Annotated in this window: 54 protein-coding genes, 1 tRNA gene and 1 pseudogene (1 of these 56 running past the window's edge); 33 read left to right on the top strand and 23 right to left on the bottom strand. The window is 65.1% G+C overall.

Going from position 1 to position 55180, the window contains the following annotated elements:
• On the bottom strand, positions 1-364 hold the 5' end (the start) of the coding sequence (locus tag L0U81_RS13035; protein ID WP_233803256.1) for an MFS transporter. The gene continues 932 nt to the left of window position 1, outside the view; the window shows 364 of its 1296 coding nt (coding positions 1-364); it begins with the start codon at positions 362-364; its stop codon lies off the left edge, out of view.
• A gap of 115 nt (positions 365-479) precedes the next feature.
• Positions 480-1628 carry a galactonate dehydratase gene (gene dgoD, locus L0U81_RS13030; RefSeq protein WP_233803254.1) on the bottom strand — a complete coding sequence of 383 codons (1149 nt, stop codon included), beginning with the start codon at positions 1626-1628 and terminating at the stop codon, positions 480-482.
• 135 nt (positions 1629-1763) lie between these two features.
• On the opposite strand from dgoD, the gene L0U81_RS13025 reads away from it, so the two are divergent.
• A complete protein-coding gene (locus L0U81_RS13025; RefSeq protein ID WP_233803252.1) occupies positions 1764-2489 on the top strand; it encodes a FadR/GntR family transcriptional regulator in 726 nt (241 codons plus the stop codon).
• A 29-nt stretch (positions 2490-2518) separates the two neighbouring features.
• Here the strand turns inward: L0U81_RS13025 and L0U81_RS13020 are convergent, their stop codons facing one another.
• Positions 2519-4057, bottom strand: coding sequence for a DHA2 family efflux MFS transporter permease subunit (locus L0U81_RS13020; protein ID WP_233803250.1), 1539 nt, complete (start codon positions 4055-4057; stop codon positions 2519-2521).
• Positions 4058-4193: 136 nt separating this feature from the next.
• Between L0U81_RS13020 and L0U81_RS13015 the strand changes: the two genes are divergently transcribed.
• Positions 4194-4637 carry a MarR family winged helix-turn-helix transcriptional regulator gene (locus tag L0U81_RS13015; protein WP_233803248.1) on the top strand — a complete coding sequence of 148 codons (444 nt, stop codon included), beginning with the start codon at positions 4194-4196 and terminating at the stop codon, positions 4635-4637.
• Between the two features lie 35 nt (positions 4638-4672).
• Here the strand turns inward: L0U81_RS13015 and L0U81_RS13010 are convergent, their stop codons facing one another.
• The gene (locus tag L0U81_RS13010) at positions 4673-5011 is read right to left on the bottom strand and encodes a hypothetical protein (RefSeq protein ID WP_233803246.1); all 339 of its coding nucleotides are present in this window, start codon (positions 5009-5011) and stop codon (positions 4673-4675) included.
• Between the two features lie 222 nt (positions 5012-5233).
• On the opposite strand from L0U81_RS13010, the gene L0U81_RS13005 reads away from it, so the two are divergent.
• The 5 genes from L0U81_RS13005 (at position 5234) to L0U81_RS12985 (ending at position 10010) form a co-directional block, all read left to right on the top strand.
• A complete protein-coding gene (locus L0U81_RS13005; protein ID WP_233803244.1) occupies positions 5234-6400 on the top strand; it encodes a radical SAM protein in 1167 nt (388 codons plus the stop codon).
• Between the two features lie 58 nt (positions 6401-6458).
• Positions 6459-8690 carry a lysylphosphatidylglycerol synthase domain-containing protein gene (locus tag L0U81_RS13000; protein ID WP_233803242.1) on the top strand — a complete coding sequence of 744 codons (2232 nt, stop codon included), beginning with the start codon at positions 6459-6461 and terminating at the stop codon, positions 8688-8690.
• Between the two features lie 120 nt (positions 8691-8810).
• Positions 8811-9149 carry an ArsR/SmtB family transcription factor gene (locus tag L0U81_RS12995; protein WP_233803240.1) on the top strand — a complete coding sequence of 113 codons (339 nt, stop codon included), beginning with the start codon at positions 8811-8813 and terminating at the stop codon, positions 9147-9149.
• The gene (locus L0U81_RS12990; protein ID WP_233803238.1) at positions 9143-9577 is read left to right on the top strand and encodes a YeeE/YedE family protein; all 435 of its coding nucleotides are present in this window, start codon (positions 9143-9145) and stop codon (positions 9575-9577) included. The genes L0U81_RS12995 and L0U81_RS12990 overlap by 7 nt, the downstream gene beginning before the upstream one ends.
• Before the next feature lies 1 nt (position 9578).
• Positions 9579-10010 (top strand): YeeE/YedE family protein, encoded by a 432-nt coding sequence (locus L0U81_RS12985; protein WP_233803236.1) that lies wholly within the window; start codon positions 9579-9581, stop codon positions 10008-10010.
• A gap of 114 nt (positions 10011-10124) precedes the next feature.
• On the opposite strand, the gene L0U81_RS12980 is transcribed toward L0U81_RS12985, so the two are convergent.
• Both L0U81_RS12980 and L0U81_RS12975 read right to left on the bottom strand, forming a co-directional pair.
• The gene (locus L0U81_RS12980) at positions 10125-10415 is read right to left on the bottom strand and encodes a hypothetical protein (protein ID WP_233803234.1); all 291 of its coding nucleotides are present in this window, start codon (positions 10413-10415) and stop codon (positions 10125-10127) included.
• 150 nt (positions 10416-10565) lie between these two features.
• On the bottom strand, positions 10566-11261 hold the full coding sequence (locus L0U81_RS12975; protein ID WP_233803232.1) for a glycine zipper 2TM domain-containing protein: 696 nt from the start codon (positions 11259-11261) through the stop codon (positions 10566-10568).
• 320 nt (positions 11262-11581) lie between these two features.
• Here L0U81_RS12975 and L0U81_RS12970 point away from each other — a divergent pair, with 320 nt between their 5' ends.
• Positions 11582-11791 (top strand): heavy-metal-associated domain-containing protein, encoded by a 210-nt coding sequence (locus tag L0U81_RS12970; protein ID WP_233803230.1) that lies wholly within the window; start codon positions 11582-11584, stop codon positions 11789-11791.
• A gap of 187 nt (positions 11792-11978) precedes the next feature.
• On the opposite strand, the gene L0U81_RS12965 is transcribed toward L0U81_RS12970, so the two are convergent.
• From L0U81_RS12965 to L0U81_RS12950, 4 genes are all read right to left on the bottom strand, one after another.
• Positions 11979-12055: transfer RNA gene (locus L0U81_RS12965), tRNA-Met, on the bottom strand.
• Between the two features lie 85 nt (positions 12056-12140).
• Positions 12141-13799, bottom strand: a complete 1659-nt coding sequence (locus L0U81_RS12960) for an MFS transporter (RefSeq protein WP_233803228.1) — start codon at positions 13797-13799, stop codon at positions 12141-12143.
• Positions 13800-14028: 229 nt separating this feature from the next.
• Positions 14029-15567, bottom strand: a complete 1539-nt coding sequence (locus tag L0U81_RS12955; RefSeq protein WP_233803226.1) for a sensor histidine kinase — start codon at positions 15565-15567, stop codon at positions 14029-14031.
• 9 nt (positions 15568-15576) lie between these two features.
• Positions 15577-16380 carry a response regulator transcription factor gene (locus L0U81_RS12950; protein WP_233803224.1) on the bottom strand — a complete coding sequence of 268 codons (804 nt, stop codon included), beginning with the start codon at positions 16378-16380 and terminating at the stop codon, positions 15577-15579.
• A gap of 253 nt (positions 16381-16633) precedes the next feature.
• Here L0U81_RS12950 and recA point away from each other — a divergent pair, with 253 nt between their 5' ends.
• From recA to L0U81_RS12910, 8 genes are all read left to right on the top strand, one after another.
• Positions 16634-17710, top strand: a complete 1077-nt coding sequence (gene recA / locus L0U81_RS12945) for a recombinase RecA (RefSeq protein ID WP_233803222.1) — start codon at positions 16634-16636, stop codon at positions 17708-17710.
• 7 nt (positions 17711-17717) lie between these two features.
• The gene (gene recX, locus L0U81_RS12940; RefSeq protein WP_233803220.1) at positions 17718-18494 is read left to right on the top strand and encodes a recombination regulator RecX; all 777 of its coding nucleotides are present in this window, start codon (positions 17718-17720) and stop codon (positions 18492-18494) included.
• Positions 18495-18622: 128 nt separating this feature from the next.
• The gene (locus L0U81_RS12935; protein WP_233803218.1) at positions 18623-19297 is read left to right on the top strand and encodes a DUF2889 domain-containing protein; all 675 of its coding nucleotides are present in this window, start codon (positions 18623-18625) and stop codon (positions 19295-19297) included.
• Positions 19298-19352: 55 nt separating this feature from the next.
• Positions 19353-20522 (top strand): ADP-forming succinate--CoA ligase subunit beta, encoded by a 1170-nt coding sequence (gene sucC / locus L0U81_RS12930; protein WP_075302690.1) that lies wholly within the window; start codon positions 19353-19355, stop codon positions 20520-20522.
• A gap of 112 nt (positions 20523-20634) precedes the next feature.
• Positions 20635-21516 (top strand): succinate--CoA ligase subunit alpha, encoded by an 882-nt coding sequence (gene sucD, locus L0U81_RS12925; RefSeq protein WP_062124510.1) that lies wholly within the window; start codon positions 20635-20637, stop codon positions 21514-21516.
• Positions 21517-21679: 163 nt separating this feature from the next.
• Positions 21680-22384: a TerC family protein gene (locus L0U81_RS12920; protein WP_233803216.1), complete on the top strand. Its 705-nt coding sequence runs from the start codon at positions 21680-21682 to the stop codon at positions 22382-22384.
• A 156-nt stretch (positions 22385-22540) separates the two neighbouring features.
• A complete protein-coding gene (locus tag L0U81_RS12915) occupies positions 22541-23116 on the top strand; it encodes a pilin (protein ID WP_267956680.1) in 576 nt (191 codons plus the stop codon).
• A 151-nt stretch (positions 23117-23267) separates the two neighbouring features.
• The gene (locus L0U81_RS12910; protein ID WP_233803214.1) at positions 23268-25052 is read left to right on the top strand and encodes a PglL family O-oligosaccharyltransferase; all 1785 of its coding nucleotides are present in this window, start codon (positions 23268-23270) and stop codon (positions 25050-25052) included.
• Positions 25053-25105: 53 nt separating this feature from the next.
• On the opposite strand, the gene L0U81_RS12905 is transcribed toward L0U81_RS12910, so the two are convergent.
• On the bottom strand, positions 25106-25456 hold the full coding sequence (locus L0U81_RS12905) for a nucleotide pyrophosphohydrolase (protein WP_233803212.1): 351 nt from the start codon (positions 25454-25456) through the stop codon (positions 25106-25108).
• Positions 25457-25487: 31 nt separating this feature from the next.
• A complete protein-coding gene (gene moaC / locus L0U81_RS12900; protein ID WP_233803210.1) occupies positions 25488-25967 on the bottom strand; it encodes a cyclic pyranopterin monophosphate synthase MoaC in 480 nt (159 codons plus the stop codon).
• Positions 25968-26154: 187 nt separating this feature from the next.
• Here moaC and L0U81_RS12895 point away from each other — a divergent pair, with 187 nt between their 5' ends.
• Complete coding sequence (locus tag L0U81_RS12895; RefSeq protein ID WP_233803208.1) at positions 26155-27879, top strand: M48 family metalloprotease; 1725 nt, start codon at positions 26155-26157, stop codon at positions 27877-27879.
• A 31-nt stretch (positions 27880-27910) separates the two neighbouring features.
• Here the strand turns inward: L0U81_RS12895 and L0U81_RS12890 are convergent, their stop codons facing one another.
• From L0U81_RS12890 to L0U81_RS12865, 6 genes are all read right to left on the bottom strand, one after another.
• Positions 27911-28486 carry a DUF2946 family protein gene (locus L0U81_RS12890; protein WP_233803206.1) on the bottom strand — a complete coding sequence of 192 codons (576 nt, stop codon included), beginning with the start codon at positions 28484-28486 and terminating at the stop codon, positions 27911-27913.
• Complete coding sequence (locus L0U81_RS12885) at positions 28479-29531, bottom strand: hydrolase (protein ID WP_233803205.1); 1053 nt, start codon at positions 29529-29531, stop codon at positions 28479-28481. The genes L0U81_RS12890 and L0U81_RS12885 overlap by 8 nt, the downstream gene beginning before the upstream one ends.
• Before the next feature lie 60 nt (positions 29532-29591).
• Complete coding sequence (locus L0U81_RS12880; protein ID WP_233803203.1) at positions 29592-30038, bottom strand: nuclear transport factor 2 family protein; 447 nt, start codon at positions 30036-30038, stop codon at positions 29592-29594.
• Positions 30039-30205: 167 nt separating this feature from the next.
• Positions 30206-31231, bottom strand: a complete 1026-nt coding sequence (gene waaF, locus L0U81_RS12875) for a lipopolysaccharide heptosyltransferase II (RefSeq protein ID WP_233803201.1) — start codon at positions 31229-31231, stop codon at positions 30206-30208.
• A 237-nt stretch (positions 31232-31468) separates the two neighbouring features.
• A complete protein-coding gene (locus tag L0U81_RS12870) occupies positions 31469-31663 on the bottom strand; it encodes a zinc-finger domain-containing protein (protein ID WP_008920434.1) in 195 nt (64 codons plus the stop codon).
• A gap of 54 nt (positions 31664-31717) precedes the next feature.
• A complete protein-coding gene (locus tag L0U81_RS12865) occupies positions 31718-32641 on the bottom strand; it encodes a branched-chain amino acid transaminase (RefSeq protein ID WP_233803199.1) in 924 nt (307 codons plus the stop codon).
• 226 nt (positions 32642-32867) lie between these two features.
• On the opposite strand from L0U81_RS12865, the gene L0U81_RS12860 reads away from it, so the two are divergent.
• From L0U81_RS12860 to L0U81_RS12820, 9 genes are all read left to right on the top strand, one after another.
• Positions 32868-33623 (top strand): AzlC family ABC transporter permease, encoded by a 756-nt coding sequence (locus L0U81_RS12860; RefSeq protein ID WP_233803197.1) that lies wholly within the window; start codon positions 32868-32870, stop codon positions 33621-33623.
• Positions 33620-33943 carry an AzlD domain-containing protein gene (locus L0U81_RS12855; protein ID WP_233803195.1) on the top strand — a complete coding sequence of 108 codons (324 nt, stop codon included), beginning with the start codon at positions 33620-33622 and terminating at the stop codon, positions 33941-33943. The genes L0U81_RS12860 and L0U81_RS12855 overlap by 4 nt, the downstream gene beginning before the upstream one ends.
• Positions 33944-34210: 267 nt before the next feature.
• A complete protein-coding gene (locus L0U81_RS12850; protein ID WP_233803193.1) occupies positions 34211-35404 on the top strand; it encodes a phosphoglycerate kinase in 1194 nt (397 codons plus the stop codon).
• Between the two features lie 406 nt (positions 35405-35810).
• A complete protein-coding gene (pyk, locus tag L0U81_RS12845; RefSeq protein ID WP_233803191.1) occupies positions 35811-37247 on the top strand; it encodes a pyruvate kinase in 1437 nt (478 codons plus the stop codon).
• Positions 37248-37434: 187 nt separating this feature from the next.
• On the top strand, positions 37435-38499 hold the full coding sequence (gene fba / locus L0U81_RS12840) for a class II fructose-bisphosphate aldolase (protein ID WP_090801723.1): 1065 nt from the start codon (positions 37435-37437) through the stop codon (positions 38497-38499).
• A gap of 145 nt (positions 38500-38644) precedes the next feature.
• Positions 38645-39535: a phosphoribosylaminoimidazolesuccinocarboxamide synthase gene (locus tag L0U81_RS12835; RefSeq protein ID WP_233803189.1), complete on the top strand. Its 891-nt coding sequence runs from the start codon at positions 38645-38647 to the stop codon at positions 39533-39535.
• A gap of 57 nt (positions 39536-39592) precedes the next feature.
• On the top strand, positions 39593-40111 hold the full coding sequence (purE, locus tag L0U81_RS12830; protein WP_018421699.1) for a 5-(carboxyamino)imidazole ribonucleotide mutase: 519 nt from the start codon (positions 39593-39595) through the stop codon (positions 40109-40111).
• A 105-nt stretch (positions 40112-40216) separates the two neighbouring features.
• Entirely contained in the window at positions 40217-41413 is a 1197-nt protein-coding gene (locus L0U81_RS12825) for a 5-(carboxyamino)imidazole ribonucleotide synthase (RefSeq protein ID WP_233803188.1), read from the top strand.
• Positions 41414-41423: 10 nt separating this feature from the next.
• Positions 41424-42473 (top strand): L-threonylcarbamoyladenylate synthase, encoded by a 1050-nt coding sequence (locus L0U81_RS12820; RefSeq protein ID WP_233803187.1) that lies wholly within the window; start codon positions 41424-41426, stop codon positions 42471-42473.
• Positions 42474-42619: 146 nt separating this feature from the next.
• Here L0U81_RS12820 and L0U81_RS12815 read toward each other — a convergent pair whose 3' ends face one another.
• The 3 genes and pseudogenes from L0U81_RS12815 to dacB all read right to left on the bottom strand — a co-directional run bounded on the left by L0U81_RS12815 (position 42620) and on the right by dacB (position 46165).
• Positions 42620-43834, bottom strand: a complete 1215-nt coding sequence (locus tag L0U81_RS12815) for an SGNH/GDSL hydrolase family protein (protein WP_233803185.1) — start codon at positions 43832-43834, stop codon at positions 42620-42622.
• Positions 43835-44004: 170 nt separating this feature from the next.
• Positions 44005-44334 (bottom strand): annotated as a pseudogene (locus L0U81_RS12810) (sterol desaturase family protein); the annotation flags it as partial.
• Between the two features lie 190 nt (positions 44335-44524).
• A complete protein-coding gene (gene dacB, locus L0U81_RS12805; protein ID WP_233803183.1) occupies positions 44525-46165 on the bottom strand; it encodes a D-alanyl-D-alanine carboxypeptidase/D-alanyl-D-alanine endopeptidase in 1641 nt (546 codons plus the stop codon).
• Between the two features lie 257 nt (positions 46166-46422).
• On the opposite strand from dacB, the gene L0U81_RS12800 reads away from it, so the two are divergent.
• The 6 genes from L0U81_RS12800 (at position 46423) to L0U81_RS12775 (ending at position 52137) form a co-directional block, all read left to right on the top strand.
• A complete protein-coding gene (locus tag L0U81_RS12800) occupies positions 46423-47085 on the top strand; it encodes a response regulator (protein ID WP_233803181.1) in 663 nt (220 codons plus the stop codon).
• A 4-nt stretch (positions 47086-47089) separates the two neighbouring features.
• Positions 47090-48388: an ATP-binding protein gene (locus L0U81_RS12795; protein WP_233803179.1), complete on the top strand. Its 1299-nt coding sequence runs from the start codon at positions 47090-47092 to the stop codon at positions 48386-48388.
• 168 nt (positions 48389-48556) lie between these two features.
• Positions 48557-50074, top strand: coding sequence for a DegQ family serine endoprotease (locus L0U81_RS12790; protein ID WP_233804321.1), 1518 nt, complete (start codon positions 48557-48559; stop codon positions 50072-50074).
• Positions 50075-50355: 281 nt separating this feature from the next.
• A complete protein-coding gene (locus L0U81_RS12785; protein ID WP_233803177.1) occupies positions 50356-50850 on the top strand; it encodes a carboxypeptidase regulatory-like domain-containing protein in 495 nt (164 codons plus the stop codon).
• Positions 50851-50997: 147 nt separating this feature from the next.
• Positions 50998-51378 (top strand): DUF427 domain-containing protein, encoded by a 381-nt coding sequence (locus L0U81_RS12780; protein WP_233803175.1) that lies wholly within the window; start codon positions 50998-51000, stop codon positions 51376-51378.
• Between the two features lie 36 nt (positions 51379-51414).
• A complete protein-coding gene (locus tag L0U81_RS12775) occupies positions 51415-52137 on the top strand; it encodes a CoxG family protein (RefSeq protein WP_233803173.1) in 723 nt (240 codons plus the stop codon).
• Between the two features lie 108 nt (positions 52138-52245).
• Here L0U81_RS12775 and L0U81_RS12770 read toward each other — a convergent pair whose 3' ends face one another.
• On the bottom strand, positions 52246-53241 hold the full coding sequence (locus L0U81_RS12770) for a helix-turn-helix domain-containing protein (RefSeq protein WP_233803171.1): 996 nt from the start codon (positions 53239-53241) through the stop codon (positions 52246-52248).
• Positions 53242-53410: 169 nt separating this feature from the next.
• Between L0U81_RS12770 and L0U81_RS12765 the strand changes: the two genes are divergently transcribed.
• Positions 53411-54049 (top strand): isochorismatase family protein, encoded by a 639-nt coding sequence (locus L0U81_RS12765; RefSeq protein WP_233803169.1) that lies wholly within the window; start codon positions 53411-53413, stop codon positions 54047-54049.
• A 100-nt stretch (positions 54050-54149) separates the two neighbouring features.
• On the opposite strand, the gene L0U81_RS12760 is transcribed toward L0U81_RS12765, so the two are convergent.
• Positions 54150-54794 carry a TetR family transcriptional regulator gene (locus tag L0U81_RS12760; RefSeq protein WP_233803167.1) on the bottom strand — a complete coding sequence of 215 codons (645 nt, stop codon included), beginning with the start codon at positions 54792-54794 and terminating at the stop codon, positions 54150-54152.
• Positions 54795-55180: the final 386 nt, after the last annotated feature.

Raw genomic sequence — 55180 nt, 5'->3', positions numbered from 1 at the left:
GCGCTTCGAGCGCTCCGAGCAGCACGCGCAGCGACAGCAGCATCACGAACGCGCTGGCGAAGCCTTGCAGCAGCGTCGCGAGCGACCACAGCCCGATGATCAGCGCGAGCAGCAGGCGAGGGCGCGTGCGGTCCACGAGGATGCCGCCGGGAATCTGCAGCAGCGCGTACGACCAGCCGAAGGCCGAAAACACGAGGCCCATCTGGGCGGGATCGAGTTGCAGGTCCTGGCCGATCGCGGTTGCGGCGATCGACAGATTGCTGCGATCGAGATACGTGATGACCACGGTGATGAACAGCATCGCGAGCAGGCGGTGGCGCTTGCCGGTCGCTTGCGCGTGGACGTGAATGTGGGTTGTCTCCACGGAGGTAGCCTTTTGGTGTTTTTTATCGACGGCGGGTGAGGGTGAAACGCAAACCGCGCAAAGCCGGAACGCCGCCCGCCGGCAGCATTCCGCCTGATTCGCTCAGCTGCTCAGATCACCACTCGGCGACGCTGCCGTCCGCGTGACGCCACACCGGATTGCGCCAGCGATGACCGACCTTCGCCATCTCGCGCACCTTCTCTTCGTTGACCTCGATGCCAAGTCCCGGGCCCTGCGGAATCGACACGAAGCCGTCTTCGTACTTGAAGACTTCCGGGTTGCGGATGTAGTCGAGCAGGTCGTTGCCCTGGTTGTAGTGGATGCCGAGGCTCTGTTCCTGGATGAAAGCGTTGTAGCTCACCGCGTCGATCTGCAGGCAGGTCGCGAGCGCGATCGGGCCGAGCGGGCAATGCAGCGCGAGCGCGACGTCGTAGGCTTCGGCCATCGCGGCGATCTTGCGGCACTCGGTGATGCCGCCCGCGTGCGACGCGTCCGGCTGGATGATGTCGACGTAGCCGCCCGACAGGATGTGCTTGAAGTCCCAGCGCGAATACAGACGCTCGCCGAGCGCGATCGGCGTGTTGGTCTGATTGACGATGTCGCGCAGCGCCTCGGCGTTCTCCGAGAGCACCGGCTCTTCGATGAACAGCAGCTTGTACGGGTCGAGTTCCTTGGCGAGCACCTTCGCCATCGGCTTGTGCACGCGGCCGTGGAAGTCCACGCCGATGCCGATGTTCGGCCCGACCGCCTCGCGGACCGCCGCGACGTTGTTGATGACGCCTTGTACCTTGTCGAAGGTGTCGATGATCTGCAGCTCTTCCGAGCCGTTCATCTTGACGGCCTTGAAGCCGCGCTCGACCACCGCGCGCGCGTTGTTGGCGACATCGCTCGGACGGTCGCCGCCGATCCACGAATACACCTTGATCCTGTCGCGCACCTGGCCGCCGAGCAGCGCATGCACCGGCACGCCATGATGCTTGCCCTTGATGTCCCACAGCGCCTGATCGACGCCGGCGATCGCGCTCATCGTGATCGGGCCGCCGCGATAGAAGCCCGAGCGGTACATCACCTGCCAGTGATCCTCGATCAGCAGCGGGTCCTTGCCGATCAGATAGTCGGACAGTTCCTCGACGGCCGCGGCGACCGTATGCGCGCGGCCTTCCACCACCGGCTCGCCCCAACCGACGATGCCCTCGTCGGTCTCGATCTTCAGGAAGCACCAGCGCGGCGGGACGATGAAGGTTTCGAGCTTGGTGATTTTCATGGCGCGTGTCTCCTATGTCCCATGCAAAGCAGGCCTGCGCGGCCGCGGAAAAATTCGGAGATTCGATGCTACAACAAAAGCGCTTTAAAGTACTATTAATAGTACTATTTGCCAAATAGTGGTCAGACTGAAAGAATGACGGCCGCGTTGCGCCACCCCACCACCAGCCGCGAGGAGAAAGCCATTCAGCACGATCTGCACGGGCGAGTCGCCCAACTGCTCGCGACCGCGATTCTGCGCGGCGACCACGCGCCGGACTCGATCCTGCCGCGCGAAGCCGAGTTGATGGAGACGTACGGCGTGAGCCGTACGGTGCTGCGCGAGGCGCTGCGCACGCTGACGTCGAAAGGGCTGATCGGATCGCGCCCGCGCGTCGGTACGCGCGTGCGTCAGAAGTCCGCGTGGAATCTGCTCGATGCCGATCTGCTCGACTGGTACTCACGCGTCGCCGAGCCGATGGCGTTCGCCCTGAAGCTTCAGGAAATGCGCGAGATGATCGAGCCGTACGCCGCCGGCCTCGCGGCCGACGCGTACACCGACGAGACGTTGGGCGCGCTCGCGGCCGCGCATGCCTCGATGGTGGCGGCGCGTAACGTGGACGAATGGGTGCGCGCGGATCTGCAGTTCCACCTGAGCGTGCTCACTGCGTGCAGCAACGAATTGCTGATTCCGCTCGGTGCGCTGATCGAGCGCACGCTGGAGGCCCAGTTGCGGCTCAATGCGAAACGCGCCGACGTGTTCAATGCGTCGCTCGCCGAGCACACGGCGGTGTTCGACGCGATCTGCGCGCGCGATGCCGCAGGGGCGCGCGCGGCGATGGCGTCATTGCTCGGCGTGACGCGCGGGAGAATCGAAGGCTAAGGCCGGCGTCGCCGCACTCGGTCCCGATCTCAATCCATCGCCGCATGCGCAACCGATGCATCGGGCGCCTTGCGCGACGGCCGGATCAGCAGCAGCAGCGGGATCACTAGCAGCGTCGCCATGAACATCAGCTTGAAGTCGTTCAGATACGCGACCATCGACGCCTGCTGAGTGATCGACGCGTTCAGCGCCGCGATGTCATAGCTCGAGCCGCTGTCGAGCATCGGCCGGATCGCCGGATTGAACGCGGTGATATTTGCCGCGAGGTCCGCGTGCGAGATTTGCGTGTTGCGCGTCATCAGCGTCTGCACGATCGAAATGCCGATACTGCTGCCGATGTTGCGCATCAGGCTGTACGTCGCGGTGCCGTCCGCGCGCAACTCCGGCGACAGCGTCGAAAACGTCAGCGCGGACAGCGGCACGAACACGAGGCCGAGCCCGAAGCCCTGGATCACGCCAGGCCACACGATATTCGACGCCGACAGCACGATCGTGTAATGCATCATCTGCCAGAGCGCGAACGCCGAAATCAGGAAGCCGCAGAGCAGTAGCAGCCGCGCGTCGACACGTCTTAGCAGCCGGCCGGCGATCAGCATGGCGACCATCGTGCCCGCGCCGCTCGGCGCGGTGACGAGGCCCGTCATCGCGACCGGATAGCCCATCAGGTTCTGCAGCATCGGCGGCAGCAGCGCGCGCGTCGCGTACATCACCGCGCCGATCACGAAGATGAAGAACGTGCCGGTCGCGAAGTTCGGGTCTTTCAGCAACTGGTACTTGAAGAACGAATCCTTGCCGACCGTCGCCGTGTGCACCAGAAAGAACGCGAAGCTGATCGCCGCGACGAGCGCCTCGATCACGATCTCGGTCGACGAAAACCAGTCGAGCTGCTCGCCGCGATCGAGCATCGCCTGCAACGCGCCGATCGCGAGGCCGAGCGTGATGAAGCCGAACGCGTCGAACTTCACGTCGTGTTTCGGCTCGCGCGTCGGCAGGAAAGTCGCCACGCCGAACAGCGCGAACGCGCCGATCGGCACGTTGATAAAGAACACCCAGCGCCAGTTGTAGCTATCGGTCAGCCAGCCGCCGAGCGTCGGACCGAGAATCGGCCCGACCATCACGCCCATACCCCACACGGCCATTGCCTGGCCCTGCTTTTCGCGTGGGTTGATGTCGAGCAGGATCGATTGCGACAGCGGCACCAGCGACGCGCCGAAGACCCCCTGCAGCAGGCGCGACCCGACGATCTGCGGCAGCGTCTCGGAGAGTCCGCAGAGCGCGGACGACACCGTGAAGCCGCCGATCGCGATCAGCAGCAGCCGCTTCATGCTGAGGCGATCCGACAGCCAGCCGGTGAGCGGCGTGGCGATCGCGGCGGCGACGATATAGGAGGTGAGCACCCACGTGATCTCGTCCTGTGACGCGGACAGCGTGCCTTGCATATGCGGCAGCGCGACGTTGGCGATCGTGCTGTCGAGCGTCTGGATCAGCGTCGCGAGCATGATCGAGATCGTGATCATCGGCCGGTTGAGCGGTGCGGTAGTGCTCGTCGGCGTGGAGGCGGAAGACATGAAGGGTGGGGATCGTCGAAATAGTAAGCATGCTTAGTATATCGGATGTGCGGGTTTGCGCTATCGGGAGTTGTGCTGACGGTCGAACGCATGCGCAGTCGCTCTGCAAGCCGGAGTGCTTCCGTATAATCCGCGCATGAAAACTCAATTCGAAGAGCGCTTCGGCTTTCTGATTTACGACGTCGGCCGCCTCTCGGGCAAGCGGTTCGACGATCTTGCGAAGTCGTCGGTCGATCTGACGCGCGCGCAGTGCCGCGTGCTGGCCTATCTCGGCCATTACGGCGACATCAATCAGGCGCGGCTCGCGGACCTGCTCGAGGTCGCTCCGATCTCGGCGGGCCGGCTGCTCGACCGGATGGAGGAGGGCGGCTGGATCGAGCGGGCCGCGAATCCGCAGGATCGTCGCGAGCGCCAGGTGCGCATGACGCCGAAGGCCGAGCGCACGCTCGGCAAGGCGCGCAAGGTCGGCGACGAGGTTGCGCTCGAAGCGCTGGACGGCTTCAGCGATGAAGAAACAGCGCAGCTGATCGCGTTTTTGCAGCGGGTGCGCGGCAATCTGAGCCGGCTGGTGGACCGCTGAAACGTCGCGGTCTTTGGCTCGCGCTTCAAATCACGTTATCTGGATTCCGAGGCGGCCGCGGCGCCGCTCGGCGGTACCAGTTCGTAACAGCCCGGCGCCGCTGACGTTTTCGCTTTGCCATCCGGCTGCAGTGGATCGATGCATTTGAACGCGCTCTGATCCCGCTGCACGAAGATCGTGTCGGTCGGGCCCGTGTTGACGACGGCGACGATCTTGTAGCCGTCCTGCAGCAACGTCGCGAGCATGGTTGAGCTGGCGCGCCACTGGCTGTTGGACGGGGTCGGGGTTTGGGCTTGAGCGGTCAGGGTGGCGGTCGTGCCGGCGAGCGTGAGCGCAGCGGTGGTTGCGGCGAGCGCGACGGTGCGGAACGTCATCAGGGGAACCTCCTCGAAGTTGCAACGGATGGGCGATTCTGGAAGGAAGCCTGCCAGGTCCTGCATCCTTGATGCGCGTTGGAACCTCCGCAGAGAACTGGCCGGGCTGGCTCATGACGCTATTCTCGCAAGAGAAGGAGGCGGCAACAAACCCGGAGCGCTTTAGTGGCGTGTATCCTACGATGGTTCTTGCCGAATTCGTCAGCAGACCGCGAGGGCTTCATGGATACGACAGAGCGGACCATCAAGTGGCGCAATCTTCCGCGCGTAGACGCTGTCGGAAGCGAGCCAAGGAATCCACTTCCTGCGGTCTGTGACGTATCGGTGACGAACGTTTGCAACGCCGCATGCGACTTCTGCGGGTTCTCGCGCGAAAAGAACCTGGCGGGCCCGCGTCGCTATCTCGATCCTGATGAGTTCGCGCGTGCGCTGCCGATCCTGCGCAGACGCCGGATTCGTTACATGACGCTGCAGGGAGGCGAACCGCTGGTTCACCCCGAGATCGCATCGCTCGTGGCGTCAGCCACCAAGGCCGGCATCCAGTGCGGCGTGATCACGAACGGCTGGTTTCTCCCCCGCCACATCAAGGAACTGGCGGCGGCTGGCCTCAAGCGTCTTCTGATTTCCATCGATAGTGCGGACATGAGTGAGCACGAGCGCAACCGCGGCCTGCGCGGTCTGGAGGCTCGCATCCGCGAGGGTATCGCTCAGGCGCATAGCTTCGGCATCGAGGTCTGCGCATCGATTACGGTGAGCCGTCTGGTCCGTTACGAATTGCTTCCCGAGACACTCAACCGGCTTGGCTTCGATAGCGTCGTTTTTTCCTATCCACGACGCGAGGCGTTCGGTTCCACATCGCTTGTTTACGACGAAAAATCGACGCTCGTCGATCTCAGCCCTGACGAACTGCTCGAAGCGTTGAGCGCAATCGCGCGCCTCAAAAAGCATTTTCGTGTGATGGACCCGAGCGCTGCGCTGGCCGAGGTCGCGCGGTTCGTGCGCGGCGAACAGCAACTGATCCCCTGTATCGGTGGCAGCAAGTATTTTTATATCGACTGGAACCTCGATATCTGGCGTTGCGAGGCGTGGCCTGAGCCGATGGGCTCCGTCTTCGACCTCGACCGGCTGCCCGACAATCGGGAGCCCTGCAATGCCTGCATGATGGGGTGCTACCGCCATGCCAGTGTCCTCATGCATGGCGCCATTGCAGTGACTGACTCGGCGTACGCGCTCGGCAGGGGCGAGTTTCGCGCTGCTGTCAGTTCGTTGTTCCAGCGCGGCGTTGCGTATTCCCTGTGGGCGCTCGCCGTTGAGGAATTGCCTCGGGCGTCGCTGGCCTCGTTAGCAGGACGGCCCGGCGCACGCAGTTTGGCGCCGCAAAACGAATAAGCTCGATCTACCGCAACCGGGGTTACTGGCGGGAGAGTGTCTGCCTGTAGGAGGTCGTTTGTTCGAAACTCAAACAGACATTCCCGCGCTGAAGAATAGCCGGAGTATTGCGATCGGTACGGTCGTCGTTACTTCCTGTGGGCTCATCGCAGCCGTTGTGCTGGTCGTCGCCAACGATGCAACACTCGTGCTGCATGCCATAGCCCGCGTCGGTTGGGGCATCGCCGCCATCGTGGCGATTCGCGCCGGCATCATGGGGTTGACCGGCGTAGCTTGGGGCTGTCTCGTTCGCCCGCTGACGCAGCGGGGTTTCGGGCTGTTCGTATTCCTGCGCTGGGTGCGAGAGGCGATCAACGTGTTGCTTCCGGTCGCGTCGTTCGGTGGCGATCTGATCGGCGCGCGGCTGCTGACCTTCTGGGGTGTGGCTGGCGGTCTTGCTGGCGCATCAATTCTTGTCGACCTGCTGATTCAGGCGTTCGCCCAGTTCCTGTTTACCGTTGCGGGGTTCGGGCTGCTCGTTGCGGACGGCCGTGCAGGCGCGATCGCACAGTGGCTGGCGACCGGCCTGCTGATCGCAGCGGCGGCGCTCGTCGGCTTCTACGTCGCACAGCGCTTCAGCCTGTTCGATCTGGTCGAGCGCGGCATGCTCGCGGCAGCCCGCTGGTTGAAGGCATCGTTCGGCAGCGAGATCCGGCTGCACGACAACCTGCAGCGCATCCACGCGAACAGGTTGGCCATGCTGGGTGCCCTCTTCGCCCACCTGGCGGCCTGGGTCTTCGGGGTCGCGGAGATATGGATCGCGCTAACGTGCATGGGTGCCGAGCCAACCATCGCGCAGGCGCTGGTGCTGGAAAGCATCGGCCAGGCGGTGCGCGATGCGGCCTTCCCCGTGCCGGGCGCCATCGGCGTTCAGGAGGGCGGTTTCCTGCTCCTTGGTCACATCTACGGGCTGCCTGCGGAGATAGCGCTTGCGCTGTCGCTGGTCAAGCGGGTACCCGACGTCGCGCTGGGGCTGCCCGGGCTACTGGCCTGGCACCTCACGGAGACGCGGCGCTTGCTGTTGCGCCGCCGGGTGGGGGCCGCGTCGGCCGACGTAACCGCATCACATGGTCATGCGCAAGTTCGTTTTGCCAACGAACAGCCGACAGGATCTAAGATCGATATCCAGGTTAAGCCAGCAATGACCGTTCCGCTGTCACCGGATCGGACATCGGAAAGCAGCAAGCCCGTCAACTCGTGGAACGAGTGGGACCCGCTCGAAGAGGTCATCGTCGGACGGCTCGACGGAGCGGTCATTCCTCCATTCCACGTGACCGTCACCTTCGACGTGCCGAGCTTCACCGCCAGACTGCACCGGGTCTTTGGGGGCCGGCGCTATCCGAAGTGGATGATCCATCGGGCGACCAGGGAACTCGAGGAGTTCGTCCGCATCCTGGAAGGGGAAGGTGTAACCGTTCGCCGGCCCGCCGTCGTCAACCATCGCGCCCGCTTTCGCACGCCTTCGTGGTCCAGCCGTGGCTTCTGCGTGTCCTGCCCGCGTGACGGATACCTGGTGATCGGCGACGAGATCATCGAAACGCCGATGTGCTGGCGTTCCCGCTACTTCGAGGGCGACGCGTACCGTGCGCTATTCAAGGAGTACTTTCGCAGCGGGGCCCGCTGGGTCTCGGCTCCGCGGCCGCAGCTGACCGACGAGCTATTCGATTACGACTACCGCATCCCGGGGGCGGCTGAGCCGTTGCGCTACATCATCACCGAGTTCGAGCCGGTGTTCGACGCCGCCGATTTCACGCGCTGCGGCCGCGACCTGTTCGTCACCCGCTCCAACGTCACGAACCGGGCCGGCATCGAATGGCTCCGGCGCCATCTTGGCGATGGCTTTCGCATTCACGAGATTGAAACCCGTTGCCGTCAGCCCATGCATATCGATTCCAGCTTTAGTCCATTGTGTCCGGGCAAGGTGCTGGTCAACCCGGACTATATCGACGTTGACCGGCTCCCACCGATTCTGAAGAGCTGGGATGTACTGGTCGCCCCACGCCCCGATCCGGTCAAGGGGATCATGTCGAAGGCCTCGATGTGCAGTCCCTGGACCAGTATCAACACGTTGATGCTCGACGAAAACCGGGTGATCGTCGACGCGTCCCAGGTGTCGCTGATCAAGGCGTTCAGGAACTGGGGGTTCGAACCGATTCCGTGTGCGTTCCTCAGCTACGGGCCGTTCGGCGGCGCCTTCCATTGTGCGACCCTCGACATCCGTCGGCGCGGCACACTCCGGTCATACTTCTGAGTTGTGGCTGGGTTCAGCTGGCATTGCGTGCGGCCATGAAGCCTGGAAGGATCACCCAATTCACAAGTAGATATTATATGTTTTAGTATAATATCTACTTGTGAATTGAATGACCGCCCCATGGACCCATCTCACCCCACCATCGACCTTGCCACCATGCAGGCCGCCGCGACGAACGCCTGCGCGCTACTCAAGGTGCTCGCCAACCCGGACCGCCTGCTGCTGATGTGCCGCCTCTCCCAAGGAGAACTGTCTGTTAGCGAACTCGAGGATGAGCTCGGCATCCTGCAGCCGACCCTATCCCAGCAGCTGGGCGTGCTTCGCGAAAACGGCCTGGTGGCCACACGCCGCGAGGGCAAGAACATTTTCTATTCGGTGGCGAGTCCACAGGCGCTCGCCGTCATGGCCGTGCTTTATCAACAGTTCTGTACCAATCCTTCAGGGGACGAATCATGCTGATTGACCTTGCCCATTTCACACCCGGTCTCTCGCTGGCCGGCGGGCTCATCATCGGGCTGGCAGCCGCCGTGCTCGTGCTGTTCAACGGTCGCATCGCCGGCATCAGCGGCATCTTCGGCGGCCTGTTGAGCCTGCCGCGCAACGATATCGGCTGGCGCTTCGCGTTTGTCGCAGGCCTCATCATCGCTCCTGTGATTGCGGGCTTGCTTGGCAAGCCTGCAATTGCGGATATCGAGGCGAGCTGGGGCATCGTCCTGGCTGCAGGCTTCCTGGTGGGGCTTGGCACCCGCTATGCCAGCGGCTGCACGAGCGGCCACGGCGTGTGCGGCCTTTCGCGCGGCTCGCTCCGTTCGCTCGTCGCCACACTGACCTTCATGGCGGCGGGCTTTTTGACTGTTTTCGTGCAACGGCACCTGATTGGAGGCTGACATGGCAATCCTCACAGCACTGCTTTCGGGCCTGATTTTCGGCATTGGCCTGATGGTCTCTGGTATGAGCAACCCGGCGAAGGTGCAGGGCTTCCTTGATATCGCCGGTCGTTGGGACCCCTCACTCGCGTTCGTGATGGTCGGCGCCATCGTCGTGGCTTCGCTGGCGTTCTTCGTCGCGAGACGCCGCAAGCGCTCGTTACTAGGCTTGCCAGTGCAGCTTCCGGCAAGCACGGCGATTACGCCAAGGCTTGTCCTCGGTAGCGCCGCTTTCGGTATCGGTTGGGGCCTGGCGGGCTTTTGCCCGGGGCCCGCGCTGGTCGCACTCGGTGCGGGCTACCCGAAGGCCATTGGATTCGTCGCAGCCATGGTGGCGGGTATGGCCGTCTTCGAACTCGTCGAACGGACGAAATCGGGCATGCAACGGGCGTAAGCAAGGTACACGGTAACGGGTCGCCGCTGGTCGCAGTGGGCCCGGGTGGCGCGCGGGGATTGTGCGCCGTCGGTGAACCACTGCGTGAGCGGACGCGGCTTTTGACGGGCCGGTTTACTGCTCGTCGTCATCTCCATGGTGATGCTTGTACCACCCACGGTGATGACCGTTGTCATGCCATCGGCGCTCGTCGCGGTAATCGTCGTGATAGCCGTATCCGTAGCCATAAACTGGAGCCGGCGCGTAGACCACCGGAGGTGGCGCTTCGTACACGACCGGGGGTGGTGCGACATACACGGGTCCAGGAACGCCCAGATAAACGCCTATATCCGCGTGAGCGAAAGCCGCGCTCGAAGTACAGACAGCGGAAATTCCCACTGCGAGAAGAAGGGTGGTGCGCTTCATGGAGTTCTCCTTTTCTGCCCGCTTCTGGCGGGTGCCAGACAAAGACGAACGGCGCTGATTGTGGGGCTGCCAGACCGCAGAAGATACAGTCGGGTTGTCAATTCTGTAACCGGCAGTAAGCGTAAAGGTCCCGCCGGTTTTGGAGGCTGACTACGACGCGCTCAGGGAGTCGCCCGAGACATGAACGCGCTCACCGACCTGGACCGGTGGCTGCGTCGAATAGTTGAAGTTCCGGTAGCTGCCGTCCTGCATCCTCACCTGCACCTGGTAGCTCGTCGCCTTGCGTACGGCATGCTCGATGCCATTGCCCGCAAGGCCGCCACCGACGGCGCCGGCGATCGTTGCCAGAACGCGACCGCGTCCTCCGCCGACCTGATTTCCCAGCAGCCCACCGGCGACGGCCCCGCCTACGGCCCCGAGACCCGTTGTCGGCTCGGGTTCCTGGAGTGTATTGACGGCGACGACTTCGCCGACGTTCGGGTCAACGGCGACTGGCCTCGGAGCGGGTTGTGCCGACGACGGATATGCGTCGTTGTTCGCATACCTCGGGGGTTGCTCAGTTGACGCGCTATGGTGATGTTGGACGCGCGGTTGGGCGGGCGCTTCCTCCCGGGTCACACGCTGTTCAACGTTCGGTTGCGGCGAAGCGACCGGTGCGCTGGCGATTTGTGCGGCGACCGGTAGAGCTTGCGTTTGAGGGGCCGTCACAGCTCGGGACGTCGGAAGAACGCCCGTCATCGCCGCGATACCCGTAGCGCTGGCGAGGATGACCGCCACGGCTGCGCCAGCGACCAAAGGATGAATGCGACTACGCTGCGGTGAACTGGGAGTCAGGTTGGTGTTCATGTCGCGCTCCGTTGATGTGTGTCAGCAAGAACGCCGTGATCGACACAGCGGTGCACCGGTCCGGTGTGAGATTTGTAAGCAGTTGTAGTGCTCTACGGAGGGTTCGAAGGGAAGTGTCCTCGTGGGCAGACCATAGAAGAGTCGAGGACTGCATCGCGTCAGGTTGCGTTCTTTTTTGCGGGTTTTTTCAGCGTCTCGTTCTCGCTGGGGCAAATCGTCTCGACGGCGACTCACCGCATCCGGTCTTCTCATCGTCCACTTGACCATGCCACCGTGGGAAGCTTCATGCTTAAGTTACTTGTCACTCAATGGAGGTTCAAATGGAATTCGAGGTAAAGGATATGTCCTGTGGAGGCTGCGCCAGCGCGATTACGCGCGCGGTCACGAACGTCGACCCTGCGGCCAGGATCGACGTTGATATCTCAAGCAAAATCGTGAAAATCGATTCCGTGCTGCCGCCCGAGCGGCTGGCCGCCGCCATCGAAGCAGCGGGATTTCATCCGGCGGTCAGTCCGTCCACGGCGGATTGACCGTCAAAGCTCAAATGCCGTTTCCCTTTCACGCATGGAGATTTGGCATGCGGCGTGTAGCACCCGATGTTTCGAAGAAGCGTCGCATCGAAAATTTAGATGTGTAGTGCGCCTTTTCCGGCGCATTGGCGGTGGTTCAAAGCAAAAAAGCCGCTGTCCTTGTGGGACAGCGGCTTTTTCTTGAAGCTGGTGGCGAATCAGGGACTCGAACCCCGGACCTGCGGATTATGATTCCGTCGCTCTAACCGACTGAGCTAATTCGCCGAAAGAAGCGAGATTATGCTGGGGCAACCGTAGGCTGTCAACCCTGTCGCACAACTTTTTCGATTAGCCTTGGCCATCGAGCCGCTCAATCCCTCGCGTAGATATCCGAGTCCTTGGTTTCGCGCACGAACAGCATGCCGATCACGAACGTGGCCAGCGCGATCACGATCGGATACCAGAGCCCCGAGTAGATGTTGCCGTTCGCCGCGACGATCGCGAACGCGGTCGCCGGCAGGAAGCCGCCGAACCAGCCATTGCCGATGTGATACGGCAGCGACATCGACGTATAGCGGATGCGCGTCGGGAACATCTCGACCAGCATCGCCGCGATCGGCCCGTACACCATCGTCACGTAGATCACGAGGATCGTCAGGATCACGATGGTCATCGGCCAGTTGATCTGCGCCGGGTCGGCCTTCGGCGGGTAGCCGGCGGCCTTCAGCGTCGCCGCGAGCGTCTTCTCGAAGGTCTTGGCTTGCTCCTTCGCGTCGGCGGCGCGGCCGTCGAACGTGTTGACGACCGTATCCCCCACGCGGATTTGCGCAATCGTGCCGGCCGGCGCCGCGACGTTGTCGTAGTTCAGGCCGGCGCGCGACAGCGCGCCCTTGGCGATGTCGCACGAGCTTGTGAACTTCGCCGTGCCCACCGGGTTGAACTGGAACGAGCACTCAGCCGGATCGGCGATCACGACGATCGGCGACTTCGCGGTCGCCGCTTCGAGCGCCGGGTTCGTGTAGTGCGTGAGCGCCTTGAACAGCGGGAAGTAGGTCAGCGCGGCGATCAGCAGGCCGGCCATGATGATCGGTTTGCGGCCGATCCGATCCGACAGCGAGCCGAAGAACAGGAAGAACGGCGTGCCGATCAGCAGTGCGATCGCGATCATGATGTTGGCGCTCGCACCGTCGACCTTCAGCGTCTGCGTAAGGAAGAACAGCGTGTAGAACTGGCCCGTGTACCACACGACAGCCTGGCCGGCCGTCAGGCCGAGCAGCGCGAGAATCACGACCTTCAGGTTCTTCCACTGGCCGAATGCTTCGGAGAGCGGCGCCTTCGAGGTCTTGCCCTCGGCCTTGATCCGCTCGAACACCGGCGACTCGTGCAGTTGCAAACGAATCCACACCGACACCGCGAGCAGCACGATCGACGCGATGAACGGAATGCGCCAGCCCCATACGCCGAACGCGTCTTCGCCCATCGTCGTGCGCACGCCGAGAATCACGAGCAGCGACAGGAACAGGCCAAGCGTCGCGGTGGTCTGGATCCACGCGGTGTAGAAGCCGCGGCGCCCCGCCGGTGCGTGTTCGGCCACGTAGGTCGCGGCGCCGCCGTACTCACCGCCGAGCGCGAGGCCCTGCAGCAGGCGCATCGCGATGAAGATCACCGGCGAAGCGATGCCGATCGCCGCATAGCCGGGCAGGAAGCCGACGAGGAACGTCGACAGGCCCATGATGACGATCGTGATGAGGAACGTGTACTTGCGCCCGACCATGTCGCCGAGCCGGCCGAACACGATCGCGCCGAACGGCCGCACCGCGAAGCCCGCCGCGAAGCTGAGCAGCGTGAAGATGAACGCCGCGGTCGGATTGACGCCGGAGAAGAAGCTCTTGCTGATGAAGGCCGCAAGCGAGCCGGCCAGATAAAAGTCGTACCACTCGAAAACCGTACCCAGCGACGATGCGAAGATCACCCGCTTCTCATCGCGCGTCATCGGCGCGTGCGAGTATTGCCCGCCAACAGTAGCCATATGCCGTCTCCAATATTGATATACACGCGGATCGCCGGTACAGGCGTCCCCGTGCAACCGATTATTGGAGCGGAAACTTACGGCGTTCTGACTCGACTGCATAACCTGGGGTAGTCCGGTATGACGGTGAATCGGCGCTCAATTTCAGATAATGCGCTGGTATGTTCGTGCAACTAGCGTCGAAATATCTCAAAAATGAGCCGCCGTCGCCGCTGGCGATCTGACCGCGTTAGGGTAAGTCCCGCCCCCGTTCGAGCACGTCCAGGCTGACACGCACAAGCGTACCGGCGAGCCGCGGCGAGTCTTGGTAGACGTTGTCGTCGATGACGAGCTCGCCGCCGTGCATCGCCGTGATCTCGCGCACGATCGCGAGACCGAGGCCGCTGCCGTCTTCCTCGCGGCCGAGAATCCGGTAGAACCGCTCGACCACGCGCGAGCGCTCGCTGACCGGAATACCGAGCCCGGTGTCCTCGACTTCCAGATGCACGCGCCGCGCGGCCGTATCGTGCCGCACGCGCACGGTGATGCGGCCGCCCGCCGGCGTATAGCGGATCGCGTTGTCGATCAGGTTCGACAGCATCTCGCGCAGCATGACCGGATTGCCCGCGACTTCGACCGGCTCGCCGGGCGCTTCGTAGCCGATGTCCATCTGCTTGGCGAGCGCGGCCTGCACCCATTCACGCACCGCGCTGCGCGCGAGTTCGCCCAGCTCAACCGGTGTAAAGATCTGTCCCGACCGGCGGTTCTCCGCGCGCGCGAGCGCGAGTAGCTGCGTGACGAGCCGCGCGGCCTGCCCGGAGCTCGCCGCGATCTGTTCGAGCGAGCGATGCACCTCGGCCGACACGTTCTGGCGCAGCGCGAGCTCGGCCTGAGTGCGCAGGCCGGCGAGCGGCGTTTTCATCTGATGCGCGGCGTCGGCGATGAAGCGCTTCTGCAGCTCCATGTTCTGTTCAAGGCGCGTGAGCAGATCGTTGAACGACGTGACGAGCGGCTCGATTTCCGGCGGCGCGCGGCGCGCCTCGAGCGGCGACAGATCGTCCGGCCGGCGCGCGCGGATGTGCGCCTGCAGCGCATGCAGCGGCTCGAGCCCGCGCGACAGCCCGAACCACACGAGCAGAATCGCGAGCGGCAGGATCACGAACTGCGGCAGGATCACGCCCTTGATGATGTCGTTGGCGAGCTGGCTGCGCTTGTCGAGCGTTTCGGCGACCTGCACGAGCACGGGCTGCGCGCCCGGCGTCTGCGGAAATTCGACGGTTGTATACGCGACGCGAATGTCGTTGCCGCGCAGCACGTCGTCGCGGAATTCCACAATGCCGGGTTGCGGGCGGTCCTCCTCGTGCGGCAGCGGCATGTCGCGCTCGCCCGCGACGAGCTCGCCGCGTGTGCCGAGCACCTGGAAGAACACGCTGTCGACGTTGTCGGCGCGCAGGAAATCGCGCGTCGACTCGGGCAGCGCCAGCTCCGCGACGCCGTTGACCGGGTGGATCTGGCGCGCGAGCACGTAGGCGTCGGTTTCGAGCGCGCGGTCGAACGGTCCGTTCGCGATCGACTTCGCCACCAGATACGTGACGGCGAGGCTCATCGGCCACAGCAGCAGGAGCGGCGCGAGCATCCAGTCGAGAATCTCGCCGAACAGCGAGCGCGGACGCGCTTCGGCGGCGGCTTCGGTTTCGTCGGGCGGGGCGAACGGATTGGCGTAGCGCGCGTCGCGCGCCTCGTCGAGGTCCGCCGCGTGCGCCGTGGCGCGATCAGCGCGTGCGGACATCGCTGGCCTCTATTTGTAGTGGTGGCTCGCCGGCATCGCGGCGGACGGCGGCGCGCTGGGCGATTGTGTCGCTTGCGCCGCCTGCTGCTCGGAGCCGGCGGGCGCGTTCGCGGTTGCGCCTGGCGCCGGGCTCGCAGTCGCCGGCGGCGCGGCCTTTTCCAGGCAGTAGCCCAGCCCGCGCACGGTGATGATGCGCACGCCGCTCGGCTCGATCTTCTTGCGCAACCGGTGCACATAGACTTCGATCGCGTTGTTGCTGACTTCCTCGCCCCATTCGCACAGATGGTCGACGAGTTGCTCCTTCGAGACCAGCCGGCCGATCCGTTGCAGCAGCACCTCGAGCAGGCCGAGTTCGCGCGCGGACAGATCGATCACCTGGTCGTTCACGTAGGCGATGCGGCCCACCTGATCGAACGATAGTGAGCCGTGCCGCACGACCGTCGGGCCGCCACCCGCGCCGCGCCGCGTCAGCGCGCGCACGCGCGCTTCGAGTTCGTTCAGCGCGAAGGGCTTGGCCATGTAGTCGTCGGCGCCGAGGTCGAGGCCTTTGACGCGTTCGTCGACGCTATCGGCGGCGGTCAGGATCAGCACGGGCAGGTTCGAATTGCGCGCGCGCAGGCGGCGCAGCACCTCGAGCCCGGACATGCGCGGCAGGCCCAGATCGAGGATCAATAGGTCGAACGTCTGCATTGACAACGCGGTATCGGCTTCCACGCCGCTTTTGACGTGATCGACGGCATAGGCCGATTGGCGGAGTGATCGAACCAGACCGTCCGCGAGTATGCTGTCGTCTTCGGCTATCAGAATTCGCATGATGCGCCAGCCTGGCTTTGCCGGCACCGTGGGGTTCGCCCCGGCGCGCAGCGGTCTCCGAACATTATTGTGAGTAGTTGGGGCAGCGCGACAGCAAAAATGCGCGTTCGCATCACAATCGCGCTTGCCAAGACTACTGTTTTTTTATACAGTGTCTGCGTTTCGTGTGATGTCCTGAAGACTCCGCCCAATCTGGTGGTATCTCGGGCATACACCTGCCTCAGACGCCGTTCATCATAGCAAAGGACGATTCATGGAAGAAAGCAAGAAAGGCTCGGCTGGACTGACTGCTGAAAAGAGCAAGGCCCTCGCCGCCGCGCTCGCGCAGATCGAAAAGCAGTTCGGCAAAGGGTCGGTCATGCGGCTCGGCGCAGGTGAGGCAGTCGAAGACATCCAGGTGGTCTCCACCGGGTCGCTCGGCCTCGACATCGCACTGGGCGTCGGCGGTTTGCCGCGTGGCCGCGTGGTCGAAATCTACGGTCCGGAGTCGTCCGGTAAAACCACGCTGACGCTGCAGGTCGTCGCCGAAATGCAGAAGCTCGGCGGCACCGCGGCGTTCATCGACGCGGAACACGCGCTGGACATTCAATACGCGGGCAAGCTCGGCGTGAACGTCGCCGACCTGCTGGTCTCGCAGCCGGACACCGGTGAACAGGCGCTCGAAATCGCCGACGCGCTGGTGCGCTCGGGCTCGATCGACATGATCGTGATCGACTCGGTCGCGGCGCTGGTGCCGAAGGCGGAAATCGAAGGCGAAATGGGCGACTCGCTGCCGGGTCTGCAGGCGCGTCTGATGTCGCAGGCGCTGCGCAAGCTCACTGGCACGATCAAGCGCACGAACTGCCTCGTGATCTTCATCAACCAGATCCGCATGAAGATCGGTGTGATGTTCGGCAACCCGGAAACCACCACGGGCGGTAACGCGCTGAAGTTCTACGCGTCGGTGCGTCTGGACATTCGCCGCATCGGTTCGATCAAGAAGAACGACGAAGTGATCGGCAACGAAACGCGCGTGAAGGTCGTCAAGAACAAGGTGGCCCCGCCGTTCCGCGAAGCGATCTTCGACATCCTGTACGGCGAGGGCATCTCGCGGCAGGGCGAAATCATCGACCTCGGCGTGCAGGCGAAGATCGTCGACAAGGCTGGCGCATGGTACAGCTACAACGGCGAACGGATCGGTCAGGGCAAGGACAACGCACGTGAGTTCCTGCGCGAAAATCCGGACATCGCACGCGAAATCGAAAACCGTATCCGCGAGTCGCTGGGCGTCACCGCGATGGCGGACGCCGTGACCGGCGCCGACGCTGAAGTCGCGGACGAAGAAGAGTAAGCATCACGTGATCCGCAAAGGCCGGCCGTTGTCCGACTCCGGACGCCATCCGGACGGCCCGCGCGAAGCGCCGGATGGATCACCCAATGCCGGCGGCCCATCCGCCGGCGATCCATTCGATCCGTTCGAATCGTTCGACGCACACGACCGCGCTGCGGGCCGCGGCCCGCAGCGTACGCGGTCTGTATCCCCGGCGGCGTCGTCTAGCCTGAATTTCTCCGCGCGCGATTCCACCTCTCCCTCCGAAGTCACCTACACCCGCTCGCGCCGCGAACCCGGCGAAGCGAAGCCTGCGCAGTCCGACGAAGACGACAGCAGAAAATCCCAACGCCCAACCCGTTCGCTGAAAGCGCGTGCGCTCGGCTATCTGTCGCGCCGCGAATATAGCCGCGCCGAACTTGCCCGCAAGCTGAAGCCCTACGTCGAGGAAACCGATTCGCTCGACACGGTGCTCGACTCGCTGGAAGCCGAAAACTGGCTATCCGACTCGCGCTTCGCGGAAAGCCTGGTCCATCGGCGCGCCTCGCGGCTCGGCACGAGCCGCATTCTCGGTGAACTGAAGCAGCACGCGCTCAACCCGGCGCTCGTCGAAGAGGCGAGTGCGCAATTACTCGAAACCGAACTCGCGCGCGCCCAGGCGGTCTGGCGCAAAAAATTCGGCGAGCTGCCGCAAACACCGGCCGAGCGCGCGAAGCAGGCGCGCTTTCTCGCGTCGCGCGGTTTTTCCGGCGCGACGATCGGCAAGATCCTGAAGGGCATCGACGACATGTGGGGCGGCGACTAGCACCCCAGCCTCGGCAGCCGGCAATTGCCGAGCCGTACCCCGTCGCGCGGCCGTGCGCAATCGGGGCTGCCCCAAATACCCGTTATGCTAAAATTCAGAGGTTTTCCAATCCGGCCTTTCCTTCCCGCATGTCGCTCTCCTCGCCCGTGTCCCGTCAGTTGCGCCATCGTCGCGCAATCAGAGCGGAAGCTTACGAGCGAGCCGATGGCCTGTGGGACGTGGAAGCGTGCCTGACCGACGAAAAACCACGCGATGTGGCGCTTGCGTCGGGCGTCCGGCCCAATGGTCAGCCGATCCATGAACTCTGGCTTCGCATCACCATCGATCGCAAGCTCAACGTCGTCGACGCCGAGGCGTCGTCCGACTGGGTTCCCTATCCAGGGTTGTGCCAGGCCAGCAATCCCGCCTACCGTGCCCTCATCGGGCTCAATCTGTTCCATAACTTCCGTCGCGATGCTGCCCGTTTGCTGGCCGGCACGGCCGGTTGCACGCATCTCACCGAGTTGTGCGCGATCCTGCCGACCGCCGCGATCCAGGCGTTCGCCGGCGATGTGTGGGACACCGGTGACCGCGCGGCGGGCGCGAAAGCGGGTTCGGGAGACGAATCGTCTAACGGCACAGGCGAGCATTCCAACGACAAACCGCCATTCCAGCTGGGACGCTGCCACGCGCTGCGTTTCGACGGCGAGGCGGTGCAACAGTTTTATCCGCGCTGGTATGGCCACGCACCGCGTCCAGCGGAGCGCGCGGCCTCATCGGACGACGCGGCGCCCCGCGACCCAGGCGGCACTGCGTCTGCCTGAACGGCGGCAACGGAAACGAAGTTCAATCCAACTCTCAGACTGAAGGGAATCACGCATGAAGATTCACGAGTACCAGGGTAAGGAAATCCTGCGGAAATTCGGCGTCGCGGTACCGCGCGGCAAGCCGGTCTTCTCGGTGGATGATGCGGTCAAGGCCGCGGAAGAGCTGGGCGGCCCGGTATGGGTCGTCAAGGCTCAGATCCACGCAGGTGGCCGTGGCAAGGGCGGCGGCGTGAAGGTCGCCAAGTCGCTGGAACAGGTTCGCGAGTACTCGAACCAGATCCTCGGCATGCAGCTCGTCACGCACCAGACCGGTCCGGAAGGCCAGAAGGTGAACCGCCTGCTGATCGAAGAAGGCGCCGACATCAAGAAGGAACTGTATGTCGGTCTCGTGATCGATCGCGTTTCGCAGAAGATCGTCGTGATGGCGTCGAGCGAAGGCGGCATGGACGTCGAAGAAGTCGCGGAAAAGACGCCTGAGCTGATCCACAAGGTTGCTGTCGACCCGTCGACCGGCCTGAAGGACGCGGAAGCGGACGACCTCGCGAAGAAGATCGGCGTGCCCGACGCTTCGATCCCGCAAGCTCGCGCGATCCTGCAAGGCCTGTACAAGGCATTCTGGGAAACCGACGCATCGCTCGCCGAAATCAACCCGCTGATCCTGACCGGCGACGGCAAGGTCATCGCGCTCGACGCGAAGTTCAACTTCGACTCGAACGCGCTGTTCCGTCACCCGGAAATCGTCGCGTACCGCGATCTGGACGAAGAAGATCCGGCTGAAGTCGAAGCGTCGAAGTTCGACCTCGCGTACATCTCGCTCGACGGCAACATCGGCTGCCTCGTGAACGGTGCTGGCCTCGCAATGGCAACGATGGACACCATCAAGCTGTTCGGCGGCGAACCGGCGAACTTCCTCGACGTCGGCGGTGGCGCGACGACCGAGAAGGTCACCGAAGCGTTCAAGATCATGCTGAAGAACCCGAACCTGACCGCGATTCTGGTCAACATCTTCGGTGGCATCATGCGCTGCGACGTGATCGCGGAAGGCGTGATCGCGGCGTCGAAGGCCGTGTCGCTGAAGGTGCCGCTCGTGGTCCGCATGAAGGGCACGAACGAAGACCTGGGCAAGAAGATGCTCGCTGAATCCGGTCTGCCGATCATCTCGGCCGACAGCATGGAAGAAGCGGCTCAGAAGGTCGTCGCGGCCGCTGCGGGCAAGGCGTAAGCTCCCCAGCGCGTTTACCAGGATTACGAATGGCGGCGCGCGAGCGACGCGGGCGCGCAACATCGCGCCTCGTGGCGCACCCGCGCGACGCCAAACGAACAGAGGTCAATACATGTCGATTCTGATCAACAAAGACACCAAGGTCATCACGCAGGGCATTACCGGCAAGACCGGTCAGTTCCACACGCGTGCTTGCCGCGAATATGCAAACGGCCGCGAAGCGTACGTTGCAGGCGTGAACCCGAAGCGTGCAGGCGAAGATTTCGAAGGCATTCCTATCTACGCTAGCGTCGCTGAAGCCAAGGCTGAAACGGGCGCGACCGTGTCGGTGATTTACGTTCCGCCGGCAGGCGCTGCTGCGGCAATCTGGGAAGCCGTCGAAGCCGACCTGGATCTGGCGATCTGTATCACGGAAGGCATTCCTGTCCGTGACATGATCGAACTCAAGGCCCGTATGCGTGCAGAAAACCGCAAGACGCTGCTGCTCGGACCGAACTGCCCGGGCACGATTACGCCGGACGAGCTGAAGATCGGCATCATGCCGGGTCACATCCACCGCAAGGGCCGCATCGGCGTCGTGTCGCGTTCGGGCACGCTGACGTATGAAGCAGTCGGCCAGCTGACCGCGATCGGCCTCGGCCAGTCGTCGGCAGTCGGTATCGGCGGCGACCCGATCAACGGTCTGAAGCACATCGACGTCATGAAGATGTTCAACGACGATCCGGATACGGATGCCGTCATCATGATCGGCGAAATCGGCGGTCCGGACGAAGCGAACGCTGCTGAGTGGATCAAGGACAACATGAAGAAGCCGGTCGTCGGCTTCATCGCTGGCGTCACGGCGCCTCCGGGCAAGCGCATGGGCCACGCCGGCGCGCTGATCTCGGGCGGTGCGGACACCGCTGAAGCGAAGCTGGAAATCATGGACGCATGTGGTATCAAGGTCACGAAGAACCCGTCGGAAATGGCGCGTCTTCTGAAGGCGATGCTGTAAATCGAATTCGCGTGCCGTAGGCGCGCGTTTTTGATACGCTTACGAAGTCCTTTCGTGAGCGGCGGTCCCGAAAAGCGGGGGAGTGCAGACTCCCCCGCTTTTTTTCGTCCGCGCTTGTGCAGGGTTTCTGTCCGCCCGGCCGACTTTTCTGATTCTTTTTTCCATGCTCGAATTCTTCACGACCCTTCATTGGGGCGCGGTCTTTCAGATCATCGTCATCGACGTTCTGCTCGGCGGCGACAACGCGGTCGTGATCGCGCTCGCCTGCCGCAACCTGCCGCAGTCGCAGCGCATGCGCGGCATCGTGTGGGGGACCGTCGGCGCGATCGCGCTGCGGGTCGTGCTGATCGCGTTCGCGGTCGTGCTGCTCGACGTGCCGTTCCTGAAGTTCGCGGGCGGCGTGCTGCTGCTGTGGATCGGGGTGCGTCTGCTCTCGCCGGCGCACGACGCACATGAGAACGTGAAGCCGGCCGACAAGCTGATCTCGGCGGTGAAGACGATCATCGTCGCCGATGCGGTGATGAGCGTCGACAACGTGATCGCGATCGCGGGCGCGGCCGAAGCCGCGGAGCAGGAGCATCGGCTGGCCCTGGTGATCTTTGGCCTTGTGGTGAGCATTCCGCTGATCGTGTGGGGTAGCCAGCAGATTCTGAAGCTGCTCGATCGCTTTCCGTCCATCGTGCTGTTCGGCGCGGCCCTGCTCGGCTGGATTGCGGGCGGCCTGATCATCAACGACCCGGCCGGCGACCGCTGGCCGATCCTCGACACGCCCGTCGCCGAGTACGGGATGAGCGTCGCGGGCGCGCTGTTCGTCGTGATCGTTGGTTATCTGCTGAAGCGCCGTAACGTGAAACGCGCGGCGGTGTGAGCGTGGGGCCGCCGCGAGCCGCTGCCTAAACCGTGGTGCCGTCCGAACGCAAGCCTGGCCATCCGGCTGACTGTGACGCGCGAGCCTCGCTCGCTACGATCAATGCGCCTGTTCCCGATTCGCGGGCCAGGCGTTTCTCGTATCAGGAGTCTGCCGATGATCGTTACCCCGCTGCCATATTTTCCTTACTCTCAATCCACCCGAGCGTCGCGCCGCTGCGGCGTCGGCTTCACGCTGATCGAGCTGATGATCGTGCTCGCGATCGTCGGCGTGATCGCGGCCTACGCCATTCCCGCGTATCAGGACTATCTGGCGCGTAGCCGGGTCGGCGAGGGCTTGTCGCTCGCGGCATCGGCGCGGCTCGCGGTGGCCGAAAACGCCGCGAGCGGCAACGCGTTCAGCGGCGGTTATGCGTCGCCGCCCGCCACGCGCAACGTCGAGTCCATCCAGATCGACGACGACACCGGCCAGATCTCGATCACGTACACGACGCGCGTCGCGCAGGCCGGTGCCAACACGCTGACGCTGGTGCCTTCGGTGCCGGACAACGCGGATGCCCCGAGCGCGCGTGTCGCGTTGAGCAAGGACGCGGTGCTGGGCGGCGCGCTGACGTGGGAATGCTTTGCGGGCGGCAAGAGCGCGTCGTCGTTGCCGGCGCCGGGCTCGGGGCCGATGCCCATCGAAGCGCCGACGCTCGCCGCGAATCTGGCACCGCCCGAATGCCGTTCGTAAGGAGGCCAACGCGTGAGTGACCGGGCGCTGACCGCAGGAGTCGGAGCCGCAACGTAAAAGGCGGGTTTTGCGCCTATTTCGGCCGGGCCGGCGCACAGTGCAACGAATTTTTTGTATAGTGCGCCGGTTGCTGACGCCCACTGTTGATTCGATGCCGACCCCTTTCGCGCGCTACCTGTCTCTCGTACTGCTGGCTCTTGCGTTGATCCTGCCCTATGCGGTTGCCAACCATACGTATCCGATCCCAACCTTCTACGCCGAATTCACCTCGCTCGCGCTGTATCTGCTGACCGGCGCGGCCGTCGTGCTGCTGGTCGCGACCACGCGGCCGCGCGTGAGCTTCGCGTCGCCCACGGTCGCGCTAGTGCCATTGCTGTTCGGCCTTGTGCTGGTCGTGCAGACGCTGGTGCTGCCGGTCGCGCAACCGTCGATGAACTGGCTCGGCGCGGGCTTCCTGCTGGCCGCATGGATGGCCGTGCACGTGGGCTATGGCTTCACGCGCGTGAAGCTCGATGAAACCGCCTTGCGCTGGGCGGCGGGGGCGCTGATCGTCGGCGGTCTGTTTGCGGTGTTCAGCCAGGTGATCCAGCTGCTTCACCTCGAGACGCGAGTCGCGCCGTTCGTCGTCGCGTATAACGTGATCGTCGAGCGCCGGCCGTTCGGCAACATGGCGCAGGCGAACCATCTCGCGACGTATATCGCGTTCGCGATGGCGGGCGCGCTGTATCTCGTGCAGACGCGCCGCATCGCGGTGCCGGTCTGGCTGCTCGTGTCGACGATTTTCTCAGCCGGACTCGCGCTGACCGTGTCGCGCGGTCCGTGGCTGCAAATGGGTGTGATCGTCGTGGCCGGCTTCTGGATGGCCTTCGCGCAGACGCGCAACGAGCCGCAACTGCGCCGCAGCAACCGTGAATGGCTGGTTCCGATCGCGCTCGGGGTGCTGTTCTTCGTGGTCAATGCGCTGATCCGCTGGGCCAACGTGCGTTATCACCTCGGGCTCGCGCAGTCGGCCGCCGAGCGCTTCCAGGACGCCGGCCAGATCGCGCCGCGCCTCGCGCTGTGGAAATACGGCTGGACGATGTTCAAGGCGCATCCGCTGCTCGGCGTCGGCTGGGGCGAATTCCCGGGCTATCAGTTCGCGCTCGTCAGGCAGCTGGGCGGAGTTGAGATCGCCAACAACTCGCACGACATCTTTATCGACCTGCTCGCGAAAGCCGGCCTGATCGGTCTCGCGATCGTGCTCGTGGGTCTGGTCGCGTGGCTCGTGCGCGTCGTGCGTGCGCCGCAAAGCGCCGCGCGCGTATTCGGCATCGCGCTGATCGGCGTGCTGACGATGCATGCGCTCGTCGAGTATCCGCAGCAGTACATGTTCTTCCTGTTGCCCGCGATGTTCGTGTTCGGCTTGCTCGAAACACGGCCGTTGCGCGTGGTGCCCGCAGGCGTGTCGTTCGGCGCGTTCGCGGTCGTGGTGTTCGGCGGACTCGCCGCGCTGTATCCGGTGTATCGCGACTATGCGCGCGCCGAGGTGCTGTACTACGGCGCGCGTCCGGCCGAGCAGTACGGCGCGGACCCGTCGGTCCTGTTCGGCTCCTGGGGCGAATACGGCCTCGCGACGCTGCAGCCGATGAATCCGCTGAACCTGCAACGCAAGCTCGCGATGCACAAGCAGGCGATCGCGTTGTTGCCGGGCGAGACGGTGCTGCGTCGCTATGCGGTGCTGCAGGCATTGACCGGCGACACCGCGGCGGCGCTCGATACGGTCGAACGTCTGCGGATTTTCGCGGAGGAACTGAAGGACTGGCCCGCACAGCTCGGCTATCTGTACGAGCTCGTCGACGAGCAGAAGTCGCTCGCGGGCTTCAAGGAGCAGTTGGTGAAGCGCTACGGCACACCGGCGGCCGATGCGACGCCGGACGACAACGGCGACGACGATTGATCGTGCTGCGCAAGCTTGGGCGCTTTGGCGCTCAAGCCTGCGCGCCTCGAAGTTCAAAGCTCGGAATACTTCGCGGCCGTGCCTCTCGCCTTGTCGACGGGGTAGCGCGCTTCGTTCAGCTTCAGCTTTTCCGCCGCCGCGTCCACGAGATCGAAGCCCGCGGTATGGGCGACCAGCAGCAGGTACATGAACACGTCGGCGCACTCGTGCCTGAGGTTCGTCGATTCCGCCGGATCGCGAAGCAGCGCGTCGATCTGCGCATCGGTCTTCCACTGGATCGTCTCCAGTAGCTCGCCGGCTTCGATGCCAGTGGAGACGATCAGGTTGCGCAGCGTATGAAACTGCTGCCAATCGCGCGCGTCACGAAACGCCAGTAGCTGCTTGAGCAGTTCGTCGATGGTCATCTTGCTATCCGGATAGTTGTCGAACCGCGCTTCAACCCTGCGCGACCCAATCCCCCGACTTCCCGCCGTGCTTTTCCATCACCTTCACATCGGTGATGACCATGCCGCGATCGACCGCCTTGCACATGTCGTACACGGTCAGCAGCCCGACCTGCACGGCGGTGAGCGCTTCCATTTCGACGCCCGTGCGCCCGAACGTCTCCACCTGAACCGTGCAATGCACGCCCGGCATCTGCTCGTCGAGTTCGAAATCGGCCTTCACGCGTGTCAGCGCGAGCGGATGGCACAGCGGAATCAGATCGGCGGTGCGCTTCGAGGCCTGGATCGCCGCGATGCGCGCGACGCCGATCACGTCGCCTTTTTTGGCGTTGCCGTCGCGGATCAGCGCGAACGTGCCGGGCAGCATGCGGATCGAGCCTCGCGCGATCGCGATGCGCTTCGTCTCCTGCTTGCCGCCGACATCCACCATATGCGCGTCGCCGGCTGCATCGAAATGAGTGAGTTCAGGCATGGTTGGCTCCTTCAGAGGGCGCCTATCATAGCAGTGCGGCGCGGCCTCGAATCGTCGCGCCGACTGGTTACACTTGCGCTGTGTCGTGCTCTGCGTTTTGCCTTGTGCGTGTCCTGCGACGCCTCTGCCCGTTATCTTAGTCCGGGCCGCGGGCGGCGCTTTTCGACTTCGTCTGACGGGCTTCGCGATGCATCCAGAACGGTTCCTCGCTGCAGTGCTTTGCGTCGCGCTCGCGATGCCGCCGGGCGCATTCGCGCAAGCGACCAGCGGGGCGGCCGTCGAAGCGGACACGTCGTCTTCGGAGGCGCCGCTCGTCAGCGGCCCGACCGACGCTTACGCCGATCCGATCCTGCCGTCCGATATCGCGCGCGGCGTGTTCGGCACCTATGGCGGTGCGCAGAGCCGCTTCTCCAACGGCGGCGGCAATGGCAGCACCGCCGGCCGCAGCGACTGGCGCGCACCGATCGCCGCGCAGCAATTGCCCGATCTCGGCAGCGGCGGGGCCGGCTCGCTGACCCCGCAGGCGGAGCGCAAGCTCGGCGAGCGCGTGATGCGCGAGTTGCGCCGCGACCCCGACTATCTCGACGACTGGCTCGTGCGCGACTACCTGAATTCGGTCGCGGCCAGGCTCGCGGCGGCGGCCAGCGCGCTGTACATCGGCGGCTATCGTCCGGACTTCGAACTGTTCGCGGTGCGCGACGCACAGATCAACGCGTTTTCGCTGCCGGGCGGTTTCATCGGCGTGAACACCGGGCTGATCGTGGCGACGCAGACCGAGTCCGAGCTCGCTTCGGTGCTCGGTCATGAGATGGGACACGTGCTGCAGCGGCACATTTCGCGGATGATCTCGAACAGCGAGCGCAGCGGCTATGCGGCGCTCGCCGGTGTGCTGTTCGGCGTGCTGGCTGGCGTGCTCGCGCATAGCGGCGACCTCGGCAGCGCGATCGTGCTCGGCAGCGAAGCCTATGCGGTCGACAGCCAGTTGCGCTTCTCGCGCTCGGCCGAGCACGAAGCGGACCGCGTCGGCTTTCTGCTGCTTGCCGGCGCCGGTTACGACCCGTATGCGATGCCGGCGTTCTTCCACCGGCTCGATCGCGCGGCGATGAACGAAAACGGCGTTCCGGCCTATGCACGCACTCATCCGCTGACGGGCGAGCGCATTGCCGACATGGAAGACCGCGCGCGCCGCGCGCCGTACCGGCAACCGCATCAGGACTCCGAGTACGGCTTCGTGCGGGCGCGTTCCCGTCTGTTGGAGGTCCACTCGCGCAGCGATTACGCGGACGAGATTTCGCGGCTGCGCTCGGAAATCGACGACCGCACCGCGCTGAACGTCGCGGCGAACTGGTACGGCATCGCGTACGGGCAAATGCTGCTCGAGCGCTACGACGACGCGGCGGCGTCGCTCGCGAACGCGCGCGCGACGTTCGTCTCGAGCGCGCGTGACGAAGGCGAGCCCGAGCGCGATTCGGCGAGCCTCGACGTGCTCGCGGCCGACATCGCGCGGTCCGCCGGTCACGCCGACGAAGCCGCGCATCTGGCCGAGTTCGCGCAGAAGCGCTGGCCGCAATCGAACGCCGCGATCGACATTCATATCCGCACGCTGCTGACGCTGCACCGTTTCACCGACGCCCAGTCCCTGGCGAGGCGGGAAACCCAGGCGCATCCCGATCAATCCGCGTGGTGGCTGTATCTCGCGCAGGCGAGCGCGGGCAGTGGCGATGCGTTGACGCAGCATCGCGCGATGGCGGAGAAATTCGCGCTGGAGGGGGCGTGGCCGTCGGCGATCCGGCAGTTAAAGGACGCGCGCGACCTGAAGACGATCGGCTACTACGACCTCGCGACCGTCGATGCGCGTCTGCACGAGATGGAGAACCGCTACAAGGAAGAGCGGCTCGACGAAAAGGGGTAGGGGTGCACGTGAGCGCGCGCCGGTGCGGGCGTCAGACTTGCGCCGCCGGGCTCGCGACGAAGCCAAAGCGCGCGGCCACCTGATCGCGTCGCACGCTTTGCAGCGGCAACGTGACCTGCACGCTCCAGTGGAATGCGCCGCTCAACGAGCCATCGTCGGCGAGCGTTGCGTGGTCGCAGAAGATCTCGAGGTCGTGATCATGCAGGACGGCGATGCGCGCCGGCTGCGAGTGATCGGCGAACAGAATGCCGCCATCTTCATCGACGAACACCTCCGCCGGTTCGAACGCGCCGCCGCTCTGGTCGTGCAACGCGAGCGTCCCATTCGTGTCCGCGGATAACCTGACCACCCACGGCGTATAACCCAGCTCGACATAGACACGCTGCGGCCCGTTCTGGAAAAACCATTGCCCGCGCTCATCGGCCTCGTAGTTCCGGTTGATGAAGCCAAGCAGCGCTTCGTGCCGGATCGGCGCGCCGGGCGCGCCGATCGCCTGGGCCGCTTCGTCGCGCATGCGCCAGTTGCCGCGCCGATCGAGCATCAGCCAGCCGGTGCAGCTCGGCACGTTCGGCCATTTGGCCAACGACTGTTTGACGATGTCATCCATGATCGACGTGCCGCTCCAGATAGCTGAACACGCGCCGCGACAGCCAGTCGATGCGGCCCGGGAACGGCCCGGTCATGAAGCCCGCATGGCCGCCTTGTTCCGGCTGATAAAGCTCGACCGCCGCCGACACCTCATGCCGCGACGGCAGCGCCTCGGCCGGCAGGAACGGGTCGTTGCGGGCGTTGAGCACGAGCGTCGGCACCTGAATGTGCGGCAGCAGCGGGCGGGTGGTCGCGCTGCTCCAGTAGTCGTCGGTATTGCGAAAGCCGTGCAGCGGCGCGGTCACGACGTTGTCGAATTCGTACATCGTGCGGCTCGCGAGCATCGCGTCGCGGTCGAACAGGCCCGGGTACTGCTCGAGTTTCTGGTTGGCCTTGTGCTTCAGCGTCTTCAGGAAGCTGCGCGTGTAGACGAGACCAAAGCCCTGCGACAGCGCGCGGCCGCCCGCATGGACATCGATCGGCGTCGAAATCGCGGCGGCGGCCGACACCACCTGCGCCGCATCGTTTTGTCGCTCGCCGAGCCAGCGCAGCAGCACGTTCCCGCCGAGCGACACGCCCGCCGCGACCACCGGCCCGCGATGCGCGGCGCGCAGGCGGCGCAGGATCCAGTCGGCCTCGTTGCTGTCGGCGAGATGGTAGAAGCGCGGCAGCCGGTTCAGCGGACCGCTGCAGCTACGAAAGTGCGGCACTACGCCGTGCCAGCCGTATTCGCGCGCGGCGGCCATCAGCGTAGCCGCGTAGTGCGATGACGAACTGCCTTCGAGTCCGTGAAACAGCACGAAGAGCGGTGCGGTATCGGTGGGTGGGCTATCGTGCGCGACCCAGTCGAGATCGATGAAATCGCCGTCGGGCGTGTCCCAGCGCTCGCGTCGAAACGATACCGCGGGGCGGCGCGCGAACAGCGACGGGACGATGGTCTGCGCATGCCGGTTCGGCAGCCACAGGGGCGCGCGGTACAGCAGCTCGACGGTCGGCTCGACGGCGGCCGCCACCCTGGCGGGGGCCGTACTGGGGGAAGCGGGTCTATCGGGCGTCGAACTCATACCGGCGGAAAAGCGAGAAAGCGAAAAAGCGTGAACCTGAAGCTTCAGCGGTGCCGCGCGTCAGTGCAGCGGGCCCTGGCCATGCCGCATCTTCGTCGCGAACTGGCTGGCGGTCTCGTTCGGCATCGGGCTCGCGTGAATATGCGCAATGCGCCATTCGCCGCGTTCGTGGACCATCACGTAGGTGGTGAAAACCATCGTGGGCATGGCGGTCGGGTCGGCCGGGCGATGCGCTTCGGCAATTGCATAGACGACGGTGCCGAGGCTGTCATAAACGCGGATGTCGAGCGGCTCGATCGACACCGGCATCGCTTCGAGCTGGGCCTGCAAGCCATTGCGGATGCTCTCGAGACCGTGCAGATGCGAGCCGTCCGCGCAGATGCAGCTGACGAACTCCTCGTCGATCCACAAGCCCATCAAGCTGTCGATATTGACCTCGGCGACGGCCTGATAGTAGGCGTTCAGGGTATCGGCGGCGGCTTCGAAGATATGGGCAAAACGTGGCATGGCTCGTCAGTCTCTTGTGCGCGGCGCGCGGTTGCGGGTCTGCGGTAGCGGGACGGTCCAATGCGCCGGACCCTCGCTCCCCGGCGTCAGCTTGCCCGCGCCGCAAGGCGCGAACATGACGCGACGCGCTCGGGGGCGTGCGGTGTTGCGTGCAAGTACCAGTTTGCTCAGCGCTGCGCGAGCAGCATGCCGCGCAAATCGCCGAAAACCTGCTCGGCGCTCAGCTGCTTCAGGCAGTTCAGATGACCGAGTGGGCACTCACGCTCAAAACAGGGGCTGCATTCGAGATGAAGCCATTGTACCTTTGCGAGCTCGGACAAGGGCGGCGTGTGGCGCGGATCGGTCGATCCGTAGACGGCCACGAGCGGACGGCGCAGCGCCGCGGTGACGTGCATCAGGCCGGAGTCGTTGGTGACGACCGCATTGGCCCGCGAGATCAGCGCACAGGCCTCGCCGAGCGCAGTCTGGCCGCACAGGTTGCGCACGTTCGGCGCTTTCTCGGCGATCGCCTGCGCGAGCGGCGCGTCTTTCGGCGAGCCGAGCGCGACGATCTGCGTGTACGGGAACGACTGGCCGACCATCTGCGCGAGCGACGCGAAGTGCTCGGGCGGCCAGCGCTTCGCGGGACCGTACTCGGCGCCGGGGCAAAACACCAGCAGCGGCACGCGCGTATCGAGATTGAAGCGCGCCGACACGCGCGACGCCTCGTTCAGATCCGTGTCGAGGCGCGGCATCGCCAGATCCTCGGGGACCTTGGCGCCGGGCGCGTAGGCGAGGGCGGCGTAGTGGCCGACCATCGGCGGACGTTCGTCCTTGCGCGGATTCGCGTGACGCACGTTCAGCACGCCGTAGCGGCTCTCGCCGGTGTAGCCGATGCGCAGCGGAATGCCCGCCAGCCACGGAATCAGCGCCGACTTGAACGAGTTCGGCAGCACGTAGGCCGCGTCGTAGCCGACGTCGCGCAGATCGCTCGAGAGCTGCCAGCGGCGCAGCATCTGCAGTTTGCCGTGCGCGAGATCGGTCGCGTAGACGTCGCGGATTTCCGGCATGCGTTCGAGCACGGGGGCGACCCAGCTGGGCGCCACCGCGTCGATGACGATGCGCGGATGCAATTTCACGAGGCGCGCAAACAGCGGCTGCGCCATCAATGCGTCACCGATCCAGTTCGGTGCGATAACCAACGCGCGACGCATCAGAGTGAGTGTCCGGTGTCGATAACGAGTGCCGCGCGCGCTGCGCGTGGCACTCGGATTGGTAAAAGGGGAAAGCGGAAAACCGCGCGGCGCGAGGCCGTTTGCCCACCTGCACCGCGATGACGATGCGGGCGGCAACGTGGCCGCGCGGCTCGAGCCTGCGTCGCGGCGGGCGCGTGGTCCGAACCCCGCGCCTCGTGCCGCCCAAGCCGGCTCAGAACCGCTCGATGAGCCGGATCAATGGCCCTTGATCACTTCGCCGTCGCGCAGCTTGTAGCGCGTGCTGCAGTACGGGCAACGCGCTTCGCCGTGCGACACATCGATGAAAACGCGCGGATGCGCGCTCCAGCGCGGCATGGCCGGGTTCGGACAATACGCCGGCAGATCTTTTGCCGACAGTTCGACCAGCGGCATTTCCTTGATTTCGCTCATGAGTCTTTCTCGTTGTATGCGGGGTGCTTCCTGGAGTTTCGCTCGGACGTTCGCTCAGATCTTCGTGAGCCAGTTCGCGTATTTCGCGTTCTTGCCGTTGACGACGTCGAAGAAGGCGGACTGCAGCTTTTCGGTGATCGGGCCACGCGCGCCAGCACCGATCGTGCGGTTGTCGAGCTCGCGGATCGGCGTGACTTCGGCTGCCGTGCCGGTGAAGAAGGCTTCGTCGCAGGTGTAGACCTCGTCGCGCGTGATGCGCTTTTCGATCACCTGCAGGCCCATGTCGCGCGCCAGCGTGATCACGGTGTCGCGCGTGATGCCGTCGAGGCACGACGACAGGTCCGGCGTGTAGAGCTTGCCGTTGTTGACGAGGAAGAAGTTCTCGCCCGAGCCTTCCGACACATAACCGTCGACGTCGAGCAGCAGCGCTTCGTCGTAGCCGTCGGCGACCGCTTCCTGGTTCGCGAGGATCGAGTTCACGTACCAGCCGGACGCCTTCGCGCGCACCATCGACACGTTCACGTGATGGCGTGTGAACGACGACGTCTTCACGCGGATGCCCTTGGTGATGCCGTCTTCGCCCAGGTACGCGCCCCACGGCCACGCCGCGATCGCGACGTGAATCGTGTTGCCCTTGGCCGACACGCCGAGCTTTTCCGAGCCGACCCAGATGATCGGGCGCAGATAGCACGAATCGAGCTTGTTCTCGCGGACCACTTCGCGCTGCGCGGCGGCGAGCGTTTCATGGTCGAACGGCACGTCCATCTGGAAAATCTTTGCCGAGTTCAGCAGGCGCTTGGTGTGCTCCTGCAGGCGGAAAATCGCGGTGGCGCCGTCGGCGGTCTTATAAGCGCGCACGCCCTCGAACACGCCCATGCCGTAGTGCAGCGTGTGGGTGAGCACGTGGATTTTGGCAGCGCGCCAGTCGATGAGCTTGCCATCCATCCAGATCTTGCCGTCGCGGTCGGCCATTGACATACGGTTCTCCAGCAGGTGCGTTATGAGGTGCGGCCATGAGCGCAGGACATAGCCGGGAGCGCTATTTTAGCGTCTTTTGCCCACACAACGGGCGTTGGGGCGCAGCCCGGACGCTATAATCCAGCGCACGCATAAATCAAATCCGGATGCGCCGGCGGGTGGCCTCGCGACCCGCCGCCGACCGGGCCTTCCCGACGGCGTTCCTTGCGCCCGTACCCTTCGCCCGATGCTCGCTCGACTGTCCGATACCGATCGCCGCGCTTTTCGTGAAGGCGCGCGCGCCTATGCCCCCACGTTGATGGCGATTTTTTCGTGGGGCCTCGTCACCGGGATCGCGATGAGCAAGTCCGTGCTCACGCTGCCGCAGGCGCTCACGATGTCGCTGCTGTGCTATGCCGGCTCGTCGCAGCTGGCGGTGCTGCCGCTCCTCGCCGCGAAACTGCCGGTGTGGACCGTGCTGCTGACCGCGGCGGTGGTCAACACCCGCTTCGTGATTTTCAGCGCCGGCCTCGCGCCCCATTTCTCGTATCTGCCGATGTGGCGGCGCATCGTGCTCGGCTATTTCAACGGCGACGTGATCTATCTGCTGTTCGTGAAGAAGAGCTTTCCGACCGGCTACATGCCGGGCAAGGAGGCGTACTTCTGGGGCATGGCGGTGTCGAGCTGGCTGTCGTGGCAGGTGTCGTCGATCATCGGCATCCTGCTCGCGAGCCTGATTCCCAACAACTGGGGACTCGCGCTCGCCGGCACGCTCGCGCTGTTGCCGGTGATGGTGTCGGCGATCGCCACGCGCTCGACGCTGGTCGCGGTCAGCGTGGCCGGCATCGTGGCGCTGCTCGCGCTCGATCTGCCGTACCGGCTCGCGCTGCCGCTCGCAGTGGTCGCGGCGATCGTCGCCGGCAGTGCGGCCGACCTGATGATCGAGCGCGCCGACCTGCGCCGCATCCGCGCCGTGAGCGATCCCGCCGGAGACTCGCGATGACCTCCACGCAAATCTGGCTCGCCATTTTCGGCATGACCTTCGTCACTGCGTTCACGCGCGCGCTGTTCCTGATCGGCGGCGAGCGCACGGTGCTGCCGGCGCGCGTGCAGAAGATGCTGCGCTATGCGCCGGCGGCTGCGCTCGCCGCCGTGGTGGTGCCCGAGGTGCTAACGACGCCCACCGGGCTGTCGCTCGCGACCTCCAACCATGAGCTTTACGCGACGCTCGCCGGACTCGGCTGGTTTTTGTGGCGGCGCACCATGCTCGGCACGATCGTGACCGGAATGGTCGTGTTCACGCTGATGCGGGTCTTCCTGTGACCGTCCGGCCGTCGATGCTGCGCCGCGACATCGATGGCCCGGCGATCAAATACGCGACATTCGCTGCGCCGCGGGTCGGCAGGTCGTTTGGATCAGTTAAAATGGCCCTTTCCGGGTTGAGCGTGCCGCAGCAAGGCGCCTAGTGTCGCGGCCGGCCGCCGGCGCCCGATCCCGCGGAGCCGTTGGGCCGAAGCGCTGGAGTTCGCCGCGTATCGCCCCCGCGCGCAGTCCGTCACCGCCTTCTCATCAACTCGCATACTCAAGCCCATGAACAAGGTATTGCGTCTCTCCGACCTGATCGCCGAAGGCAAGCTGTCCGGCAAACGCGTGTTCATCCGCGCCGATCTGAACGTGCCGCAGGACGATCAAGGCAACATCACCGAAGACACCCGCATCCGTGCCTCCGTGCCGGCCATCAAGGCCGCGCTCGACGCCGGTGCCGCCGTGATGGTCACCTCCCACCTTGGCCGTCCGACCGAAGGCGACTTCAAGCCGGAAGATTCGCTCGCGCCGGTGGCGAAGCGCCTCGCCGAGCTGCTCGGCCGCGAGGTGCCGCTCGTCGCGAACTGGGTCGAGAACGGCGTGAACGTCGCGCCGGGCTCGGTCGTGCTGCTCGAAAACTGCCGCGTGAACAAGGGCGAAAAGAAAGACTCCGACGAGCTCGCGCAGAAAATGGCGAAGCTCTGCGACGTCTACGTGAACGACGCATTCGGCACCGCGCACCGCGCCGAAGCGACCACGCACGGCATCGCGAAGTACGCGCCCATCGCGTGCGCGGGTCCGCTGCTCGCCGCTGAACTCGAAGCGCTCGGCAAGGCGCTCGGCGCGCCGAAGCGTCCGCTCGTGGCGATCGTCGCGGGCTCGAAGGTGTCGACCAAGCTGACCATCCTGAAGTCGCTCGCGGAGAAGGTCGACCAGCTGATCGTCGGCGGCGGCATCGCCAATACGTTCATGCTCGCGGCCGGCCTGAAGATCGGCAAGTCGCTCGCCGAAGCCGATCTCGTCAGCGAAGCGAAGGCGATCATCGACGCGGCCAAGGCCCGCGGCGCCTCGGTGCCGATCCCGACCGACGTGGTCACCGCCAAGGAGTTCTCGCCGACCGCGAAGGCCGAAGTGAAGGCCGTCGCCGATGTGCAGGACGACGACATGATCCTCGACATCGGTCCGGACACGGCCAAGGCGCTCGCCGCGCAGCTCGAGAAGGCCGGCACGATCGTGTGGAACGGCCCGGTCGGCGTGTTCGAGTTCGACCAGTTCGGCAACGGCACGAAGACGCTCGCGGACGCGATCGCGCGCTCGGCGGCATTCTCGATCGCAGGCGGTGGCGACACGCTCGCGGCGATCGCCAAGTACGGCATCCACGACCAGGTCAGCTACATTTCGACGGGCGGCGGCGCGTTCCTCGAGTTCCTCGAGGGCAAGAAGCTGCCGGCGGTCGAAGTTCTGGAATCGCGGGCATAACGTGGCGACGCGCTCTCCATCGGTGAAATCGACGAAGGCGCGCGGCGCGAAAGCGCCGCGCGGTGACGCGGCAGCACCGGCAGGGGAGCGCACGACACGCGCGGCCGCTGCGGCGGCAGCAACGGCCGGACAGGATGCGGCTGCTGAGGTGCTCGTAGTGCCTGCAGCCGCCGAAGCGGTACAACCGCCGACGGCACCAACCGATCCCACCCAGCCGGATCAGCCTTCCGGCAAGCAGGACAACCCATCTCCGGCGCGCGAGGCGCCGGTCTCGAATACCACATCACTCCACAAAGCGACATCGGCCACAGCCGGCGCGCGCCCCCTGGCAGCATCTTCCGATGCGCAGACTCCGCACCAGACTCGCAGCGCTCTTTCCAGCGATCCTATCCAGACGAGGAGACTCATGCATCGCGCCACCAAGATTGTCGCTACTATCGGACCGGCTTCCAGCACGCCGGAAATCCTGCTGCAAATGATGCAGGCGGGACTGGACGTGGTGCGGCTCAATTTCTCACACGGCACCGCCGACGACCATCGTCAGCGCGCCGAATTCGTGCGCGAGGCGGCCCGCCTGACCGGCCGCGAAGTCGCCATCATGGCCGACCTGCAAGGCCCGAAGATCCGCGTCGGCAAGTTCGAGAACGGCCGCACGACGCTCGTCGCCGGCAATCCGTTCATCCTCGACGCGCAATGCGAGCTCGGCAACGACGAGCGCGTCGGACTCGACTACAAGGATCTGCCGCGTGACCTGAAAGCGGGCGACGTGCTGCTGCTCAACGACGGCCTGATCGTGCTTGGCGTGCAGCGCGTGATCGGCCAGGAGATCCACACGGTCGTGAGGATCGGCGGCGAGCTGTCGAACAACAAGGGCATCAACCGCCAGGGCGGCGGCCTGTCGGCGCCCGCGCTGACCGCGAAGGACATGGAAGACATCCGCACGGCGATGTCGCTCGGCGTCGATTACATCGCGGTGTCGTTCCCGAAGAACGCGACCGACATGGAAATGGCCCGCCAACTCGCGAACATCGCCGGCGCGCCGTACGGCATCAAGCCGAAGATGATCGCGAAGATCGAGCGCGCGGAAGCGATTCCGGCGCTGCAGGGCATCCTCGACGCATCGGACGGCATCATGGTCGCGCGTGGCGATCTGGCCGTGGAAGTGGGCAATGCCGCGGTGCCGGCGCTGCAAAAACGCATGATCCGGATGGCGCGCGAGTCGAACAAGTTCGTGATCACAGCGACGCAGATGATGGAGTCGATGATCCACGCGCCGGTGCCGACCCGCGCGGAGGTGTCGGACGTCGCGAACGCCGTGCTCGACGGCACCGACGCGGTGATGCTGTCGGCGGAATCTGCGGCGGGCAAGTACCCGGTGCAAACCATCGAGGCCATGGCCGCGATCTGCGTCGAAGCGGAAAAGTCCGAGCAGTCGGAACTCGACAAGGATTTCCTCGACCGCACGTTCACGCGGATCGACCAGTCGATCGCGATGGGCGCGCTGTTTACCGCTTATCACCTTGGCGCCAAGGCCATCGTCGCGCTGACCGAATCGGGCTCGACCGCGCTGTGGATGTCGCGCCACTGGACCCACGTGCCGATTTTTGCGTTGACGCCGCGCGTCGGCAGCGAGCGCGCGATGGCGCTGTACCGCAATGTGACGTCGCTGCATCTGGACACCAACACCGATCGCGACACCGCGCTGCAGCAGGCGCTCGAAACGGTGGTCCGCAAGGGCTACGCGTCGCACGGCGACATGGTCGTGCTGACGGTCGGCGAGCCGATGGGGCAGGCGGGCGGCACCAATACGTTGAAGATCGTGCGGGTTGGTGAACCGTACTGATCAGGCTGGACTGCCCGATCGGCACAGGCTGGATTGAGCGAAGCAGGCCGGCGCAACCCGCACGGTCCATGTGCGACGGCGCACCAAAGCGCCGGCGTCAGCGCGGGAACGCTACCTGCTTCGCGATAAAATCGCCGCAAAAGATGCCGACGGCAAAAGAATTCGTTTCAATCTAAGGAGTTTGAGCATGCCTCTCGTATCAATGCGTCAACTGCTGGACCATGCCGCGGAAAACGGCTACGGCCTTCCGGCATTCAACGTGAACAACCTGGAGCAGGTGCAGGCGATCATGGCCGCGGCCGACAAGGTCAACGCCCCGGTCATCATGCAGGCGTCGGCCGGCGCGCGTAAGTACGCGGGCGAGCCGTTCCTGCGTCATCTGATCGAAGCGGCGGTCGAGTCGTATCCGCACATCCCGGTCGTGATGCACCAGGACCACGGCCAGTCGCCGGCGGTGTGCATGGCGGCGATCCGCAGCGGCTTCACGAGCGTGATGATGGACGGTTCGCTCGAAGCCGACGGCAAGACGGTCGCATCGTACGAGTACAACGTCGAAGTGTCGCGCAAGGTCGTCGAAGCGGCGCACTCGATCGGCGTCACCGTGGAAGCGGAGCTGGGCGTGCTCGGCTCGCTCGAAACGATGAAGGGCGACAAGGAAGACGGCCACGGCGCCGAAGGCACGATGACCCGCGAGCAGCTGCTGACCGATCCGGAGCAGGCCGCCGACTTCGTCAAGCTGACCCAGTGCGACGCGCTGGCCATCGCGATCGGCACCTCGCACGGCGCCTACAAGTTCAGCAAGAAGCCGACGGGAGATATCCTCTCGATCCAGCGCATCAAGGAAATCCACCAGCGCATTCCGAACACGCACCTCGTGATGCACGGCTCGTCGTCGGTGCCGCAGGAGCTGCTCGCGGAAATCCGCGAATTCGGCGGCGACATGAAGGAAACCTACGGCGTGCCGGTCGAGGAAATCCAGGAAGGCATCCGTCACGGCGTGCGCAAGGTCAACATCGACACCGACCTGCGCCTGGCGATCACGGGCGCGATCCGCCGCTACATGGCGACCAACCCGGGCAAGTTCGATCCGCGCGATTACCTGAAGCCGGCGCGCGAAGCCGCGATGAAGATCTGTATCGACCGTTACATGCAATTCGGCTGCGAAGGCCAGGCTGGCAAGATCAAGCCGGTTTCGCTTGATAAAATTGCGGAGAAGTACAAGTCGGGCGAGCTCGCGCAAGTCGTCCGCTAAGCTGTAGTTTTGGCTCCGCGCCTGGCCGCTCGCTTAGCCGATTGGCCAGGTTGTCGTCCGATCGCCGTTCCCGCATCATCGGGGGAACGGCGTTTCCCTTTTGTTCCGGTCACATTTTTTGCCCCACTTTTAGCGAACCACGACGATGTCTACCCTCTACGAATCCACGCTCCGCTCGCTGCCGCTGCTCGGCCGCGGCAAAGTCCGCGACAACTATGCGGTGGGCAACGACCAGTTGCTGATCGTCACGACCGACCGTCTGTCGGCGTTCGACGTGATCATGGGTGAGCCGATTCCGAACAAGGGCCGCGTGCTCAACGCGATGGCTAACTTCTGGTTCGAGAAACTGCAGCACGTGGTGCCGAACCACCTGACGGGCGTGGCGCCCGAGTCGGTGGTCGCACCGGACGAAGTCGAGCAGGTCAAGGGGCGCGCGGTGGTCGTCAAGCGTCTCGAGCCGATCCTCGTCGAAGCGGTGGTGCGCGGCTATCTGGCCGGCAGCGGCTGGAAAGATTACCAGGCCACCGGTTCGGTGTGCGGCGTGCAACTGCCGGCGGGTCTGCAGAACGCGCAGAAGCTGCCCGAGCCGATCTTCACGCCGGCCGCCAAGGCCGAGATGGGCCACCACGACGAAAACATCACCTATGACGAGATGGAACGCCGCATCGGTACCGAGCTGTCGGCCACGATCCGCGACATCTCGATCCGCCTGTACAAGGAAGCTGCAGACTATGCGGCGACGCGCGGCATCATCATCGCCGACACGAAGTTCGAGTTCGGTCTGGACAACAACGGCAAGCTGTACCTGATGGACGAGGCGCTCACGGCGGATTCGTCGCGCTTCTGGCCGGCGGACCAGTACCAGGTCGGCACGAACCCGCCGTCGTTCGACAAGCAGTTCGTGCGCGACTGGCTCGAAACCCAGCCGTGGAAGAAAGAGCCGCCGGCGCCGAAGCTGCCGGACGACGTGGTCGTGAAAACGGGCGAGAAGTATCAGGAAGCGCTCGAGCGCCTGACCGGCCACAAGCTCGACTGATCTGATCGCGCGCGCCGTGTCTGGCGCGCATCGCAGGGAAACAAGGAAGCCGTAAAGATGAGTGAAGCACAAACCGCCCATACGCATGATGCGCCGGTTGTCGGCGTATTGATGGGCTCCAGTTCCGACTGGGAAGTCATGAAAAACGCCGTCGCGATTCTGCAGGAATTCGGCGTGCCGTATGAAGCGAAGGTCGTGTCCGCGCACCGTATGCCCGACGAAATGTTCGCCTATGCTGAAAGCGCGCGCGAGCGCGGCATTCGCGCGATCATCGCGGGCGCGGGCGGCGCGGCGCATCTGCCGGGCATGCTGGCCGCGAAGACCACGGTGCCGGTGCTCGGCGTGCCGGTCGCGAGCAAGTACCTGAAGGGCGTCGATTCGCTGCATTCGATCGTGCAGATGCCCAAGGGCGTGCCGGTCGCGACGTTTGCGATTGGCGAGGCGGGTGCCGCGAATGCGGCGCTGTTTGCGGTGTCGCTCCTGTCCGGCACGAGCGCCGAATACGCGGACAAGCTCGCCGCATTCCGTGTGCGCCAGAACGAAGCGGCTCACGCGATGGTGTTGCCGGCGCTGTAAGCGCACCGATTGTTTTTTTACGACGTCTCCTGTCCGACCCCCGGCCGGATGCCCGCCGCTCGCACTGAGAGCGCGACGCGTATCCGGCCGCGACCGACCACCAAGATGAACCCTGACAACACACCGGTTTCACCGATTCTGCCCGGCGCATGGCTTGGCATGGTCGGTGGCGGCCAGCTCGGCCGCATGTTCTGCTTTGCCGCCCAGGCGATGGGCTATCGCGTCGCCGTGCTCGATCCGGACGAAACCAGCCCGGCGGGCGCGGTCGCCGACCGCCACCTGCGCGCGGCCTACGACGATGAAGCGGCGTTGACCGAACTCGCGCGGCTGTGCGCGGCGGTGTCGACCGAATTCGAGAACGTGCCGGCCGCGAGCCTCGACTTTCTCGGCAAAACCACGTTCGTGAGCCCGGCGGGGCGGTGCGTCGCCGTTGCCCAGGACCGGATCGCCGAGAAGCGTTTTATCGCGTCGTCGGGCGTGACGGTTGCGCCGCACGTCGTGATCGAGTCGTCGGACGCGCTTGCGGCGCTGGGCGATGCCGAGCTCGAAGCGGTGCTGCCGGGCATTCTGAAAACGGCGCGCATGGGTTACGACGGCAAAGGCCAGGTTCGCGTGCGCAACGCCGAGGAAGTGCGCGAGGCGCATGCGTCGCTCGGCGGCGTGCCGTGCGTGCTCGAGAAGCGCTTGCCGCTGAAGTTCGAGGTGTCGGCGCTGATCGCGCGCGCGGCGAGCGGGGCGTCGGTCGTCTATCCGCTCGCGCAGAACACGCATCGCCACGGCGTGCTGTCGCACACCATCGTCCCCGCGCCGGACGCGACGCCGGCGCTCGTGCAGCAGGCTCAACAGGCCGCACTGCAGATCGCCGACAAGCTCGGATATGTCGGCGTGCTGTGCGTCGAGTTCTTCATTCTCGAAGACGGCTCGCTCGTCGCCAACGAAATGGCGCCGCGCCCGCACAACTCCGGCCACTACACGGTCGACGCCTGCGCAACGAGCCAGTTCGAGCAGCAGGTGCGCGCGATGACCAGCATGCCGCTCGGCGACACGCGCCAGCATTCGCCGGCGGTGATGCTGAACATCCTCGGCGACGTCTGGTTCCCGGACGGTCCGAAGCGCGCGGCGGTCACGCCGCCGTGGCAGGAGGTCGCCGCGATGCCGGCTGCACGCCTGCATCTGTACGGCAAGGAAGAGGCGCGTTGCGGCCGCAAGATGGGCCACGTGAACTTCACCGCGCCGACGCTCGAATCAGCCCGCACCGCGGCGCGTGATTGCGCGCGGCTGCTGCACATTGCTACCAGCTGACGCGCTCGCCATGCCGGATCAACAGAAACCCGCCGAGGACGCTACCCACGCGTTGCCCGTCAGCGACGAGCAGATCGAGCGCGCGGCGGCCTTGCTCGATGCCGGTGGGCTGGTCGCATTTCCGACGGAGACCGTCTACGGCCTCGGCGGCGATGCCGAGAACCCGGACGCGGTCGCGCGCATTTACGCGGCGAAGGGGCGGCCGGCCAACCATCCGGTGATCGTGCATCTCGCGCCGCATGGCGATCCGAACTACTGGGTCGAGTATCTGCCGGCGGACGCGCAGCGCCTGATCGACGCGTTCTGGCCGGGACCACTCACGCTGATCCTCAAGCGCGCCGCGCGCATTCCGGCGGCGGTCAGCGGCGGCCAGGATTCGGTGGGGCTGCGCTGCCCGTCGCATCCGGTCGCACAGGCCTTGCTCGAAGCGTTCAGCGCGTTGCGTGGCGGGCATGGCGGCGTCGCTGCGCCGTCGGCGAACCGCTTCGGACACGTGAGCCCGACCACCGCACAACATGTACGCGACGAGTTCGGCAGCGCGATTCATGTGCTCGATGGCGGCGCGTCGGATGTCGGCATCGAATCGACGATTCTGGATCTGTCGCGCGGCTTTCCGGCGCTGCTTCGGCCGGGTCGCGTGACGCCGCAGGATATCGCCGACGTGCTCGGCGAGGCGCCACGTCTGCCCGACGGCTCGGATGCGACCGCACCGCGCGCGTCGGGCACGCTGAAGGCGCATTACGCGCCACGCACGCCGCTCGCGCTGCTGCCGTTCGGCGAGCTCGAGCCGCTGCTCGCGGTGCGCGAGGCGGGCGAGCGCGTCGCGCTGGTTGCGCGCGCATCGCGTGCGGGCCAGTGGGCCGATGCAGAGGGCGTGCATTTCGTCGCCGCGCCGGAAGATCCGCACGTCTATGCACGCGAGCTATACGGCTTGCTGCGCGCGCTCGATCGGGCGAACGTCACGCGGATTCTGATCGAGAAGCTGCCGGACACGATCGAATGGATCGCGGTCAACGATCGGCTCGGGCGCGCGGCGGCGGCTTTCGAAGCGCAGAACTGACGCACTCGGCGCGCGGCGCTGCGTCGCGAGGCCACCGGAAAAAGATAAAGGCCCGGCTCGTTCAACGAGCCGGGCCTTTTGCCATCTGGGCAACCTTGGCTCCGCGGGTTTGCTGTCAATACAGCTACCCCGCGGCCAACAACGCGTTACTTCCCAAGCCCGCTCGCAGCGATCTGCGACTCGACCTGCTGCGCGAACAGCGCCCACGTATGCGTGGTCGGATGCACGTTGTCCGCGAACACGTAGCTCTGGTCAGCACCGGCCACCGTGTAGGTCTGCGGCGAGCAGAACAGAGACGACCCGAACGCGCTGCCCCACGACGCCGCCGTCTGGCCCGATGCGAGCACGCTCGGATTGGCCGTCGCGTACGCGGTCGCGGCTGTGGCCATCGACGTCAGGTTACATGCAGTGCCCGTATTCGACACGGTGAAGCCGAGCGACTGGTAGTTCGCCAACGTCTGGTCCAGCCACGCATACGAGTCCACGTAGATGACCTGCGAGGTCGACCCGAGTCCTTGCTTCAGCACGCCGTTGTAGAGTTGGACGAGGCCGTCGATCAGCGCCTGGCCTTGCGTGCCCGCGGCGACACCTTGCGGCGTCTTCGCGATGTCCGGCACGTTCGACACCACCACATGCGTCGCGCCCGCGTTGACGACCTTCACCACCGTGGCGGCGAACGTGCTCGCCGCGGTGGTGATCGCAGCCTGCGCGGCGGCCTCGGCATTCAACGTCGCGGTGGTGGCCGCCGCCTGCGCGCCGGCCGCGTCGCCGCCTGCGATCGCTGCCGCCGCCGCTGCCGGGCCGGCAGCCGAGACCGCTTGCACCCAGTAGAAGATATCGTTCGCGCCGCCGTTGATCAGCACGAGCTGGTTCGAATTGAAGCTGTTGTTGTGCGCGGCCAGATACTCGTTGACCTGCGTGGTGATCGGCACCGTGGTCGCGGCCATGTTGTTCGTCGCGTAGCCGATGCCCGGCTGCAGATCGACACGTGAGCCACCCTGTGCGTAGCCGAGACCGCCCGCCGCGGTGAGGGGCGCGCCGAAGCCGCCGACATACGCGGCGGTGAGCGTGCCACCGTAGTACTCGGCAATCTTTTGCGTCCAGACTTCGCCCGGATTCGTCGTGAAGCGGCCGCCGCCCGTGCCGACGTTCGCCTGGACCGACGGCTGGTAGGTGCCGACATCCGACAGGCTGTCGCCGAACGACACGACCTGCAGCGTGACGCCCCCCGACGGCGTGCTGCTCGAACTATTGTCGCTGCTGCCACCGCCGCACGCCGCGAGCGCGGCGAACGCTGCGCTCGCCACGGCGATCTGCGTGACGCGCATCCATTGCTGTTTTTTCGAAGCGGTTTGATTCATGTTGACTGCATCTCCTCGTATGTGTGGCCCTTGATGCCATGTGTTGCAGGCGGCGTCCGACGCGTCGGCGGCGTGACGACAGCTTGCAGAATCTTCTACGGCCTGCGTGAGGTCCGAAGCACGATCATATGATTTGGGTTCAAGCCTGATTGTTCGGCGGTGGTCTTGCTCACCCAGCGCACCCGATGACTGCAGCGATGAAACACGTAATAGAGCGGATCCTGCGCGACGAACAGTACAACGACCGACAGCCACGTCACCGGCCAGGTATGAGCGCGGCAATGTTCGCAGAAAAAAGCGTAGACAGGAATGATCGCGAGCCACGCGAGCTTGTCGGCGGCCTGTCGCATCAGCGCGAGCGCGGTGTTGCACAGCGTGTCGCGCCGGCTATAAAGCCGCTTGGCCGGGCGCGTGCGGCTCACGTGCCACGCCTCCCAGCCGATGCAGGCAAGAAAGACGGGCGCCATAGCGAGCAGCAGCAATTCGGCATCGAATTGCATCGTGTCTCCCTTCCTGGTCCCTGACCGCCGCGCGGTACGCGGCGGGTGGTGTCGTTATCGTTCGTGCGGCTCGCGCGGTCTGAACGACCGGGCGCCCTGCACGCCAAGCGCGTGATGTCGTGCGCCGCATGCTGCCCGACAGCGTACACGGTTAGCAGCTTGCCGCGCGCTGCATCGCTAGAAGGAATACTCAGTGGGCGACGTGCCTGCGCGGGTTTTTCCTGGGCCTCTCGCGCGCTTCCCCGATGGGCGCGGAGACCTTCGTGAAGCCCTGCGACGGGCCGTCGTACACCCATTCGAGCAGCGCGTCGTGCGCGGCGCGCGCGGCTTCCGAATGCGGATCGTTGATCAGGCTGACGACGATGTAGCTGTTGCCGTCGGCCGACGCGACGTAGCCGGCGATCGCACGCACGTCGCGCAGCGTACCAGTCTTGATGTGCGCGTTGCCGCCCGCGCCCTGGGTGGTCAGGCGGTTGCGCATGGTGCCGTCGACACCCGCGATCGGCAGCGAGTCGACGAACACCTGCGCGACCGGACTCGCGTTCGCGCGTTGCAGAACATCGGCGAGCGCGAGCGCGGTGATGTGCTCGTCGCGAGACAGGCCCGAGCCGTTGTCGAGCGTCAGGTACTCGGTGTTCAGGCTGTCGCGCTGCAGAAATGCTTCGACCGCGCGCGCGGCTTTGTCGGGCGTCGCGGGCGGCCTTTCCTCGGCGGCGCCGATCGTCAGGAACAGGTTGCGCGCCATCGTGTTGTTGCTGAACTTGTTGATGTCGCGAACGATGTCCGACAGCATCGGCCCCTCGTGGGTCGCGACGAGCTTCGCGCCGGCCGGTACCGCGCCTTCGCGGGTCGTGCCGGTGAACGTGCCGCCGGTTTGCTGCCACAGCGCGAGAAAGCCGCGCACGAAGAACGTCGAGTGATCGAGCACGGCGATGTTGATCGTACGTGCATCGCAGCGCACCGGAAAGTCGCCGGTGAACAACGCGTCGATCGTGCCGTCGGGCTGCGGCGTGACGGTCGGCGTCGGCAGCTCGCCGCGGCACGGGCCGTTCGTCGCGCGCAGCTGGTTGTCGATGCGCAGCTGCGCGAGTGCCGGCAGCACGTCGATCGCCACGGTGCCGTCCGGCGATGGCGTCAGCGTGAACGACAGCGATTTGAACGCGTACAGCAGCGGATCGGGGCCGACGTTGTACGGCGCGTTGACGTCGTCGTCGAACGCGGGGAGCTCGCGCGTTGACGGATCGAAGTACCGCTTGTCGAGTACGAGCGCACCGTCGATACCGTTGATGCCCGCCTTGTGAATTTTCTGCACGAGGTCGATCAATTCTTCGGGCACGAGCTTGGGGTCGCCGGTGCCCTGGATGTACAGATTGCCATGCAGCACGCCGCTCGCGTCGAGCGTGCCGTCGGCGTATGCGGTGGTGCGCCAGCGGTAGCCGGGCCCGAGGATCGACAGGCCCGAGTAGGTGGTGACGAGCTTCATCGTCGAGGCGGGCATCATTGGCTTGCCGGCGTTCAGCGCGACGATCGGCGTGCGGTCGCCGACCTTTTCGATGACCACGCTGATCGACGACAGCGGCACGTGCGCGCGCGCCAGACCGGCCATCACCGGCTGCGGCAGGACCGTCGTGACGTTGACACTCGGATGCACGGCCTTGACGCGCGCCGCTGCGGCCTGCGGCAGCAGCGCGCTCGCACCGAGCGCGGCGGCGAAGAGCCACACGGTCGCGCGCGGCAAGAAGCGCTGAGGCATGAAGGCTGCGCGATTGAACATACGGCGCGGACGCAGCGCCACACGGCGTACGACGGAAGTCAGAAAAGCGTGCGTCATGAACGGGTGAACAGGCAAACGGACGAGCGGGATTTCAGGGCGTGCGGCGAGCGGCGCTTGCGCCACAATGGAACGACCATCCGGGCGCCCGAACGGCGGACCAACGCGCCGCGTGCCACCCGACGAACGTCGCGCGACGCAAAGCGCCCATTGTAGTGACATGCCGTGGCGCTGCGGTGAAAAAAGCGCCACACGCCGCGCAGCCCGAAAGCGGGCGCTAGAATGCGGCATCATCAAATGTTTCGGAACGGACAACCATGCGCATCCTGCTAGTCGAAGATGACCGGATGATCGCCGAAGGCGTGCGCAAGGCGCTGCGCGGCGAAGGCTTCGCCGTCGATTGGGTCGAAGACGGCGAAGCGGCGCTGCGCGCGGCGGCCGCCCAGCGTTACGATCTCGCGTTGCTCGACCTTGGTCTGCCCAAGCGCGATGGTCTCGAGGTGTTGCGCGCGCTGCGCGCGCGCGGCCATGCGCTGCCGGTGCTGATCGTCACCGCGCGCGACGCGGTTGCCGATCGCGTCAAGGGCCTCGACGCCGGCGCTGACGATTACCTTGTCAAACCTTTCGACCTCGACGAACTCGGTGCGCGCATGCGCGCCCTGATCCGACGTCAGTCCGGCCGCAGCGATTCGACGATTCGCCACGGCACTCTGACCCTCGACCCCGCGTCGCACCAGGTGACGCTCGATGGCGCGCCGGTCGCGCTATCCGCGCGCGAATTCGCGCTGCTTGAAGCCTTGCTCGCGCGGCCCGGCGCGGTGCTGTCGAAGAGCCAGCTCGAGGAAAAGATGTATGGCTGGGGCGAGGAGATCGGCAGCAATACCGTCGAGGTCTATATTCACGCTCTGCGCAAGAAGCTCGGCGCCGATCTGATTCGCAACGTGCGCGGGCTCGGCTACATGATCGCGAAGGACGCCTGAGCCGATGCGCTCGATTCGCCGTCAATTGCTGTTCTGGCTGCTCGCGCTCGTGCTGCTCGGCGTCGGCATCGCGGGCTGGCTGATCTACCGGCAGGCGCTCGCCGAAGCGAACGAGCTGTTCGATTACCAGCTCGAACAGATCGCCGCGGCGCTGCCGGCGGAGCCGTTCTCGCAGGTGCTCGGCCGAGATACCGGCGACGAGGGCATCGTGCTGCAGATCTGGAATCGCAACGGCATGCTGATGTACTACTCGCGGCCGCGCGCGCCGCTCGCGCCGCGCGCCGAGCTCGGGTTTTCGACAGAGCGTACCGACCGCGGCGACTGGCGCGTGTATGGCGCGATCGTCGGCGATAACGTCGTGCAGCTCGCGCAGCCGTTGTCAGTGCGCAACCGGCTCGCCGCCAACGTCGCGCTGCGCACGCTGTGGCCGCTGATCGTGTTGCTGCCGCTACTCGGGCTCGCGGTGTGGATGATCGTCGGCCGCGGGCTGCAACCGCTGCGGCGCGTGACGAGCGCGCTCGACACGCGTCGTCCCGAGGCGCTCGATCCGTTACCCGATCAGCGCTTGCCGCTCGAAGTGCAGCCGCTCGTGCGCGCGCTGAACGGGTTGCTGCAGCGGCTCGCGACGGCGCTCGACATCCAGAAGGCGTTCGTCGCCGATGCCGCGCACGAATTGCGCACGCCGCTTGCCGCGGTGCAGATTCAGGCGCAGCTGGTCGCGCGCGCGAAGGACGACGCTGCCCGCAACGAAGCGCTCGCCGATCTGCAGGCGGGCGTCACGCGTGCGACGCGCCTCGCCGAGCAGTTGCTCGCGCTCGCGCGGGCCGAACCGGACGGCGCCGCCGTGGCCGGGGCACTCGATCTGCGCGAGCTGCTGCGGGAGTGCGTCGCGACTTACGCGCCGCTCGCGATGAATCGCGGCGTCGACCTCGGCATCGAGGCGAGCGAGGCCGCCAGCGTGACCGGCGACGCCGAAGCGCTGCGCGTGATGTTCAACAACCTCGTCGACAACGCGACCAAGTACACGCCGCACGGGGGGCGCGTCGACGTGAGCCTGCACATCGAGGAGGGCCATCCGGTCGTGCGGATCGCCGATAGCGGCCCGGGCATCGATCCGGCCGATCGCGAACGCGTGTTCGATCGCTTCTATCGCGCGGGCGCGGGTGCGAATCGTGCGCGCGCCGACGTGGCGGGCACCGGTCTCGGTCTCGCGATCGTGCGCCGGATCGCCACCCAACATCATGCGGAAGTGTCGCTCGACGAATCGCCGGCCGGCGGTTTGCAGGTCGTCGTACGGTTCTGACAATGGCGGTTTGTCCTTCGGACAAACTCGCCGTTCGTGCTGCCACGACGGCCGTTAGCGGCCCATCGGAAAAGGTTCCCACGATCTGGCGCTGCTTAAGACTCGTTTAAGCGATGCCCCTTACGCTCGTCGACATCCAAAGTCACTTACTCCAGTCGGGAGCTCATGATGAACGCGAAAACCTTGTCCCGCGGCGCTGTTGCGGTAGCTGTCGCCGCTGCTCTTTCAGCCGGCTATGTGGCAGGCCATCGCGATATGCCTGCGCCGCAGATCATCTCGCCGGCGGAAGCTGCCGCCATGATGCCCGCCGAAGCCGCAGCCAAAACCGGTGTCCCCGATTTCTCCGGTCTCGTCGAGACATACGGTCCGGCTGTCGTCAACATCAGCGCGAAGCACGTGGTCAAGCAGACCGCCATGCGCGGTAATGGCGGCACCCTCAACGGCAACCAGCTGCCGATCGATCCGAACGATCCGTTCTATCAGTTCTACAAACGTTTCTTCGGCGGCGTGCCGGGCATGCAAGGCGGCGATGGCGGCGACGCACCCGATCAGCCGAGCTCGAGCCTCGGCTCCGGCTTCATCATCAGCAATGACGGCTACATTCTGACGAACGCGCACGTGGTCGATGGCGCGAACGTCGTCACCGTGAAGCTCACCGACAAGCGCGAGTTCAAGGCGAAAGTGGTCGGCGCCGACAAGCAATCCGACGTCGCCGTGCTCAAGATCGACGCGAGCAATCTGCCGACCGTGAAGATCGGCGATCCGCGCCAGAGCAAGGTCGGTCAGTGGGTCGTCGCGATCGGCTCGCCGTACGGCTTCGACAACACCGTGACCTCGGGCATCATCAGCGCGAAGTCGCGCTCGCTGCCCAACGAGAACTACACGCCGTTCATCCAGACCGACGTGCCGGTGAACCCGGGCAACTCGGGCGGCCCGCTCTTTAACCTGCAAGGCGAAGTGATCGGCATCAACTCGATGATCTACTCGCAGACGGGCGGCTTCCAGGGCCTGTCGTTCGCGATTCCGATCAGCGAGGCGATCAAGGTCAAGGACGATCTCGTCAAGACCGGCCACGTGAGCCGCGGCCGCCTCGGCGTCGCGGTGCAGGGCATGAACCAGACGCTCGCCAATTCGTTCGGCATGCAGAAGCCGCAAGGCGCGCTGGTCAGCTCGGTCGACGCTAGCGGCCCGGCGGCCAAGGCCGGCCTGCAGCCTGGCGACGTGATCCTGTCGGTGAATGGCGACGAAGTCAGCGATTCAACGGATCTGCCGGGGAAAATCGCCGGCCTCGCACCGGGCAGCTCGGCGACGCTGAAAGTGTGGCGCGACAAGGCCAGCAAGGACGTGAAGGTGACGATCGGCTCGTTCTCGGACGCAAAGGTCGCGTCCGCGGCCAAGAACGATCAGCAAACCCAGCTGCAAGGGCGTCTCGGCGTCGCGGTGCGGTCGCTGACGCCGGAAGAGAAGAGCAGCGCGTCGGTGTCACACGGTCTGCTCGTGCAGCAGGCAGGCGGCGCGGCGGCGAGCGCCGGCATCCAGCCGGGTGATGTGATTCTCGCGGTCAACGGCCGTCCGGTCACGAACATCGATCAACTGAAGCAGATGATTTCGGGCGCAGGCAACAGCATTGCGCTGCTGATCCAGCGGGACAACGCGCAGATTTTTGTGCCCGTTGATCTCGGCTGATCCAGTATCCGGGCGGTTCGAACGGATCGCCCAACCCAGTAAGAGCCGTAGTAGCGATTGCCGGTCCTTAGCATTTACTGCAAGGACCGGCTTTTTTTTCGTCTGTCCGACCTACGGCGTCGCGCCCAGCGCGTGTAGGCGGAAAGCGCGCCGTGCCTTGAAATCACGACAGCCGCGCTGTTTCCGTCGATGCAATCGGACGGTTGGCACGTAGGTTGCTGCCTCCTTGAGTTGAGCCCGTCCAGGTACTTGGGAGGGGCTTCAACAAGGAGGGCGAACCGATGAAAACCCAACGCAGTCAGCAACGAATCGTAGCCGCCGCGCTGTGCGCCGCGCTCACGCTCGGAGTGGCGGGCGGTGCGTACGCGCAGAAGGCGGGCGTCACCGGCGGCTCAACCACCGACAACACCAGCGCGGGCAACACCAACGGCGGCGGTCTGCCGCAAGTCCAGCAGCAGGGCGACGTGTCGTACGTGTCGGGCGGCGTCGGCCTCGACGAATCGCAGGCGCTGCGAAACGCGCAAAGCCAGTGGCCGCTGACGCTGCGCTTTACCGGACCCAACGCGGAGTTTCTGGCCGACGTGCACGTCCGTATCGTCGACGCGCATAACGGCGAAGTGCTGAACACGACGTCGCGCGGACCATTCATGCTGGTGCGCCTGAGCCCCGGCCGCTACACGGTGCACGCGAAATACAACGACAGCGAACAGACTCGCGCGGTTAGCGTGCCGGCGCATGGCAACGTCAAATCGGCGTTCATCTGGAACGTGACGTAACGAGGAGATCCGCCCGCCGCCGCGCAGGAAGCTCACGCAATCGGCCAAAGTTTGGCCGATAATGAAGGCACGGGCCTCTCCCGTGGCTTTGCCGCTCCTGCGGGAACAGTCGCGACCGCAGCGCCCACCCCATCACGGAGCCTGGACATGAGCGATGCATCGACATCTGCGGGACGGCCGGACGGTCATACCATCGTGATCCGCGACAACAGTCACCGCGTGCGCGTGATTCACGGCGGCGTAACGATGGCCGACACCCAGGCCGCGCTGACGCTGTCGGAGACCGGCTTGGCCGACGTGTTCTATTTCCCGCGTGAGCACGTGAACATGGCCCGGCTTGAACGCTCGGCGCACTCGACGCATTGCCCGTTCAAGGGCGACGCGTCGTACTTTCATCTGCGCACCGAAGATGGCGTGATCGAGAACGCGGTGTGGAGCTACGAAGCGCCGTTCGAGCAGGTCGGGCGGATCAAGGGCTATCTCGCTTTTTACGCATCGCGTGTCGACCGCATCGATCAGACGTCGTGATCCTGCGGTCGGAGCCGCTCATCGGGGGAGGTTGTCATGGAACTGAACGACGCGTTACGGATTCCGCTGGCGCCGTCCGAAGTCTGGGACGCGTTGCAGGATCTCGCGCTGTTGCGTGCCAGCCTCGACAACTGCGAGTCGTTCGTGCGTCTCGCCCACGGCGAATACGCGCTGGCAATGACTGTACCGCTCGGCCCGTTGCGCGCGCATTACGAGGCGCGCGCGCACGTCGCCGGCCAGGATTCAGGCCCGGCGGACGCGCAGCGCCGCACGATCAGCTTCAAGGCGCGCGCCGAGGGCATCGGCGCGCTGCGCGGTCAGATCGAAGTGCGTGTGCGCGCGGACGAGGGCCGGGAGCGCGGCACGCGCATCGATTACACGATGTGGGCGACGTCGTCGGGACCGCTCGCCGAGCTGCCGACGCGCCAGCTCGAAAACGCGCTGCGTCAGCTGGCCGACGATTTTTTTGCCGAGTTCGACGCCGTCGTGCGCGCCAAGCACGGCAAGGGGCCAAACCGCGCGCGCGGCTCGGCGCCGCGTCGCCAGTACGTGTTTTTGCGGCCGATCACGCTCGGCGGCATCGCGCGGCGCGCGCGCATCGAGCACAGCCACGCGTTGCCGGGACGCGCGGCGAGCGCGTCGCATAGCTGGTCGCAGCACGAACCCGGTCATCATGTCGTGCCGTACTGGGCGTGGGCCGGGATGATTTTTCTGGTCGCGCTGCTGTTGTATCTCGCGCGCTGGTTTAGCGAGCATTGAGGCGTCGGATCCTGCCCGGCGCCTCTTGGAGCGCGCGACTGATGTGCCCGCGCGACTACGAAATCTCGGTGGTGCACTACGAAATGCCGGTGCTCTCGCCGCCTCCACCTAATCCCCGCGAAACTCCCGCCGCCAGGCGGTCGGCGACGTGCGAAATGCGTCCCCGAAATGCTGCCGTAGCGATGCCGCTGAGCCGAATCCGGCGTTCGCCGCGATCGCTTCGACCGACTCGTCGGTGCTTTCCAGCAGTTGTTGCGCACGCGCGAGCCGCTGGGCGAGCAGCCACGCGCCGACGGTGGTGCCGGTCGCTAACCGGAAACGTCGCGTGAAGGTACGGCGGCTCATCAACGCGCGTGCAGCGAGTGTGTCGAGCGTATGCAGTGTGGCCAGATTGCCGTTCATCCAGTCGAGCAGGCCCGACAGGCGGTCGCCGCGCGGGTTCGGCGGCATCGGCTGCTGCACGTATTGCGCCTGGCCGCCCTGGCGGTGCGGCGATACGACGAGCCGGCGTGCGACATGGTTCGCCGCCCGCGCGCCGCAGATCTTGCGCAGCACGTGCAGGCAGCAGTCGAGGCCGGCGGCGGTGCCGGCCGAGGTCAGCACGTTGCCGTCGTCGACGTACAGCACGTCGGGGTCAAGCCGCACGCGCGGGTAGCGGCGCGCGAAGTCGTCGGCCCAGGCCCAGTGCGTCGAAGCGGGCCGTCCATCGAGGATGCCCGCCGCGGCCAGCACGAACGCGCCGAGACAAAGGCCCACCAGCAGCGCGCCGCGTGCATGCGCGGCCCGCAGCGCGTCGAGAAGCGCGGCGGGTGGCGGTTCGTCGGGATCGCGCCAGCTCGGCACGATGATCGTGTGCGCGTCGGCGATGGCTTCGAGTCCATGCGTGAGCGCGATCGAGAAGCCCGCGGTCGTCGCGAGCGCACCCGTCTCCGCAGCGCAGACGCGGAAGTCGAAGGCCGGTACGCCGCCGCCGCGGCGGTCCTCGCCGAACACGACGCACGGCACTGACAGATGGAACGGGCTGATGCGATCGAACGCGACGACGGCGACGACGTGGCGCGGCACGTCGTCGGGAACATCGTCGGAAAATGCGGAGGTGGACATGCCGAACGCCTCATGAATGCCGGAAGTATGGCCCGATTCTAGCGAAGCTTGTCATTCGGGCCGCTGTCGGCGCGCGGGCCGCGGAGCAACAATGCCGCCATTGCCGTCGCGCTGCGGCCATCGCGCTGGGCGCGCGCCATCGACCTTTTTTCTGACAAGGAGTCTTGCCATGACCACACCCGCACCGCGCCGCGCGCTGATCGTCATCGACGTACAGAACGAATACGTGAGCGGCGACCTGCCGATCGAGTTTCCGGACGTGCGGACGTCGCTCGCCAACATCGGTCGCGCAATCGATGCGGCGCGTGCCGCCGATGTGCCGGTCGTGGTCGTTCAGAACGTCGCGCCGGCTACCTCTCCGCTGTTTGCGCGCGGCAGCGCGGGCGCCGAACTGCATACGGTCGTGAGCTCGCGCGCTCATGACCATTTCGTCGAGAAGTCACTGCCGAGCGCATTCACCGGCACCGATCTGGCCGACTGGCTCGCGGCCCGGCAGATCGATACGCTGACCGTCACCGGCTATATGACCCACAACTGCGATGCCTCGACGATCAACCACGCGGTGCATGCGGGGCTCGCGGTCGAGTTCCTGCACGACGCGACCGGCTCGGTGCCGTACGAGAACAGCGCGGGCTTCGCGAGCGCGGAGGAGATTCATCGCGTGTTTAGCGTGGTGCTGCAGTCGCGCTTCGCCGCGGTCGCGAGCACCGAGCAGTGGATCGCGGCGCTCAAGAGCGGCGCGCCGCTCGAGCGCGGCAATATCTATACGTCGAATCAGGCGGCTCGAGCGCGGCAGACGGTTGCCTGAACGCAGCCCGTTGGATGAGCGCCCCGGTCCACCAAAACAAAAACAAACGGGCGGTTCACCGGACCGCCCGCTTTCCGAACCTGCAACCCTTGCGCACCGGCTACGCCGCCGCCTTCCTGCGCAACGCCGGACTCAGGCGCAACGCGTCGAACATCGCTTCCACCATCTGCTGCGCATGTGTGGCGAAGTCGGTCGCATCGGGCAAAAACAGCATGTCGCGCAGCGAGCCACCGACAAAAGCATGCACCATCGCCGTGGCGAGCTTGGTGTCGAGATCGGCGGGCAATTGGCCTTTGGAGATCGCGTTACGCAGACCGCCTTCAATATTCGCGAGACCCTCGCGCATATTGGTCTGATACCGTTCCATCACCGGTCCCATCTCCTCGACCAGCTCGCACTTCAGGAACAGGATGTCGAACACGCGGCGGCGGCGCGGGTCATTGGCAGTGTCGCGCAGGCAAACCATGCAGGTTTCCATGATGAGGCCAAGCGGATCGGCCACGTTGGGGTCATTCGACGCCGCCTTCAGTTCGTCAAGCGGCAGCAGCACGCGGTCGAACATTGCGGTGAAGACATCGCTCTTGTGCGCGAAGTGCCAATAGATGGCGCCGCGCGTGACGCCCGCGGCATGTGCGATATCGGCCAGCGACGTGCGCGATACTCCTTTCTCGAAAAAGACCTGTTCGGCCGCGTCGAGAATCCGGTTGCGTGTCTCCAACGCCTCTTCTTTGGTTCTTCTGACCATATTGGTATGACCTGCGCTGATCTTGGAGTTTCTCCGGGCGGTTTTAAGTCAACCCGATGACAATCTGACTACTTTTCAAGCGAATAACGAAGCGAACTTGCGAACCTCGACCCCGAAAAGATGTAAATGCACTTATACATGCATTCGTGGATGTATATATAATAGCACCCCATGATCGGATAGCCCAAGCTGCAACGACCGGTTAATATCCGTCACTGCTGCATGCCAAAACGCAACTTCACCCGCCAAACGGCGGCGCTGTGCGGCACTCCCCGAGATGGTGCATTCGTAGCAGGGTGTCCTGCAGGCGAAGGTTTGCATCCGTGGGCTTCCGGTTGAGCGTCGCGAGACGCCTGTTTGCGCTGTTGTCCCCGGGGTAGGGATGC

This window comes from Paraburkholderia sp. HP33-1 (assembly GCF_021390595.1).
Lineage (GTDB): Bacteria > Pseudomonadota > Gammaproteobacteria > Burkholderiales > Burkholderiaceae > Paraburkholderia.
Note: the sequence above shows the minus strand (reverse complement) of the source record. Positions and strands in the feature narration are given on the sequence as shown.

What these genes read in the sequence shown, in the direction of transcription:
- dgoD (WP_233803254.1), bottom strand. Translation starts at nt 1,628, where the DNA reads ATGAAAATCACCAAGCTCGAAACCTTCATCGTCCCGCCGCGCTGGTGC.
- L0U81_RS13025 (WP_233803252.1), top strand. Translation starts at nt 1,764, where the DNA reads ATGACGGCCGCGTTGCGCCACCCCACCACCAGCCGCGAGGAGAAAGCC.
- L0U81_RS13020 (WP_233803250.1), bottom strand. Translation starts at nt 4,057, where the DNA reads ATGTCTTCCGCCTCCACGCCGACGAGCACTACCGCACCGCTCAACCGG.
- L0U81_RS13015 (WP_233803248.1), top strand. Translation starts at nt 4,194, where the DNA reads ATGAAAACTCAATTCGAAGAGCGCTTCGGCTTTCTGATTTACGACGTC.
- L0U81_RS13010 (WP_233803246.1), bottom strand. Translation starts at nt 5,011, where the DNA reads ATGACGTTCCGCACCGTCGCGCTCGCCGCAACCACCGCTGCGCTCACG.
- L0U81_RS13005 (WP_233803244.1), top strand. Translation starts at nt 5,234, where the DNA reads ATGGATACGACAGAGCGGACCATCAAGTGGCGCAATCTTCCGCGCGTA.
- L0U81_RS12995 (WP_233803240.1), top strand. Translation starts at nt 8,811, where the DNA reads ATGGACCCATCTCACCCCACCATCGACCTTGCCACCATGCAGGCCGCC.
- L0U81_RS12990 (WP_233803238.1), top strand. Translation starts at nt 9,143, where the DNA reads ATGCTGATTGACCTTGCCCATTTCACACCCGGTCTCTCGCTGGCCGGC.
- L0U81_RS12985 (WP_233803236.1), top strand. Translation starts at nt 9,579, where the DNA reads ATGGCAATCCTCACAGCACTGCTTTCGGGCCTGATTTTCGGCATTGGC.
- L0U81_RS12980 (WP_233803234.1), bottom strand. Translation starts at nt 10,415, where the DNA reads ATGAAGCGCACCACCCTTCTTCTCGCAGTGGGAATTTCCGCTGTCTGT.
- L0U81_RS12975 (WP_233803232.1), bottom strand. Translation starts at nt 11,261, where the DNA reads ATGAACACCAACCTGACTCCCAGTTCACCGCAGCGTAGTCGCATTCAT.
- L0U81_RS12970 (WP_233803230.1), top strand. Translation starts at nt 11,582, where the DNA reads ATGGAATTCGAGGTAAAGGATATGTCCTGTGGAGGCTGCGCCAGCGCG.
- L0U81_RS12960 (WP_233803228.1), bottom strand. Translation starts at nt 13,799, where the DNA reads ATGGCTACTGTTGGCGGGCAATACTCGCACGCGCCGATGACGCGCGAT.
- L0U81_RS12955 (WP_233803226.1), bottom strand. Translation starts at nt 15,567, where the DNA reads ATGTCCGCACGCGCTGATCGCGCCACGGCGCACGCGGCGGACCTCGAC.
- L0U81_RS12950 (WP_233803224.1), bottom strand. Translation starts at nt 16,380, where the DNA reads ATGCGAATTCTGATAGCCGAAGACGACAGCATACTCGCGGACGGTCTG.
- recA (WP_233803222.1), top strand. Translation starts at nt 16,634, where the DNA reads ATGGAAGAAAGCAAGAAAGGCTCGGCTGGACTGACTGCTGAAAAGAGC.
- L0U81_RS12935 (WP_233803218.1), top strand. Translation starts at nt 18,623, where the DNA reads ATGTCGCTCTCCTCGCCCGTGTCCCGTCAGTTGCGCCATCGTCGCGCA.
- sucC (WP_075302690.1), top strand. Translation starts at nt 19,353, where the DNA reads ATGAAGATTCACGAGTACCAGGGTAAGGAAATCCTGCGGAAATTCGGC.
- sucD (WP_062124510.1), top strand. Translation starts at nt 20,635, where the DNA reads ATGTCGATTCTGATCAACAAAGACACCAAGGTCATCACGCAGGGCATT.
- L0U81_RS12920 (WP_233803216.1), top strand. Translation starts at nt 21,680, where the DNA reads ATGCTCGAATTCTTCACGACCCTTCATTGGGGCGCGGTCTTTCAGATC.
- L0U81_RS12915 (WP_267956680.1), top strand. Translation starts at nt 22,541, where the DNA reads ATGATCGTTACCCCGCTGCCATATTTTCCTTACTCTCAATCCACCCGA.
- L0U81_RS12910 (WP_233803214.1), top strand. Translation starts at nt 23,268, where the DNA reads ATGCCGACCCCTTTCGCGCGCTACCTGTCTCTCGTACTGCTGGCTCTT.
- L0U81_RS12905 (WP_233803212.1), bottom strand. Translation starts at nt 25,456, where the DNA reads ATGACCATCGACGAACTGCTCAAGCAGCTACTGGCGTTTCGTGACGCG.
- moaC (WP_233803210.1), bottom strand. Translation starts at nt 25,967, where the DNA reads ATGCCTGAACTCACTCATTTCGATGCAGCCGGCGACGCGCATATGGTG.
- L0U81_RS12895 (WP_233803208.1), top strand. Translation starts at nt 26,155, where the DNA reads ATGCATCCAGAACGGTTCCTCGCTGCAGTGCTTTGCGTCGCGCTCGCG.
- L0U81_RS12890 (WP_233803206.1), bottom strand. Translation starts at nt 28,486, where the DNA reads ATGGATGACATCGTCAAACAGTCGTTGGCCAAATGGCCGAACGTGCCG.
- L0U81_RS12885 (WP_233803205.1), bottom strand. Translation starts at nt 29,531, where the DNA reads ATGAGTTCGACGCCCGATAGACCCGCTTCCCCCAGTACGGCCCCCGCC.
- L0U81_RS12880 (WP_233803203.1), bottom strand. Translation starts at nt 30,038, where the DNA reads ATGCCACGTTTTGCCCATATCTTCGAAGCCGCCGCCGATACCCTGAAC.
- waaF (WP_233803201.1), bottom strand. Translation starts at nt 31,231, where the DNA reads ATGCGTCGCGCGTTGGTTATCGCACCGAACTGGATCGGTGACGCATTG.
- L0U81_RS12870 (WP_008920434.1), bottom strand. Translation starts at nt 31,663, where the DNA reads ATGAGCGAAATCAAGGAAATGCCGCTGGTCGAACTGTCGGCAAAAGAT.
- L0U81_RS12865 (WP_233803199.1), bottom strand. Translation starts at nt 32,641, where the DNA reads ATGTCAATGGCCGACCGCGACGGCAAGATCTGGATGGATGGCAAGCTC.
- L0U81_RS12860 (WP_233803197.1), top strand. Translation starts at nt 32,868, where the DNA reads ATGCTCGCTCGACTGTCCGATACCGATCGCCGCGCTTTTCGTGAAGGC.
- L0U81_RS12855 (WP_233803195.1), top strand. Translation starts at nt 33,620, where the DNA reads ATGACCTCCACGCAAATCTGGCTCGCCATTTTCGGCATGACCTTCGTC.
- L0U81_RS12850 (WP_233803193.1), top strand. Translation starts at nt 34,211, where the DNA reads ATGAACAAGGTATTGCGTCTCTCCGACCTGATCGCCGAAGGCAAGCTG.
- pyk (WP_233803191.1), top strand. Translation starts at nt 35,811, where the DNA reads ATGCATCGCGCCACCAAGATTGTCGCTACTATCGGACCGGCTTCCAGC.
- fba (WP_090801723.1), top strand. Translation starts at nt 37,435, where the DNA reads ATGCCTCTCGTATCAATGCGTCAACTGCTGGACCATGCCGCGGAAAAC.
- L0U81_RS12835 (WP_233803189.1), top strand. Translation starts at nt 38,645, where the DNA reads ATGTCTACCCTCTACGAATCCACGCTCCGCTCGCTGCCGCTGCTCGGC.
- purE (WP_018421699.1), top strand. Translation starts at nt 39,593, where the DNA reads ATGAGTGAAGCACAAACCGCCCATACGCATGATGCGCCGGTTGTCGGC.
- L0U81_RS12825 (WP_233803188.1), top strand. Translation starts at nt 40,217, where the DNA reads ATGAACCCTGACAACACACCGGTTTCACCGATTCTGCCCGGCGCATGG.
- L0U81_RS12820 (WP_233803187.1), top strand. Translation starts at nt 41,424, where the DNA reads ATGCCGGATCAACAGAAACCCGCCGAGGACGCTACCCACGCGTTGCCC.
- L0U81_RS12815 (WP_233803185.1), bottom strand. Translation starts at nt 43,834, where the DNA reads ATGAATCAAACCGCTTCGAAAAAACAGCAATGGATGCGCGTCACGCAG.
- dacB (WP_233803183.1), bottom strand. Translation starts at nt 46,165, where the DNA reads ATGACGCACGCTTTTCTGACTTCCGTCGTACGCCGTGTGGCGCTGCGT.
- L0U81_RS12800 (WP_233803181.1), top strand. Translation starts at nt 46,423, where the DNA reads ATGCGCATCCTGCTAGTCGAAGATGACCGGATGATCGCCGAAGGCGTG.
- L0U81_RS12795 (WP_233803179.1), top strand. Translation starts at nt 47,090, where the DNA reads ATGCGCTCGATTCGCCGTCAATTGCTGTTCTGGCTGCTCGCGCTCGTG.
- L0U81_RS12790 (WP_233804321.1), top strand. Translation starts at nt 48,557, where the DNA reads ATGAACGCGAAAACCTTGTCCCGCGGCGCTGTTGCGGTAGCTGTCGCC.
- L0U81_RS12785 (WP_233803177.1), top strand. Translation starts at nt 50,356, where the DNA reads ATGAAAACCCAACGCAGTCAGCAACGAATCGTAGCCGCCGCGCTGTGC.
- L0U81_RS12780 (WP_233803175.1), top strand. Translation starts at nt 50,998, where the DNA reads ATGAGCGATGCATCGACATCTGCGGGACGGCCGGACGGTCATACCATC.
- L0U81_RS12775 (WP_233803173.1), top strand. Translation starts at nt 51,415, where the DNA reads ATGGAACTGAACGACGCGTTACGGATTCCGCTGGCGCCGTCCGAAGTC.
- L0U81_RS12770 (WP_233803171.1), bottom strand. Translation starts at nt 53,241, where the DNA reads ATGTCCACCTCCGCATTTTCCGACGATGTTCCCGACGACGTGCCGCGC.
- L0U81_RS12765 (WP_233803169.1), top strand. Translation starts at nt 53,411, where the DNA reads ATGACCACACCCGCACCGCGCCGCGCGCTGATCGTCATCGACGTACAG.
- L0U81_RS12760 (WP_233803167.1), bottom strand. Translation starts at nt 54,794, where the DNA reads ATGGTCAGAAGAACCAAAGAAGAGGCGTTGGAGACACGCAACCGGATT.